The sequence below is a fragment of the Plesiocystis pacifica SIR-1 genome (assembly GCF_000170895.1).
GTDB classification, from domain to species: Bacteria; Myxococcota_A; Polyangia; order Nannocystales; family Nannocystaceae; genus Plesiocystis; species Plesiocystis pacifica.
The window spans coordinates 1-57671 of record NZ_ABCS01000026.1 but is presented as its reverse complement, the minus strand read 5'-3'; the positions used below and the strand labels follow the sequence as shown (position 1 = coordinate 57671).

General features: G+C 69.7%; 45 protein-coding genes and 1 tRNA gene (1 of these 46 running past the window's edge). 29 read left to right on the top strand and 17 right to left on the bottom strand.

The features are described 5' to 3' along the window. A protein-coding gene (locus PPSIR1_RS42820; protein WP_006972039.1) for a ferritin-like domain-containing protein crosses the window boundary here: on the top strand, positions 1-458 show its 3' end. Its footprint begins 544 nt before the window's first position; 458 of the gene's 1002 nt are visible here — the last part of the coding sequence; its start codon lies off the left edge, out of view; it ends in the stop codon at positions 456-458. 106 nt (positions 459-564) lie between these two features. Further along, positions 565-1563 (top strand): ferritin-like domain-containing protein, encoded by a 999-nt coding sequence (locus PPSIR1_RS42815; RefSeq protein ID WP_006972038.1) that lies wholly within the window; start codon positions 565-567, stop codon positions 1561-1563. Here the strand turns inward: PPSIR1_RS42815 and dusB are convergent. Beyond that, positions 1552-2772 (bottom strand): tRNA dihydrouridine synthase DusB, encoded by a 1221-nt coding sequence (gene dusB / locus PPSIR1_RS15535; RefSeq protein WP_006972037.1) that lies wholly within the window; start codon positions 2770-2772, stop codon positions 1552-1554. The two genes, PPSIR1_RS42815 and dusB, sit on opposite strands and share 12 nt — an antisense overlap. Before the next feature lie 174 nt (positions 2773-2946). Between dusB and PPSIR1_RS42810 the strand changes: the two genes are divergently transcribed. After that, positions 2947-3594, top strand: coding sequence for a DUF4920 domain-containing protein (locus PPSIR1_RS42810; RefSeq protein ID WP_198154520.1), 648 nt, complete (start codon positions 2947-2949; stop codon positions 3592-3594). Positions 3595-3915: 321 nt separating this feature from the next. Continuing rightward, a complete protein-coding gene (locus PPSIR1_RS15525; RefSeq protein WP_232296484.1) occupies positions 3916-4281 on the top strand; it encodes an ATP-binding protein in 366 nt (121 codons plus the stop codon). Between the two features lie 39 nt (positions 4282-4320). Here the strand turns inward: PPSIR1_RS15525 and PPSIR1_RS15520 are convergent, their stop codons facing one another. Then, entirely contained in the window at positions 4321-7464 is a 3144-nt protein-coding gene (locus tag PPSIR1_RS15520) for a DEAD/DEAH box helicase (protein WP_006972034.1), read from the bottom strand. 255 nt (positions 7465-7719) lie between these two features. Here PPSIR1_RS15520 and PPSIR1_RS42805 point away from each other — a divergent pair, with 255 nt between their 5' ends. The 8 genes from PPSIR1_RS42805 (at position 7720) to PPSIR1_RS15480 (ending at position 18520) form a co-directional block, all read left to right on the top strand. Next, positions 7720-8898: a methyltransferase gene (locus tag PPSIR1_RS42805; protein WP_157595594.1), complete on the top strand. Its 1179-nt coding sequence runs from the start codon at positions 7720-7722 to the stop codon at positions 8896-8898. A gap of 120 nt (positions 8899-9018) precedes the next feature. Then, a complete protein-coding gene (locus PPSIR1_RS15510) occupies positions 9019-9987 on the top strand; it encodes an RluA family pseudouridine synthase (RefSeq protein ID WP_006972032.1) in 969 nt (322 codons plus the stop codon). A 129-nt stretch (positions 9988-10116) separates the two neighbouring features. Next, positions 10117-11154, top strand: a complete 1038-nt coding sequence (locus PPSIR1_RS15505; protein WP_157595593.1) for a serine/threonine-protein kinase — start codon at positions 10117-10119, stop codon at positions 11152-11154. Between the two features lie 440 nt (positions 11155-11594). Further along, on the top strand, positions 11595-13550 hold the full coding sequence (locus tag PPSIR1_RS15500) for a serine/threonine-protein kinase (protein ID WP_198154519.1): 1956 nt from the start codon (positions 11595-11597) through the stop codon (positions 13548-13550). A 52-nt stretch (positions 13551-13602) separates the two neighbouring features. After that, positions 13603-14421 carry a tetratricopeptide repeat protein gene (locus PPSIR1_RS15495; RefSeq protein WP_006972029.1) on the top strand — a complete coding sequence of 273 codons (819 nt, stop codon included), beginning with the start codon at positions 13603-13605 and terminating at the stop codon, positions 14419-14421. Positions 14422-14496: 75 nt separating this feature from the next. After that, positions 14497-16233, top strand: a complete 1737-nt coding sequence (locus PPSIR1_RS42800) for a type 1 periplasmic-binding domain-containing protein (RefSeq protein WP_006972028.1) — start codon at positions 14497-14499, stop codon at positions 16231-16233. A 419-nt stretch (positions 16234-16652) separates the two neighbouring features. Continuing rightward, positions 16653-17504, top strand: coding sequence for a hypothetical protein (locus PPSIR1_RS42795; protein WP_157595592.1), 852 nt, complete (start codon positions 16653-16655; stop codon positions 17502-17504). 80 nt (positions 17505-17584) lie between these two features. Continuing rightward, positions 17585-18520 carry a diacylglycerol/lipid kinase family protein gene (locus PPSIR1_RS15480; protein ID WP_006972026.1) on the top strand — a complete coding sequence of 312 codons (936 nt, stop codon included), beginning with the start codon at positions 17585-17587 and terminating at the stop codon, positions 18518-18520. A gap of 9 nt (positions 18521-18529) precedes the next feature. Here PPSIR1_RS15480 and PPSIR1_RS15475 read toward each other — a convergent pair whose 3' ends face one another. Further along, positions 18530-19741, bottom strand: a complete 1212-nt coding sequence (locus tag PPSIR1_RS15475; protein WP_157595591.1) for a S41 family peptidase — start codon at positions 19739-19741, stop codon at positions 18530-18532. Positions 19742-19910: 169 nt separating this feature from the next. Between PPSIR1_RS15475 and PPSIR1_RS46090 the strand changes: the two genes are divergently transcribed. From PPSIR1_RS46090 to PPSIR1_RS15450, 5 genes are all read left to right on the top strand, one after another. Then, positions 19911-20330: a hypothetical protein gene (locus PPSIR1_RS46090; protein ID WP_086001359.1), complete on the top strand. Its 420-nt coding sequence runs from the start codon at positions 19911-19913 to the stop codon at positions 20328-20330. A 59-nt stretch (positions 20331-20389) separates the two neighbouring features. Beyond that, positions 20390-21097 carry a Crp/Fnr family transcriptional regulator gene (locus tag PPSIR1_RS15465; protein WP_006972023.1) on the top strand — a complete coding sequence of 236 codons (708 nt, stop codon included), beginning with the start codon at positions 20390-20392 and terminating at the stop codon, positions 21095-21097. Positions 21098-21129: 32 nt separating this feature from the next. Beyond that, positions 21130-22668, top strand: coding sequence for a S41 family peptidase (locus PPSIR1_RS15460; protein WP_006972022.1), 1539 nt, complete (start codon positions 21130-21132; stop codon positions 22666-22668). 52 nt (positions 22669-22720) lie between these two features. Further along, complete coding sequence (locus PPSIR1_RS15455; protein WP_006972021.1) at positions 22721-23638, top strand: hypothetical protein; 918 nt, start codon at positions 22721-22723, stop codon at positions 23636-23638. A gap of 61 nt (positions 23639-23699) precedes the next feature. Then, positions 23700-24362 carry a hypothetical protein gene (locus PPSIR1_RS15450; protein ID WP_045116068.1) on the top strand — a complete coding sequence of 221 codons (663 nt, stop codon included), beginning with the start codon at positions 23700-23702 and terminating at the stop codon, positions 24360-24362. A gap of 721 nt (positions 24363-25083) precedes the next feature. Here the strand turns inward: PPSIR1_RS15450 and PPSIR1_RS15445 are convergent. Together PPSIR1_RS15445 and PPSIR1_RS15440 are read right to left on the bottom strand one after the other, a co-directional pair. Next, entirely contained in the window at positions 25084-25782 is a 699-nt protein-coding gene (locus PPSIR1_RS15445) for a hypothetical protein (RefSeq protein ID WP_006972019.1), read from the bottom strand. Positions 25783-25823: 41 nt separating this feature from the next. Beyond that, positions 25824-26156, bottom strand: coding sequence for a hypothetical protein (locus PPSIR1_RS15440; protein ID WP_006972018.1), 333 nt, complete (start codon positions 26154-26156; stop codon positions 25824-25826). 31 nt (positions 26157-26187) lie between these two features. Here PPSIR1_RS15440 and PPSIR1_RS42790 point away from each other — a divergent pair, with 31 nt between their 5' ends. Next, a complete protein-coding gene (locus tag PPSIR1_RS42790) occupies positions 26188-29862 on the top strand; it encodes a WD40 repeat domain-containing serine/threonine protein kinase (RefSeq protein WP_006972017.1) in 3675 nt (1224 codons plus the stop codon). A gap of 17 nt (positions 29863-29879) precedes the next feature. Here the strand turns inward: PPSIR1_RS42790 and PPSIR1_RS15430 are convergent, their stop codons facing one another. From PPSIR1_RS15430 to PPSIR1_RS15400, 8 genes are all read right to left on the bottom strand, one after another. After that, the gene (locus PPSIR1_RS15430; protein WP_086001357.1) at positions 29880-31952 is read right to left on the bottom strand and encodes a S8/S53 family peptidase; all 2073 of its coding nucleotides are present in this window, start codon (positions 31950-31952) and stop codon (positions 29880-29882) included. Between the two features lie 126 nt (positions 31953-32078). After that, positions 32079-32714: an RNA polymerase sigma factor gene (locus PPSIR1_RS15425; RefSeq protein ID WP_006972015.1), complete on the bottom strand. Its 636-nt coding sequence runs from the start codon at positions 32712-32714 to the stop codon at positions 32079-32081. Positions 32715-32845: 131 nt separating this feature from the next. Then, positions 32846-32919, bottom strand: a tRNA-Val gene (locus PPSIR1_RS15420). Beyond that, positions 32910-33458: a 2-amino-4-hydroxy-6-hydroxymethyldihydropteridine diphosphokinase gene (folK, locus tag PPSIR1_RS42785; protein ID WP_006972014.1), complete on the bottom strand. Its 549-nt coding sequence runs from the start codon at positions 33456-33458 to the stop codon at positions 32910-32912. The genes PPSIR1_RS15420 and folK overlap by 10 nt, the downstream gene beginning before the upstream one ends. Beyond that, on the bottom strand, positions 33455-34300 hold the full coding sequence (locus PPSIR1_RS15415; RefSeq protein WP_157595590.1) for a hypothetical protein: 846 nt from the start codon (positions 34298-34300) through the stop codon (positions 33455-33457). The genes folK and PPSIR1_RS15415 overlap by 4 nt, the downstream gene beginning before the upstream one ends. 41 nt (positions 34301-34341) lie before the next feature. Beyond that, positions 34342-34662, bottom strand: coding sequence for an iron donor protein CyaY (gene cyaY, locus PPSIR1_RS15410; protein WP_006972012.1), 321 nt, complete (start codon positions 34660-34662; stop codon positions 34342-34344). 15 nt (positions 34663-34677) lie between these two features. Beyond that, positions 34678-35040 carry a hypothetical protein gene (locus PPSIR1_RS15405; protein WP_157595589.1) on the bottom strand — a complete coding sequence of 121 codons (363 nt, stop codon included), beginning with the start codon at positions 35038-35040 and terminating at the stop codon, positions 34678-34680. Positions 35041-35119: 79 nt separating this feature from the next. After that, the gene (locus PPSIR1_RS15400; protein ID WP_157595588.1) at positions 35120-35851 is read right to left on the bottom strand and encodes a hypothetical protein; all 732 of its coding nucleotides are present in this window, start codon (positions 35849-35851) and stop codon (positions 35120-35122) included. 318 nt (positions 35852-36169) lie between these two features. Between PPSIR1_RS15400 and PPSIR1_RS15395 the strand changes: the two genes are divergently transcribed. Genes PPSIR1_RS15395 through PPSIR1_RS15380 form a run of 4 tightly spaced genes read left to right on the top strand, consistent with a single transcriptional unit; the run spans position 36170 to position 39594 of the window. After that, entirely contained in the window at positions 36170-36832 is a 663-nt protein-coding gene (locus PPSIR1_RS15395; RefSeq protein ID WP_157595587.1) for a hypothetical protein, read from the top strand. A 55-nt stretch (positions 36833-36887) separates the two neighbouring features. Beyond that, on the top strand, positions 36888-38036 hold the full coding sequence (locus tag PPSIR1_RS47865) for a hypothetical protein (protein ID WP_006972008.1): 1149 nt from the start codon (positions 36888-36890) through the stop codon (positions 38034-38036). Then, positions 38033-39088 (top strand): lysylphosphatidylglycerol synthase transmembrane domain-containing protein, encoded by a 1056-nt coding sequence (locus tag PPSIR1_RS15385; protein WP_157595586.1) that lies wholly within the window; start codon positions 38033-38035, stop codon positions 39086-39088. Before PPSIR1_RS47865 ends, PPSIR1_RS15385 begins: the two co-directional genes overlap by 4 nt. Continuing rightward, positions 39085-39594, top strand: coding sequence for a DUF2505 domain-containing protein (locus PPSIR1_RS15380; protein ID WP_006972006.1), 510 nt, complete (start codon positions 39085-39087; stop codon positions 39592-39594). The genes PPSIR1_RS15385 and PPSIR1_RS15380 overlap by 4 nt, the downstream gene beginning before the upstream one ends. A gap of 8 nt (positions 39595-39602) precedes the next feature. Here PPSIR1_RS15380 and PPSIR1_RS15375 read toward each other — a convergent pair whose 3' ends face one another. Then, positions 39603-42452, bottom strand: coding sequence for an efflux RND transporter permease subunit (locus PPSIR1_RS15375; RefSeq protein ID WP_157595585.1), 2850 nt, complete (start codon positions 42450-42452; stop codon positions 39603-39605). Between the two features lie 75 nt (positions 42453-42527). Beyond that, the gene (locus tag PPSIR1_RS15370; protein ID WP_006972004.1) at positions 42528-42752 is read right to left on the bottom strand and encodes a DUF2061 domain-containing protein; all 225 of its coding nucleotides are present in this window, start codon (positions 42750-42752) and stop codon (positions 42528-42530) included. Between the two features lie 429 nt (positions 42753-43181). Between PPSIR1_RS15370 and PPSIR1_RS15365 the strand changes: the two genes are divergently transcribed. Both PPSIR1_RS15365 and PPSIR1_RS15360 read left to right on the top strand, forming a co-directional pair. Next, positions 43182-44306, top strand: coding sequence for a hypothetical protein (locus PPSIR1_RS15365; RefSeq protein ID WP_006972003.1), 1125 nt, complete (start codon positions 43182-43184; stop codon positions 44304-44306). A gap of 1062 nt (positions 44307-45368) precedes the next feature. Beyond that, a complete protein-coding gene (locus PPSIR1_RS15360; protein ID WP_006972002.1) occupies positions 45369-46799 on the top strand; it encodes a cytochrome c peroxidase in 1431 nt (476 codons plus the stop codon). Between the two features lie 70 nt (positions 46800-46869). Here PPSIR1_RS15360 and PPSIR1_RS15355 read toward each other — a convergent pair whose 3' ends face one another. Beyond that, positions 46870-49941, bottom strand: a complete 3072-nt coding sequence (locus tag PPSIR1_RS15355; protein WP_006972001.1) for a hypothetical protein — start codon at positions 49939-49941, stop codon at positions 46870-46872. Between the two features lie 178 nt (positions 49942-50119). Here PPSIR1_RS15355 and speD point away from each other — a divergent pair, with 178 nt between their 5' ends. From speD to PPSIR1_RS15335, 4 genes are all read left to right on the top strand, one after another. After that, the gene (gene speD, locus PPSIR1_RS15350; protein ID WP_045116065.1) at positions 50120-50899 is read left to right on the top strand and encodes an adenosylmethionine decarboxylase; all 780 of its coding nucleotides are present in this window, start codon (positions 50120-50122) and stop codon (positions 50897-50899) included. A gap of 184 nt (positions 50900-51083) precedes the next feature. Continuing rightward, positions 51084-52268 carry a hypothetical protein gene (locus PPSIR1_RS15345; protein WP_006971999.1) on the top strand — a complete coding sequence of 395 codons (1185 nt, stop codon included), beginning with the start codon at positions 51084-51086 and terminating at the stop codon, positions 52266-52268. 355 nt (positions 52269-52623) lie between these two features. Then, the gene (locus PPSIR1_RS15340; RefSeq protein ID WP_157595584.1) at positions 52624-53193 is read left to right on the top strand and encodes a cytochrome P460 family protein; all 570 of its coding nucleotides are present in this window, start codon (positions 52624-52626) and stop codon (positions 53191-53193) included. 72 nt (positions 53194-53265) lie between these two features. After that, on the top strand, positions 53266-53736 hold the full coding sequence (locus PPSIR1_RS15335) for a hypothetical protein (RefSeq protein WP_006971997.1): 471 nt from the start codon (positions 53266-53268) through the stop codon (positions 53734-53736). Here the strand turns inward: PPSIR1_RS15335 and preA are convergent. Further along, positions 53733-54833, bottom strand: a complete 1101-nt coding sequence (gene preA / locus PPSIR1_RS15330) for an NAD-dependent dihydropyrimidine dehydrogenase subunit PreA (protein ID WP_006971996.1) — start codon at positions 54831-54833, stop codon at positions 53733-53735. The genes PPSIR1_RS15335 and preA overlap by 4 nt on opposite strands. A 305-nt stretch (positions 54834-55138) precedes the next feature. Between preA and PPSIR1_RS15325 the strand changes: the two genes are divergently transcribed. After that, a complete protein-coding gene (locus tag PPSIR1_RS15325; protein WP_006971995.1) occupies positions 55139-57505 on the top strand; it encodes a translation initiation factor IF-2 in 2367 nt (788 codons plus the stop codon). The last annotated feature ends 166 nt before the right edge of the window (positions 57506-57671 follow it).

Genomic DNA, 57671 nt, shown 5'->3' with positions numbered 1-57671 from the left:
GCCACGCGCGGCTGCTGACCCTGCTCGTCGAGGCGCGCGGGCTCGCGGTCCCGGCTCCGCACACGCAGGCCGAGATCCGGCAGCGCTCGCTCGTCGAGATCGCCGAGCACAACGCCGTCGAGGGCTGCGTCAGCGAGACCTTCGCGGCCTTGACCGCCCGCGTGTTCGCCGAGCGCTCGACGAGCCCGACCCTGCGCCGCGTGTTCACGACCATCGCCGCGGACGAGACCCGCCACGGCCAGCTCGCCTGGGACCTGCGCGCCTTCTTCGACACCAAGCTCGGCGCGGACGAGCGCGCCCGGGTCGACGCGGCCCAGGCCCGCGCCCTCGACCAGCTCCCGAGCTTCGCCCGGCAGTACGCGGGCTTGCCCGCGGCCTTTGGCGGGACCTCGGCGGAGACCTTCGAGGCCCTCGGGCGGACCCTGGGCGGTCGCCTTCGGACGCAGCGAGCCGCCTGAGTCGTGGACGTGGGGTAGGGCGTGGCGTCGCCCACGACGGCTAAAGAGGTAGAGGGTCGGCCAGAACTCGTTTTGGCTGACCCTTTGAGCGGTACCATTGCGGGCGATGGACCTGCGCCGCGCCCTGCTCTCGACCCTCGCCGCCGTGCTCGCCCCGACCCTCGCGGGCTGCCCGAGCACGTGGAACTGCCACCCGCCAGAGGAGGACTTCGAGGTCGACGCGGTCCTGACCGTCGAGACCCTCGAGAAGATCTCGACGGAGTGGGGCGTCGAGCAGGGCCAGCTCACCTGCGACCAGATCTGCAGCGCGCACTACCAGGAGATGCAGGGCTGGAGCGCCGGGGCCCTCGACAGCTGCGAGCTGACCCCGCCCATGGTCGACGAGGACGGCGCGGTGACCCAAGAGGGCCGCATCACCTGCGCGGGCACGGGCTACGAGTACCTGTGCAAGGGTCGGCGACCGCTCGGCTACGTCGAGGCGCAGCTCGAAGGAGGCGCGGACGCGGTGGGCCAGGCCCTGGTTGCGATGGCGGTGCTCGAGGCGGCCTCGGTGCTGGCCTTCGACGAGCTCGCCGAGCAGCTCGAGGGCTTCGGCGCGCCCGCGCAGCTCGTGGCTCGCTGCCGGGCTGCGTCCAAAGACGAGCGCCGCCACGCCAGGCTGCTGACCGTGCTCGTCGAGTCCCGCGGGCTCGCGGTCCCGGCCCCGCGGACGCGGGTCGAGGCCGAGACCAGCACGCTGCTCGAGATCGCCGAGCACAACGCCGTCGAAGGCTGCGTCGGCGAGACCTTCGCGGCCCTCGTGGCCCACGTGTTCGCCGAGCGCTCGACCAGCCCGGCCCTGCGCCGCGTGTTTGCGACCATCGCCGAAGACGAGGCGCGCCACGGCCAGCTCGCCTGGGACCTGCGCGCCTACTTTGGTACCCGGTTGAGCCTCGCCGAGCGCGCCCAGGTCGACGCGGCCCAGGCCCGCGCCCTCGCCGAGCTCCCCGAACGCGCCCGCCGCTTCGCCGAGCTCCCGGCCGAGTTTGGCGGGACCTCGGCCGCGACCTTCGAAGCGCTGGCGACCACGCTCACGGGCTACCTGCGCGTCGAGTCAGCCGCCTGAGCTGAGCGCACCGGCTTCGGGCACGGGCGGCGTGTCGTCGTCGAGCTCGTCGCGGTAGCCTGCGGGCAGGACGACGCGACGCTGGCGACCGCGCTTGCCTCGGACGGCGCGCAGGGCCGCCTCGGGGAAGGGCTCGTCGCCGTCGCAGGTGGCGAGCACGGCCTCGAGCTGGGCGAGGCTGTCGACCTTCATCAGGCGCTCGCGCAGCTGGGTCGAGCCGCGGAAGCCCTTGGTGTACCAGCTCGCGTGCTTGCGAAAGGCTCGCAGGCAGTTGGCCTCGCCGTGGTAGCCGCCGCGGTGCGTGTCCCAGTCGACCATGGCGCGGGCGTGCTCGACCATGATCTGCGCGACCTCGGCGAAGGTCGGGCCGCAGCGGGCGTCGGGGTAGATCGGCCGGCCCGAGAACAGGCGCGCGAGCTCGGCGAACAGCCACGGCCGGCCCAGGCAGCCGCGCCCGATGATCACCCCGGCGCAGCCGGTCTGGGCCATCATCCGCGCGGCGTCCTCGGCCTCCCAGATGTCGCCGTTGCCGAACACGGGGATCGAGAGTTGGTCGACGAGCTCGGCGATGCACGACCAGTCCGCGCCGTCCTCGTAGAACTCGATGGCCGTGCGCGCGTGCAGGCCGACGGCGGCGCAGCCTTCCTCTTGGGCCACGCGCCCGGCGTCGCGGAAGGTGATCAGCCGGTCGTCGATGCCTTTGCGAAATTTGATCGTGACCGGCACCTGGCCGCGCGCGCCTTCGACCGCCGCGGCGACGATGCGCGCGAGCAAGCGGGGCTTGGCGGGGATCGCCGAGCCCCCTCCGCGGCGGGTGATCTTGGGCACGGGGCAGCCGAAGTTCATGTCGATGTGCTCGACCCGCCCCTCCCCAACCAGGCGCTCCACGGCTGCGCGCACGAAGAACGGGTCGACGCCGTAGAGCTGCAGGCTGCGCGGCGCCTCGTCGGGGCCAAAGCTCGCCAGCCGCGCGGTCTTTTGGTTGCCCTCGACGAGCGGGCGCGCCGTGATCATCTCGCTCACGAACAGGCCGGGGATCGCCGCGCTAGAGCCGGCGGACTCGAGGCCCTCCCGGGCAAAGCGGCGGCACAGGGCGCGGAAGGGGTAGTCGGTCACGCCAGCCATGGGCGCGAGGACCACCGGCGGCCACAGCTCGAGGGCGCCGATCGTCACCGGCGCCGGCTGAGTGTGCTGCGTGCTCGCGTCCATGGGCCCAAAAATCGCAGCTTTCGAGCGACAGTAAAGACCCCCATTCGGTCGCGATGGAAACGAAACGAGAATTCATCCTCAGTCGCCCAAACCGGTCGTTAGCGCCGCCTTACGTGAGCAGACAGCCAAAGTGGGATGATTGACCACCCCTTCGAAAGTGGCACACTGCCGGCCATGCGTTCGATGTCGATCTTGCTGACCGCCGCCCTCGGGCTGACCACTCTCGCCGCCTGCGACAAGGGCGAGGCCAAGGACGCCTCCGCCAACGCCGGTGAGAAGGCCGAGGAAAAACCCGATGCCAAGGCCGACGCCAAGGCTGACGCCAAGAAGGAAGGCGAAGAGCAAGTCGCCGCCAACGCCGAGGAAGATCCCGAGGCCGGCTGCATCCACGAGAAGAAGGAAGACGAGAGCTGCGAGCACGAGGAGGCCCCGGCCGCTGGCGCGTCCACCGGGCACTTCGGCGCCGAGTTTGCCGTCGCCGACACCCAAGGCCTGTCCGCGGTGCTCGCCGGCACCCTGCCCACCGAGGCCGTCAAGGTCAGCGGCACCGTCGAGGCCGTGTGCCAAAAGAAGGGCTGCTGGATGGTCATGAAGGACGGCGACATGCAAGCGCGCGTGCTCGTCAAGGATCACGCCTTTGCCATCCCCATGGACGGGAAGGGCAAGACCGCGGTCGTCGAGGGCACCCTCGAGGAGAAGCAGCTCGACGAGGCCAACGTCGCCCACCTCAAGAAGGACGGCGACGACACCCTCGAGGGCGACGGGCCGCGCAAGGAGTTCTTCCTCCACGCCACCGCCGTCGAGCTCCAGCCCAACGCCTGAGCGGTCCGACTTGGCGACCATTGCGCCGGCGTGTCGACCGCGCTCGAGAGATCGAGCGGTCCGCGCTGGCGCTGCCAATTCTGCCGCGAAGCTCGCGCCATGACACGAATGTCGCGCAAAAAGTCCGTGAGAAAATAAAATTCCAGAATTTATGAAATCCGGACCACGCGCCGCGGATCAAGAGCTATAGTTGACCTGTCCTTTAGTACAACAAGGGGCTGCTCCACGGCTGGAGCAGGGACGACCAGGATGGTCAGCGGCGCACAGATTTCGAGCGGACGAGAGACGCGGATGGAGGCTCGACACGAGACAGTCATCGATGTGTCCAGCCCGCGCGAGCTGAGCGAGGCTCGGCTCCACGCTCGATCGATGTGCGAGCTCCTGGGCATCCGCGGCTACCCGGCGCAGCGCGTCGTGACCACGGTCAGCGAGCTCGCTCGCAACATGATCCGCTACGTCGGCGAGGGGACCATGCGCCTGGGCCTCGACCTCGATACGAAGCGCCTGACGATCGTCGCGGAGGATCGCGGGCCCGGCATCGCCGAGCTCGAGTCGATCCTCGCGGGCGAGTACCAGAGCCGCACGGGCCTGGGCCGCGGGCTCATCGGCGTGCGCAACCTGGCCGACGAGTTCGACGTCCAGACCGGCCCCAGCGGCACCACCGTGACCGCAGCCTTTCGGCTCTGACGAGACGGTCTTGGGACGCCCGCTCGGGCCGAGAGAAGCTCACACCTCTTCCCAAGCTGCCGCGCCGCTGACCGGCGTCTCGAGCAGCTTGTCGACGTCTTCCATGGTCAGCTTCTTGCCGACCGTGGTGTCGCGGCCCAGCGCCGACTCGGCGATCTTTCGCTTCTCGGCCCCGAGCTCGACCATCTTTTGCTCGACGGTGTGCTCGACGACGAGGCGGTAGACCATCACGGGCTTCTCCTGGCCGATGCGGTGGGCGCGGTCCGTGGCCTGGTCCTCGACGGCCGGGTTCCACCACGGGTCGTAGTGGATGACGGTGTCGGCCTCGGTCAGGGTCAGGCCCGCGCCGCCGGCCTTGAGGGAGATCAGGAACACCGGCGGGCCGCTCTTTTGCTGGAAGCGCTGGACCAGCTCGTCGCGGTTGGTGGTCCCGCCGTGCAGCCACAGGTAGTCGATCTCGAGCTCCTCGAGGGTCCCGGCGAGGATCTTTTGCATCGACACGAACTGCGAGAACACCAGGGCCTTGCGCCCCGAGCCCACGGCCTCGCCGATCAGCGCGCGGAAGGCCTCGAGCTTGGTCGACTTGGGCACGGTGGTGCCCTCGGGCAGGTTGAGCAGCTTGGGGTCGGTGCACACCTGGCGCAGCCGGGTCAGCGCGGCGAGGATCGTCATCTGCGACTTCTCGATGCCGACCTCGCCGACGCGCGTGGTGATCTCCGACTTCGCGGCCTTGAGGATGCGGTTGTAGAGCGCGAGCTGGCTGCGGTCGAACTGGCAGAAGATGGTCTGCTCGGTCTTGGGCGGCAGCTCGGACGCGACGTCCTCTTTGCGCCGGCGCATGATGAACGGCCGGATGCGCGCGCGCAGGGTGTCGAGGGCCTTGTGGTCGCCGTCCTCGATGGGCTTGACGTAGCCCTTTTGGAACTCGCTGAGCTTGCCGAGGAAGCCCGGGGCGAGGAAGTCGTAGATCGCCCACAGGTCGACGAGGTGGTTCTCGATCGGCGTGCCCGAGAGCGCGAGGCGGTGCTCGGCGTTGAGGCGCTTGGCGGCCTTGGCCGTGCTCGTGGTCCAGTTCTTGATGTACTGGGCCTCGTCGAGGATCGCGTAGCGGAAGCGGATCTTGCTGAGCTCGTCGATGTCCCGGCGCAAGATCGCGTAGCTGGTCACGATCACGTCGGTCTTCTTGAGCAGGCGCAGGTTCTCGGACCGGTCGACGCCGTGCCACACGAGCACGGACAGGCTCGGGGCCCACTTCTTGACCTCGCCGCGCCACACCCCGAGCACGGAGGTCGGGCCGACGATCAGCGAGGGCCCGGGGCCGTCGGCCTCCTTGGCCTTGGTCAGCAGCGCGAGGGCCTGGACCGTCTTCCCGAGGCCCATGTCGTCGGCGAGGATGCCCGCCATCTGGTTTTGGTGCAGCTGCCACAGCCAGGCGAAGCCCGACTTTTGGTAGTCGCGGAGCTTGGCCGTGAGCGCCTTGGCCTTGCGCGGGGCCCGGGCCGAGCGCTCGCCGGTCATGTTGGCCATGAGCTTCTTGACGTCGCGGGCGACCTTGGCGTCGGGGACCTCTTGCAACAGCCTGGCGAGGGTGCCGAGCTCGAGGGTGCTGACCTCGGCCATGCCGTGCTTGTCGAACTGCATGGCGCCGGCGGCCTCGGCCACGGGCTCGAGGATCTTGGGGTCGAGCTTGGCCACGGAGCCGTCGGACAGCTCGACCCAGCGCCGGCCCTCGTGGAGCCAGCGCAGCAGGTCGCGCATGGAGATCAGCCCGGTGTCGCCCTCGACGTCGACGAGGGCCTCGACGTCGAGCACGGAGCCGCCGGGGTTCTTGACCGAGATCCGCGGCTTGGGGGCCTTGGAGCGCAGCTTGGGCAGCTTGGGGACCTTCTTCTCCCACTCCTCGGGGAGCAGGGGCAGGCCGGCGACGATGAACTCGATGGCGGTGTCGCCGAGGGCGACGAAGGCCTCGTCGGCGGCGGACCAGCGCAGCTTGCCGTCGAGCAGGCGGCGACGCGCGGCGCCCTCGGCCTCGAGGTCGCGGTAAAAGGCGATGGCCTCCCCGGCGATGCTGACCGAGTAGCGGGCCGACTCGGGGTCCTCGCCGGTGATCGCCAGGGTCACGTTGTCGTAGCGGGCCGCGAGCCCGACGCTGATCTTGCCCGCGCCGCCCTCGATGGTCGCGACGATCGCGCTGATCTCCCGGGAGTCGCTGGCGAGCTCGAAGAGATCGCGGGGCGGCACGCCGGCGGCCTGGAGGCTCTCGCTGAGCTGGTCCATGTCCTCGGCGGCGACGCTCGAGTCCATGACGATGGTCGGGCGCTCGGCGACGGCGGACAGGGTCCACGGCGGGGTGCCGGGCACGAGGAAGAGCTCGGCGGTCTCGGGCCACAAAAACCAGGTCGGGGCGCCGGTGATGATCCGGCCCTGGTCGACCTCGAAGCTGCGCTCCGTCGCCGGGTGCTCGAGGAAGGCGTGGAGCTCGACGCGGTGGTCCTTGGGGCGGGACTCGGCCTGGACCCGGAGCACGAGGGGCTCGGCCACGAAGTTGAGCTTGCCGACGCCCTTGAGGGACACCGAGGCGTCGCGGGCGAAGTAGAGCAGGCCAGCGAGGGACACGTCCTCGAGCACGGCGGCGCCGTCGTCGGTCTCGTCGATGGCCTGGTCGAGGAAGTGCTGGATGAGCTTGTCGCCCGGGGCGACGCCCCGCTTGCTGCGCCGCGCCGCCGAGGCGGCCGAGCCCGCGCCGAACTCGGTCACTTGCCACAGCCCGCGGCGCTGTTGGATCTGGTAGCGCTTGCGGGCCTTGGCGTCGATGTCCTTGACCCAGGGGTTCTCGGTCATGGTCAGCTCGCCGCCGGACATGAACTGCTCGTGCAGCTCCATGGCCAGGGCGACGCCGTGGTGGCAGATCTTCTCCCAGCCGTCGGTGAAGGTCGGGCAGGTGCAGTGGCACTCGAGCTTCTTGCCCTTGCCCCCGCGGGTGACCTTGCGCTTGAGCGTGGTCGTGTGGGGGACCGCGTGGGTGCCCTTGACCTTGCCGCGGACGCTGTCGCCGTCGACGACGATGTCCTTGACGGCTTTGTTCTTGAACAGCTCCTGGCCGGCCTTGACGGCCTTGGGGCTGGCGGCGCGAACGAGGGCGCTGTGTTCGATCAGGGGGAGCAGGTTTTCGAGTTTGCTCAACGGAAATTCTCCGGATCTGCGCCCTCGTCAATCGGCCGCTTCGTGGGCCTCGCGGATCATCCGGTCGGCCCCGAACGCGCGCGGACCGTGATCCTGGGCGAACTCGGGCGCACAATGACGTCATCAAACGAACACTGTGCGGAGCCTGCTAGCTCTATCACGGTGGGCAACGGGGGTCCATGGCAAAGGCCGTTGCCATCAGCCTAGGCTGGTCGGCCATTGGCACAGCGCTCGCAGTGGGCGATGGTGCGCTCGGTGGCACGGCGAAACAGGCCCCAGGACGGCGCTGCGGCGGTCCGGGAGGGCGCAGGCGGGGACGCACAATCGGGCGGCGACGCCATGGGACTGAACCCCAACGACCCGGGCGTGCGCCTGCTGGGGCGCTCGGTCGCACGGGCGCACGCGCCTGGCGAAGTCCTGCTCGTGCATTGCGGTGAGTTGGCCGAGCTCGGCGAGGGGGCGACGCGCTTGATCCTCGACGTGCGAGAGCACACGCATGCCCGGTCGCGCTGCGTCGCCGACGTGGGCCCCCACCTCGACGCCGAGCTCGGCGGGTCTTTCGCGGCCGCCGCGGTCTGGCCCCGGGCCCACCTCGGCAAGGACTTCTCCGAGGCCTGCCTGGCCCGCGGCGCGCTCAGCCTGCGCGAGGGGGGGCGGCTGTACTGCGCCGTGCGCAAGGCCAAGGGCGGCAAGAGCCTCGGCAAGACGATGAAGGCCCTGCTCGGCTCGGCGCAGGTCGAGGACCGGGACCGGGGCTACCACCTGTGGGTCGGCGAGCGCGGCCCGGACTTCGACGAAGCCCTCGCCCGGGAGCTGGTCGGGCGCAGCTACCTCGTCGACGATCCGCTGCTGCCCGAGGGCGGCCTGCGCAGCCTCCCGGGGGTGTTCTCGCGGCGCGAGCTCGACGCGGGCACCCGGGGCCTGCTCGAGGTCGCCGCGGTGATCGCCGAGCAAGAGCGAGCCCAAGGCCTCGCCCCGCCCCGCCGGGTCCTCGACCTGTGCGCGGGCATCGGGCCCCTGGCGCTGTGGGCCGCCCACCGCTGGCCCGCGGCCGAGGTCCTCGCGGTCGAGAGCAACCTGCGCGCCGCGGCCTTGCTCGAGGCCAACGCCGCGGCCGAAGGACCGGGGGAGCCGCGGGTTCGGGTCCTCGCCGCCGACGGCATGCCCGCGCGCCGCCCCGCGTCCGCGGTGCCCGAGCTCGCCCGGCCCTTCGTCGGCGCCGTCGACTGGGCGCTGATCAACCCGCCGACCCACGCCGACCCCGAGACCCTCGCGCGCTTGCTCGATCTGCGCGGCTGGCTGAGCCCCAAGGGCTCCGCGCTGCTCGTCGTCAACCGACCGGGGCGGGCCGTGGAGTGCCTGCAGGCCGCCGGCGCGACCATCGAGGGGGGGGAGCGCGACGGCTACACCATTTTGCGCGCGCGCTTTGCCTGAGACGAAAGCGTCAGTCGTGCACTTGGCTGGCGACGAGTCCGTGGGCGGCGGCCTCTTGGGAGAGCGAGTGACTGGGCGAGCGGCTGGCCAAGACTGCTCGGGCGGGGTAGGAGGGGAGCCATGGCCAGCGAGCAGCGACGCGGCGTCGTCGACGAAGACGAGGACGGGGCCACCCTCGCGGCGGTGGTCCGCGGGTTGATGGACGGCCTGTCGTGGAACAAGTCCCGGGACCTCGTCCGCACGGGTCGGGTTCAGGTCGACGGGCAGATGCGCTTCGACCCGGCCGAGCGCCTGCGCGCCGGGGCCCTCGTCGAGGTCAACCCCACGGGCCGCCGCCGGAGCGCGCCGCCCCTGCCCGAAGATCGCCTGGTGTTCGTCGACAGCGAGGTCGTCGTCGTGCGCAAGCCGGCGGGGCTGCTGAGCGTGCCCTGGGACGACCGCGACGACCGGGACACGCTCATCGAGCGCACCCGGATCACGCTGCGCGAGCGCGAGGGCACCCGCAGCGGCGAGCGCGATCGCCTCGGCGTGGTCCAGCGCCTCGACAAGGATACGAGCGGGCTGCTGGTGTTCGCTCGGACCCGCCGGGCCCGCAAGGCCCTCGAGGCCCAGTTCCGCGCGCACACGATCTTTCGTCGCTACGTCGCGCTGGTCCACGGCGCCGCGAAGGCGGGCGTGCACGAGAGCTACCTGATCGCCGATCGCGGCGACGGCCTGCGCGGATCGTGGCGCGGCAAGAGCCCGCCCAAGGCCGCCAAGAAGGCCATCACCAAGGTCCGCGTCGAGGAGAAGCTCGACGGAGCGACGCTGATCTCGTGTCAGCTCGAGACCGGGCGCCAGCACCAGATCCGGATTCACCTCGCCGAGGCCGGGCACCCGCTGGTCGGTGAGCCGGTCTACGGACGGGGCTATCGAGGCCGGCGCCTGCCCGCGCCGCGTCCGATGTTGCACGCCGCGAGCTTGGGCTTTCGCCACCCCGTGGGTGATCGGCCGGTGCGCTTCGAGGCCCCGCCACCCGACGACTTTTGCGCGGCGCTCGAGCAATTGCGTCACTCAGACACGGACGCCGAGGATGACCCCGGGGGCTGAACACCGGGCTGAACATCCCGCGTCACCGGTTTGCGACCTCCGGCGGCTGCGCCGACGCTCAGCCGCGTCCGGGTCGGTGAAACGCCGCAAATATCGGAAAATCCTGGATCTCTGCTAAGCTCGCCGCCCGTGGCGGATCGTCGATCGGAGCACGTGACGGCCAAAATTGGCCAGCCACCCCCGCACAAGACGGGTCCGCACGCGGGTCTCGATCCCGCGGGCCAGGCGGCGCTCCAGCAGGCCCTCGCCGAGGGCGATCTGCCCCCGGGCACCCCCGTCGTCCAGCAAAAGCGCTTCGAGATCGTCGAGCGCCTGGGCGAGGGCGGGATGGGCAAGATCTACAAGGCCTACGACCCGACGATGGATCGCTACATCGCGCTGAAGGTGCTCAAGCCCGACGTGCCCGAGAGCGAGCGGTCGCGGTTCCTGCGCGAGGCCGTGGTCGCCGCCAACTTCTCGCACCCGAACCTCGTCCGCGTCCTGGAGGTCGGCCAGTCGGACACCTTCCAGTGGTTTGCGATGGAGTACCTGCGCGGCAACGACGTGGGCCACGTCCTCGCCCGCCGGCGCTACATCTCCTTTCGGGTGTTGATCGACATCTTCACCCAGACCCTCGACGCGCTGCACTACATCCACACCCGCAACATCGCGCACTGCGACATCAAGCCGGAGAACATCTTCATCACCCGCGACGCCTACGACCGCCGCCTGGTGATCGTGAAGCTGATCGACTTCGGCATCGCGCGGGACCTCGAAGGGCCCCTCGAGCTGCGCACGCACATCACCGGGGATCCGCGCTACATGGCCCCGGAGCAGGCGATCATCAACGGTCGCATCGATCACCGCGTCGACCTCTACGCCCTCGGGGTGACCTTCTACGAGGTCGTGACCACCCGCCACCCGGTCGAGGACTACTTCGAGCTCCCGCCGACCAAGCTGCTCGAGGTGCAGGTCAAGCACGAGTTTGATCCGCCCAGCAATTTCATGCCGGCGAACACGCCACCGGACCTCGCCGCGGCCGTCGATGACTTCACCGCGCGGGCGTGCGCGAAGCACCCGGACCACCGGCACGCCGACGCGATGGAGATGAAGGCTGAACTTCAGTCCATGCTTCGCACGCTCAACCAGCTGACCGAGAGCGAAGAGGACCGGGACCTCGGCACCTAGCAGGCTGCGAGCTTTTGGCGCGCGTCCAGGCGCAAAATGATTCGGTGCACCCTCATTCGCCGAGGAGTGATCCGGAGGACAAATGAAACGCCGTTTAGAACGGCAAAGTCTCGTTTTCGCGCCAGCTTCGTGAGCTCTGCGCGTCGGGCCCTAGGGCACATTCTGGGATCAAATCCACAAAGCACCTGGGACGTTGAAGGGTCGCCGCTCGTCGGCGGCGCCCAGTCTGCGTCGAAAGGCTTTTTGCTTGGCGAAGGCTAGGGCCGCACGGCAAAATGCGACATGGCGATCTCCCCGCGTGCCCCTGTGCGGAGTCGTCACCTCAACCGTCTCATGACGATGTCCCAGCCACGGCCGGTGCTCTCGACCGCGTTGCCCCTCTCGCCCTTCGGCGAGCGCGGTGAGTCAAGCACACGCGCGCACGGTGAACTCCAATGGTGATGCCCAGCACTCTCGAATCCGAAGGCCCCGATCCCCTGGTCGGGTCGGTCCTCGGCGGAAAATACAGCCTCGAGCGGCTCATCGGTCGGGGCGGCATGGGCCACGTCTACCTGGCCAGCATGGTCGAGGAAGGCGAGGCCCGGGAGGTCGTGGTCAAGGTGATCGCGCCCACCCTCGCGCTCCAGCCTCAGGCCATGGCCCGCTTCGAGCGAGAGGCCAAGCGCCTCGACGGCCTGCGCCACTCCAACGTGGTCGAGATGTACGACTACGGCCACGAGAACGGCCGGGCCTACATCGTGATGGAGCACGTCGACGGCGAGCTCCTCAACGACTACCTGTCGCGCAAGGCCAACCTGACCCTGCACGAGTTCGTGCCCATCGCCGCGCAGATCCTCAAGGGGGTCGGCCACGCCCACTCGCGCGACCTGATGATCCGCGACATCAAGCCCGCCAACGTGATGCTGTGCGAGCGCAAGGGTCGGGCCAACTTCGTCAAGATCATCGACTTCGGCCTCGCGAAGATGCTCGAGGGCGACGAGGACATCACCAAGCAGCACTTCATCGGGACCTCGGGCTACCTCTCGCCCGAGCAGATCAAGGGCCTCGACATCGACCTGCGCGTCGACGTCTACGCCCTCGGGGTGCTCTTTTATCAGATGCTCTCGGGGCGCATGCCCTTCGAGGCCGAGAACGACACGACGCTGCTCTACAAGCACGTCCACGAGTTCCCGACGCCCCTGAGCGAGGTCCTGCCCTCGGACCACGAGGTCCCCGAGGAGCTCGTCCACCTCATCCACGACTGCCTCGAGAAGGACCCGGAGCAGCGCCCCCGGGACGCCAACGAGATCGTCGAGAAGCTCATCGACTGCGTGCCGATGTCCATGTTCCGGCTGCCGCCGGCGGGCCACGACGCGGCCCCGGCGACTGCCGGAGACACCGGCGCGGTCTCGGCCCTGTCGACGGCGGCCCTGGCCGCGCCCTCGGGCGAGACCGCGACCTACCTGCGCCGCCAGGCCCTCGAGGAGGAGACCGAGTCCGAGACCTCCGACGTGCACTCGCTCCAGGGGGTGATCCCCGCGAACGAAGCGGTCGCCGAGCCCGAGGAGAAAAAGAGCAAGCTCGGGGTGATCGTCGTCGGCCTCGTCGGCGTGGTCGCGATCGTCGGCGTCGCGCTGTTCGCCCTCGGCGGCAAGGGCGACGACCCGGCGGGTGAGGGCGACGCGACGGCCGAGGCCGCGGGCGACAGCGTCGACCACGAGGCCGCGGTCAGCAAGGCCGAGGGCCTGATCCAAGACGGCGAGTTCGACGCGGCCCGCCAGGCCCTCGACGGCGTGCGCAACTCGATCGGCGCGGCCGATGCTGACGTCGCCAGCCGCTTCGAGCGGGCCGACGAGGCCATCGCGGTCGGCCAGCTCATGGCCACGGCCAAGAAATTCGACGAGGACGGCAAGAAGGCCGCGGCGATCTCGGCCTACGAGGACGTCCTGAAGGCTCAGCCCGCCAACGCCGAGGCCCGCGAGCGGCTCACCGAGCTGCGCAACGAGGGCAAGGACACCGCGAAGATCTCGATCACCTCCGAGCCTGCGGGCAACCTCGAGATCGACGGCTCCCTCGCCGGCACGACCCCCTACGACGACGCCCTGCCCCTGGGCAAGCACACGGTCCGCATCGAGGCCGACGGCTACGAGAGCTGGGAGCAGGAGATCGAGGTCAAGGACGGCGAGAACCTCCCGATCAAGGTCGGCCTGGTCAAGCGCGAGTCCGAAGACAAAGAGAAGAAGAAGCCGGCGACGAAGAAGGGACCGAGCAAGACGCCGGCCCAGACCGCGCCGGCCGAAAAGCCCCCCGCGGAGACTCAGCCGGCCAAGAAGAAGCCGGCCGAGGAAAAATCCAACCCCTTCTTGCCGACCAAGAAGAAGAAGTCGAGCGGGCCCTTCCTGCCGACCGAGAAATGAGTGAGCTGTGCACCATAGCCCCCTGACCGCATTCGTATCGACCACACTCTCGGTGACCTTGGCCCTGGGCACGGGCCTGGTTTCCCTCGAGGTGCGCGCGGCCCCCGAGGGTGAGGCCGAGGCCGCGCCCGCCACGGAGGTCAGCCAAGCAGAGAAGACCCGCGGCGAGAACCTGTCCGAGCAGGCCATCGAGGCCTTCGGGGCCAAGGACTACGACCGCGCCGTCGAGCTGTTCAAGCAGGCCTACGAGGCCGACCCCCAGCCCAACTACCTGTTCAACATCGGCCGGGTCTACGAGGAGGCGGGCGACCTCGAGAACGCCGTCGAATACTACGGCAACTTCGTCAAGCAGCCCGGCGTCGACCTCGACTCGCGCGGGGTCGCCCTCGACCGCCTCAAGGTGCTGCGGGCGATCCTCGAGGAGACGGCCGAGCCCAAGCCCAAGGACGAGGAGCCCAAGGACGAGGAGCCCAAGGACGAGGTCGCGCCGCCGCCGGACCCCGGGCCGGACCCCGCCGTCGAGGAGGAGAAGCGCAAGGCCAAGGTGCTCAGCGGCGCCGGCTTTGCCCTCGTGGGCGTGGGCGCTGCCGCGCTCATCGGCGGGGCCGTGACCGGCGTGCTCGCCCAGGGCGACAACAACTCGGCGAGCGAGGCCGCGTCCATCGAGGACCGCCGGGACCTGCTGAGCACCTCGCAGACCAAGGCGTTGACGGCTGACGTGCTCTACGGCGTCGGCGGGGCCCTAGCGGTCACGGGCGTCGTGCTCGTGGTCGTCGGCATGACCAAGAAGTCCAAGGCCGAGGGCAAGGTCGCGGTCACGCCCACCTTTGGTCCCCGCGGCGCAGGCATCGATCTGCGCATGCGCTTTTAGGCTGGCTTCTCGCACGCCTCTCCCTGATCCTCGATCCTTGATCCTTGACCTGACCTTTCCCTTCGGAGCCCGCTCATGACCAACCCCAAACTTTCCTGGAAGCTCGGCGCCCTCGCGCTCGCAGGCGTCACCTCGGCCTTCGTCGGCAACGCCTGCTCCCTCGTGCTCGGCTTTGAGGAGTGCACCACCGACGCCGACTGCAGCTTCGAGTCAGGCAACGGCACCTGCGAAGACGGGGTGTGCGTGTTCGACGAGGTCGGCGACGACACGGACTCCACCGGGGAAGACACCACCGCGGAGGACACCACGGCCGACGGGACCATGGACGAGACCGTGGACGGGACCGCCGAGGAGACGACCACCGGCGGCGAGTCGTGCACGACGCACACCGAGTGCACCGAGGCCCACAACGAGAACTGGCTGTGCGGCTGCAACGACACCTGCGTCGAGGCCATCACCCCGCTGTGCCAGATCATCCGCTGGCCCTCGGGCGGTGACCCGGCGGACGACACCCTGTTCGTCGGCTCGATCTTCCCGACCTCGCCGCCCTTCGACACGCTGATCGTGCCGCTGCAAAACGCGACGCTCCTGGCCATCGACGACTTCAACGGCGAGGTCGAGCTGGGCACGGGGCAGCGCATCGGCTGGATCGCCTGCGACTCGGCGGGCGGGACCATGGCCGTCGAGGCCGCCGATCACCTCGTCAACAACGTGTGCGTCCCCGCGGTGGTCGGCCCGGTGTTCTCGGAGAGCGTGATGGCCGTGGCCGAGGACGTGACCATCCCCGGCGGCACCTTCATGATGACGCCGACGGGCACCAACAAGAAGATCACCAACCTCGTCGACGACGACCTGGTGTGGCGGCCCATCGCCAGCGACATCTACCAGGCCAACGCCATCGCCGACCGCGTCGAGGCCATCGTCCAGGACGACCAGAACGTGGTCATCGTCCACAAGAACGACCTCTACGGCACGGACCTGGCCGCCGACGCCTTCGCGCTCATGGGCGGGAACGTGAACATCACCGACGTGCTCCCCTACGACGTGCAGCTCGACCCCGAGGCGCCGATCGTCGACGTCGAGAACATCATCGCCAACACCCTGTTCACCGACGGCGGCAACCCCCCGGAGATCATCGTGCTCGTCGGCACCAGCGAGCTGATCGCCTTCGTGCTCGGCTACCTCCAGGCCGCAGTGGTCCAGCAGCCCCCGGCCATCCCCCGCTTCGTGTTCTCCCACGGCGCGGTCGCGACGATGCCCGACACGATCAAGTTCCCGGACATCATCGACGACGACGCGACGCAGATGCTGCTCTACTCGATCATGGAGGGGGTCTCGCCCTCGATCTTCGACCCGGAGAACTTCGCGGCCTTCAACACCCGCTACTTCCTGAAGTTCGACGAGGAGAACATCATCACGACCTCCTCGCTGGCCTACGACTCGGCCCTGGTCACGCTCTTTGCGATGTCCGCGATCCCCGACGGCGAGCCGATCACCGGGGCCAACATCGCCGCGCAGATGAACAAGCTCGTCGACCCCGGCGGCACCTTCATCAGCTTCGGCCCGGACATCGACACGACCTTCATCCAGACCGCCTTCAACACCCTGAGCACCGGCGGGACCGTCGACCTCAAGGGCGTCTCGGGTGAGCTGAGCTTCGACGTGAGCACCGGCGACGTGCGCACGGACTACGTCGGCTGGGAGCCCATCCCGGTCAACGACGACATCGACAACCCGACCATCGACGCCGTGCGCTCGTACGTGCTCAACCCCGAGCCGGCGCAGGACGGCACCTGGTTCGACATCCCATAGCGCGTGGGGTTGTGTTTGAGTCGGGCGATCTATGCACTGAACAAAGTGCATAGTCTGCCCGACTTTCCTCCGACTTTCATTGGTGAGCCCCGCCGCGAGCCAACCGTGGGGTGGAGCTTCGCCGTTGGCTTCGTTAGCTATGCCGCGCCAGAGTTGGTGAACCAGCCAACTCACCGAACAGCGGATAGAGCGCGAGGACCAATGTTTTGGCTCCAAGTGCGTGGGTGACAGCGCGCGCGAGGGGTGCATGCGCGACCCCCTCCAGGAGCCAGGCTCCCACAGCAAAAGTGGGAAATTTACGGAGTGAGGCCGATTCGCGTCATTAATGTGCGCACGTGTTCGCAAAAGTCTCGACCTGAGCAACGCAAAGCAGTAGACACACCCTGCGTCCTGCCTTTGACGTGAGGAGAATGTTCGCCGTGAAGACCAAGCTTTCCCACTACTCCCTTGCTCTGTTTGCCTGCCTGAGCCTCAGCTTCGCCACCACCGCCTGCTCCGACGACAGCGGGGACGACGGCTCCGACGAGGTCGCCACCGAGGAAGAGGATTCCTCGGACGACGCCGACGAGGCCACCGACACCGAGACCGGCACCGCCGAGGGTACGGAAGAGACCACGGAGGAGACCACGGAGGAGGAGTCCTCCTCGGAGGAGGAGACGACCACCGAGGAAGAGGGCATGGGCACCCTCCCCAACGGCTCGGAGTGCACCAACGGCAACGAGTGCCTGTCCGGCGAGTGCTACCTGCTCCCCTTCCTGGGCGGCCAGTGCGGTGAGTGCGACGAGGACGACGACTGCCCCGACGGCGGCTGCACCATCCCCAACCCCTTCGACGCCAACGGCTCGATCTGCAACGAGGGTGAAGTCGGCGGCGGCTGCGAGAGCGACGAGGTCTGCCAGGACGGCCTGTCCTGTGGCACCGTGCTCGACCTGCTCGGCCTGATCACCATCAGCACCTGCGGCAACTGTGCCACCAACGACGACTGCACCGACGGCCAGATCTGCGAGCCCGTCGTCATCGTCGAGGAGTTCTCGGGCATCAACGACTGCATCGACCCCGGCACCCTCGAGCAGGACGCCTACTGCGACCTCATGGGCGACGGCGATGCGGCCTGCGCCAGCGGCATCTGCTCGCCCGTCAACATCATGAACCTCGCCGAGGTCGGCGCTTGCGGTGCGTGCGTCACCGACGACGACTGCGGCGGCGGCACCTGCCAAGAGGGTGGCCTCGACCTCGAGAACGGCGCTCTGCTCGGCTCGACCTGCATCTGAGTCACGCGCTCGAACATCGAGAGCCGGGGGCCCGTGGCCTCCGGCTCTTTGTTTTGCTTGGGGTCTGATACCTTCCGCGCGTGTCGAAGGAGCGCATCGTCGCGGTGGTCAACCCCAAGGCCTCCAACGGAGCCGGGGGCAAGCGCTGGCCCAAGCTCGAGAAGGCTCTGCGCGAGCACTGGCCCGAGCTCGAGGTGCGGATGACCGAGCGCCAGGGCCACGCCTCGACGCTCACCGCCGAGGCCCTCGAGCGAGGCGCCGACATGGTCATCGCCGTGGGCGGCGACGGGACCACCAACGAGGTGCTCGGGGGCTTCCTCGACGCCGAGGGTCGCAACCGCTTCCCCGACGCCTGCCTGGGCGTGGTCGCCAACGGCACGGGCGGCGACTTTCAGCGCATGTTCGGCGCCCTCGCGCCCCTGGCCCAGGTCCAGCGCCTGGCCGCGGCCAACATCCGCACCGTCGACTACGGCCTGGTCCGCTTCGTCGACCACGAGGGCGAGGCGCGGACCCGGGCCTTCGTCAACATGGTCAGCGTCGGCATCTCGGGGCTGGTCGACGCGATCGTCAACGACTCGGGGCGGCCGCTGGGCAGCACGGCGGCCTACGTCGGGGCGTCGCTCGAGGCGATCTCGAAGTGGCGCAACCAGCCGGTGACCCTGCGCTACGACGACGGCGACGCCCAGGAGCTCGACCTGACCTTGCTGTGCCTGGGCAACGGCCAGTACTTCGGCGCGGGCATGCACGCTTGCCCCAACGCAGAGGTCGACAGCGGGCAGCTCGAGGCCGTGCTGCTCGACGGCTTCCGCCGCCGGCACATCGTCGGCGCCCTCGGCCGCTGCTTCAAGGGCAAGCACATCGGCTACCGCGGGATCGAGTCCAAGACCGTGTCCAAGGTGCAGATCGATCCGCGCGAGGGCGCCGAGGTGCTCATCGACCTCGACGGCGAGCAGCCCGGCAAGGCGCCGCTCTCGGTCGAGGTCGTGCACGCCGGCCTGCGCCTGCGCATTGCTTAGGCCTGGACACTAACGCAGCGCGAGCTGGGTCAGCAGCTCGCGCTCGGCCGCGTCGACGGCCGCGCGCCCGTCGACGGCGCTCAGGACCACGTCCGGGCGCACGCCCTGGCCGTCGATGCTGCGGTCTCGGGGCGAGTAGTAGCGGGCGACGGTGAGCGTCAGCAAAGAGCCGTCGGCGAGGGGCAGGACCTCCTGGACCGTGCCCTTGCCGAAGCTGGTCTCGCCCACGACGCGGCCGCGGCCGCTGTCTTGGATCGCGATCGCGAGCAGCTCGGAGGCCGAGGCCGAGCGCCGGTCCTGGAGGACGACCAGGGGGGTGTCGAGGTCGGAGTTGGCCGCGGTCGCCATGTCCTCCCGGGCGATCGCGCCGCCCCGGGCCCGGGTCCGCGTCAGCACGCCCTCGTCGATGAACAGGTCCGCGACGATCACCGCCTCGTCGACCTCCCCGCCCGGGTTGCCGCGCACGTCGAGGACGATGCCGTCGAGCTTGCCCCCGCCCTCGCTGGCCTCGCGGTGTAGCTTGGCGAGGGTCCGCTTGACCTGGTCGCCGGTGCCCTTGCGGAACGCGGCGATGGTGATGTGCGCGACGGCGTGGTTGCCCTTGAGGTCGAGCGCGCCGGTGACGAGGGCGTCGTGCTTGGGCTTGGCGAGCTCGAGTTCGAGGGCGACCACGCCGTCGCGCCCGCCAGGGCGGGCGAGCTCGACGGTGATCCGCTCTCCGACCGCGCCGGCGAGGGCGAGCTGAGCCTCGACGTTGCTGGCCATGAAGGCGCAGGCCTGGCCGCGGATCGACACCAGCTCGTCGCCGGGTCGCAGGCCCGCGCGCGCCCCGGGGCTCTCGGGGTGGACCGCGAGCACCTCGAGGTGGGCGCTGCCGTCCGCGCGTCGGTGCAAGGTCGTGACCAGCCCCGCCTCCGCGCCCTGGCGCTGGCGCTTCTTGGCCAGCGCGCGCTGGTCCGCGCTGAGGTAGTGGCTATAGGGATCGAGGCCCGCGACCATGTGCTGCAGCCCCCGGGTCAGCACCGTCGACGCGTCCACGGGTTCGACGTAGCGGTCGAGGACGGTGTCGAGGGCCGCGTGGAAGCTGTCTCGGTCGAGGCTGGCCTTGGGCTTGGCCGCGCGCGCGTCGGGCAACAACGCGGGCTGAGCGCGCTGGACCGCGAGGGTGCCGACCACACCCAGGGCGATGCCGAGGAGAGGAGACCAACGGGAGGCGCGCACGAATTTCATGGTGACCGATGCCCGTCCGTGGGTCCACGCATGGACAACGAACTGAACATTCTCCCGGTCCCAGCTTTCGCCGCCTTTTTGTGGAGCACCTTGTCCTACATGTAGGATATGTCCGTACCCGCTCTCCAAGCACCCTTTGCTCCGAGCCACGAGAAATTCCATGCAGTCCTCCGCCCGCACTCCTCTTCGCGTCACGCCCCTCCCCCGCCCCGGTCGTCGGGTTCACGAGCGCCGCAAGCAGCGGTCCAAGAGGGCTGCAGACGCCCTCGAGCTCGCCCTCAGCGGCGCCGTCGAGCGGGCAGCTCTCGATGTCGTGCTGATCGCGGATGACTGCGGGATGCTGGTCTCCAACAGCCACACGGAGCTGGATCTCGAGATGTTGGCCGCGGTCACCCCGATTGTCGCTCGGGGTCGCGCCAAGGCGAGCATCAAGCGCAACGGTGAGCAGCGCGAGCTCGGGGTCAAGACGATCCGCGTTCTCGACGAGACCCTGCACATCGCCGCCCTGGGTGGCGACAGTTCTGGCCGGGCGCTGGGCTTGATGCACGCCGTCGCGGCGGCGCGTCGGATCCTGAGCTGAGTTGCTCGGGTCGCTCGGCCCCTTTGGCGTCTCGTTCGCAAACCGTTACACTCGCGGCCATGGCGATCGAGCCTGCAGAGGCAGAAGAGATCCGCAACCACTTGTTGGCGTACGCCGGGTGGGACAAGGTCCCCGACGAGGTCATCTCGGCGTTTTGCCAGAGCGCGACCAAGGTCGAGCTCAAGCGCAAGCGCCCTGTGTTCCGTCGCGGTGACCCCGGCCCCGGGTTGTTCCTGGTCAAGTCCGGCGAGTTCAAGCTGAGCTTGATCTCGTCCGAGGGCCGCGAGCAGATCCTGTACCTGGCGGGGCCCGGCAAGCTCATCGGCGAGGGCTTCCTCCCCGGTGACGTCATGTGCGCGGCTTCGGCCTTCGCGATGAGCGACGGCGAGGTCTGGCGCTTCGACACCGAGGTCGTGGTCAAGCTGCTGTCGCAGTCGGAGGTCATGGCCTTCGCGCTCATGCGGCACCAGGCCTTCCGGGCCAACCGGCTCATCGATCTGATCTTGGATCTCTCCCTGCGCTCGGTGCAGCGCCGCCTGGCGAGCTTCCTCTACACCCTGGCCATCCGCAGCGGCGCCGAGCAGGGCAAGCCGCACGTGATCCCGCGCGCCCTCGACATGAACACCGTCGCCGCGCGCTTGGGCACGGTCCGCGAGGAGATCTCCCGGGCGCTCAATCGCATGCAGCGCGAGGGCATCCTCAAGCTGAGCCGGCAAGAGATCGTCGTCCTCGACCTCGGCGCGCTCGAGGCCGTCACCTACGAATGAGCCGCCATCGCACCCGTCACCGTCCTCGGGCGGTGGAGGTCGCGCTGGGCCTGGCCTCGCTGGGTGCGCTCGCCGTGCTCGCGCCCGCGCCAGGTTGCAAGGGGTCGCGCCCCGAGCCCGAGCAGACCCTCGCGTCCATGGACGCCGAGGGCCCGCCGCACACGCCTAATTGCCGCTCGTGGGCGGACCTCGACCACGGCTCCTTGCCCGCGCTCCCCGAAGGCGCGCACGTGCCCGCCTTCGACGAGGTGTGGAAGACGGTCGCCAACAAGCACTTCGACCCGACCCTGGGCTGCCTCGACTGGCCGGCGCTGCGCGAGACCTACGGCGCGAAGGTGGCCGAGGCCGGCGACGACACGGCGGCGGCCTACGCCGCGATCAACGAGCTGCTCGGGCTGCTCGGCCAGAGCCACCTCGCGGCCACGCCGCCCGCCGCCGACCCCATCGACGCGACGCCCCAAGGCCCCGCGGTCGTGCCCATCGCCGTGCGCTGGCTGCCCGTCGAGCCCAAGTCTGAGGAGCGCGCCGTGGTCATCGTCGACGCCGAGCTCGACGGCCACGACAGCGGCCTGCCCCGGGGCGCCGTGCTGACCCGCATCGGCGACGAGCCCGTGGCGACCATCACCGAGCGGGTGAGCGCGCGGATCCACGAGCACGGCGGCTCCCAGGCCGAGGTCGCGTTCACCATCGCGCGCAGCGTCGGGGTCATGCTCGGCTGCCCAGAGAACGGGACCAAGTCCCTGACCTTCACCGCCGACGGCGAGGAGCGCACCGTCGACGCGCCCTGCTTCGTGCCCGAGGGCGAGCGGATCAGCCTCGGCAACCTCCGCGACCTGCCCACGCGGGTCAGCTGGCGCATGGTCGGCGAGTCGAGCCCGAGCCCGGCGCCCGACGAAGGCGGCGAGGCTGGTGAGACCGGCGGCCCCCCGGAGCCGGCTCCAGCTCCAGATTCGAACTCGAACGCGAAGATCGGCTACCTCGCCTTCAACTACTGGATGCTGCCCATGGTCGAGCGCATCCGCGAGGGCATCAAGCAGATGCGCGCGTCCGGCATGGAGGCGCTGATCCTCGACCTGCGCGGCAACCCGGGCGGGGTCGGGGCGATGTCCGTGCCCGTGGCGCGGCTGTTCGTCGATCGCCCGGTGAGCCTGGGCCGCCTGCAGATGCGGGACTTCAACCAGGAGTTCAAGGTCGACGCCAACCCCGACGCCTTCGCCGGTCCCATCGTCGTGCTCGTCGACGAGGGCACGGCGAGCACCTCGGAGATCTTCGCCCTGGGCATGGCCGACGTCGGCCGGGTGACGGTGATCGGCGCGGGCCCGAGCGCGGGCATGGCCCTGCCCTCGCTGATCGAGACCCTGCCCGACGGGGGCCTCATCCAGTACGTCGTCGGCGACTACCACAGCACCAAGGGCACGGCGGCCGAGGGCGAGGGCGTGCCCCTCGACGCCCGCGTCGAGGAGTCGCGGGTCGACTACGCCGCCGGCCGGGACCCCGTCTACGACGCCGCCGTCGCCCACCTCGAGGCGGCGCTGCGCGGCACCCCCGACACGCCCCAGCTCGGGGATTGATTCCTCCGCAGACCCGCGCGAGCCTCCGCGCGTCGCAACACGAGAGCCAGCCATGATGCGTCCCCGCCGAAGCCGCCGAACTCGCTCCCTCTTCTCTTTCGTCGCCCTCGCCGGTGTCCTCAGCTTCACCTCGGCGTGCTCCAAGGACGACCCGGCCAAGGCCGAGAGTGACGTCCCCGCCGACGCGCAGCCCGAGGACGCGGGCAAGGAGGCCGAGGACACCCCGGCCAAGCCGGACCTGCCCGAGGGCGCCTCGCTGCTGGCCAAGCACGTCGAGGCCGCGGGCGGGGCCGAGGCCATCGCCAGCTTCGAGTCCATCCTCATCGAGGGCACCGTCGACACCGGCAAGCAAAAGCTCGAGGGCACCTCGAAGCTGTGGTGGAAAAAGGGCGGCAGCTTCTACCTCGAGCAGAACATCGAGGGCGTGGGCATGAGCCGGGCCGGCTACGACGGCGAGACGATGTGGACCGAAGATCCCATCTCCGGCCTGCGCAAGCTCGAGGGCAAGGAGGCCGTGTCCTACATTCAGAACTCGGCGATGTTCCCGGCCCACGACTGGCAGCAGCACTTCGCCGCGGCCAATACCAAGGGCAAGCAGACCCTCGACGACGGCACCGAGGTGTGGGAGGTCGAGCTGGTGTCGGAGGCCGACGGGCCCCCGGTGACCATGGGCTTCGACACCACCACCGGGCTGCTCAGCTTCATGAAGAGCAAGCAGGTCACGGCCATGGGCGAGATGCCCTTCGAGGCCTACGCCGAGGGCTACGAGGCCAAGAACGGCTACCAGTTTGCGATGAAAAAGCGCAGCTCGGTCACCGGCCTGCTCGAGCTCACCGAGGAGATCACGAAGTTCGAGGTCAACGTCGAGATCGACGACCAGATGTTCGTGTTCCCGAATACGCGCGAGGCAGTGCCCGCTGACCCGACCAAGCAGCCTCCCGTCGAGGCTCCGGCCGAGACCACGGGCTGATCTTCGAGCTGACCTCCGAGCTGGGTCGGCAAGCGCTCCGCTCGTGGCTATCATCCCGGCCATGAAGCGAGCGCTTTTCTTGTGCGCGGCGGGCTGTCTCGGCCTGCTCGCGGGTTGTTTCAGCACCTCCGACTCCAACGACGACGCGGCCGACGAGGCCGAGACGGGCTGCCCCGTGGGCGCGGAGACCTGCCCGTGCACGAGCGGTGGGGTGTGCGACGAAGGCCTCCAGTGCCTCTCGGGGATCTGCGTCGCCGAGTCGTCGGAGACCGAGACGGGCACCGGGGACACGGACACGGACACGGGCACGGGCACGGGCACGGACACGACCGAGACGAGCAGCGAGGACACGACCGACGAGTCGGACTCGGAGTCCGAGACCACGGGCGGGTACGGGGGCGACTGCGACCCGCTGCTGCAAGACTGCCCAGAGGACGGTGCCATCTGTCACTGGGAGGAAGTCGACGGGATGACCTTCTTTACCTGCGTCCAGTCGGAGGTCTACGCGGGCGTCGGTGAGGGGTGCGGGGTGCAGTCGGACTGCGCGTGGGGCCTGTACTGCGCGAGCGGAGAGTCCAGCCCCTGCGGCGAGAACTGCTGCACGAACTACTGCGACATCGCCGATCCGACGTGTCAGCTCCCAGAGAGCCAGTGCATCCCCTTCTTCGAAGAGGGCGAGGCGCCTGCCGGCTACGAGTCCGTGGGCGTGTGCCTCTTGTACTGACGCCCGAAGAATTGACGAAGACCGCCCAGCATCTGGGCGGCCTTCGGGTCGCTTCGGGCAAGTCCGGTTCTGTCGTGTTCGAGGCTCCCGCAGGACCTCGGGGAGAAATGACGCGCCACGAAGAGCTCGCGGGAAGGCTGGCGCGCTGGCCGGAACGGCCGGGTGTTGTCGAGGAGCGCGACGTCACCGGGGTACCCCGAAGAGAGGGCTCCGGGGGCGCGGAGGCGCCGGATTCGCGGGCGCACCCATCACTCGGGGCCCGCGCTGGGGGTGTTGATCGGAGAGCGACGATCCCGAGCTGAGCGGAGAGAGCCTGGGCTGTCCAGGCGTCCATCCATGTTTAGCCCAGAACTCGACCCGTCGCGCTCAGCCTAGAAGGGGCCTCCTTTCGCGGCCTCCGAGGAAGACACCGCTTGGATGCGGAAGGGGAGAAGGATCGGGTTTTGGGTTTCGATCATGCACACCTCCTGGTCCGGGTGCCTGAAGCGACGACTCGATCGTAGCAGGCTTCGCGCGCGCGGACCAAAGTCATTTGGGGGATCGGGCTCGGGAGACGAGCGCGCCTGGGGCCAGAGATTCGAGGTCTTCGGGGAAAATTTCGCGGGCGCTCGGTCGCGTCGGCGCGCAACGATTCAAACACGAAGCGAGGCAATTCCATGGGAACGGCCTCGCCCAATTTTGATCACGAAGGATCGGTTCGTGCGATGCTCGGACGCGCCGCTCAGCCAGCCTTCTTGTTCGAGGTGTCCGTCCAGGTCATCAGCACGTTGACCTTGTCCCCGGCGTCGCTGCGCTCCGTCGCGACGATGCCCGAGGCCTGGAGCTTGCTCGCTTCGTTGACCGCCGCGAGGTTGATGAGCTTGCCCTCGGGGCCGGTGACCTCGGTGCGCTCGACCTTCATCCCCTTGCCCTCGAAGGCGGCCTGGATGACCTTGGCGGTGGCCTCGACGTCGCCGGCGGAGGACTCGAAGGCGAGCTGGAAGGCCAGGGTGCCGTCGGGGGACTGCACGCGGTGGGCGACGGTGACGGCCTTGGCCGGGACCTTCAGCGGGAAGTCCTTGGGGACCTCGGTCTGGCTGACCTGGGCGTCGAGGCCGTCGCTGCCCTTGAGCGTGGCGCTGCCGTCCTTGTCCTGGGCGTAGTCGTAGACCTTGCCGTCGGCGTCCTTGACCGTCAGCGTGCCCTTCTCGCCGTCGATGTGGACCTCCTCGCCGTCCTTGCCCTTGATCGAGACCTTGCCGTCGCGGGTCTCGACGTCGATGTCTCCGCCGCCCGCGACCTCGATCACCTTCTCGGCGACCTCCTCCTGGACGCGCTGCTGGACCTTCTCCTTGATGCCGCAGGCGCTCGCGGCGAGGGCGAGGGCGAGGGCGAGGGCCGCGGTGGTCAGGGCCGAGCGAGAGGGGGCTGCGTGGTGCATGGTCCGCTAGTAGCACGGACACGGGCCGCCATGCTGCGACCTCAATCTCGGGGCGCGCAGCCTTGAATCGCTTCGAGGGAGGTCGCCTCGAGCACGCAGCTGACCTCGCGGCGGGTGCCCTCGCTCTTGCACCGCTCGACCAGGGCCTCGCGCTGCTCTTCGGCCACGGTCGCGGCGATGTCTGCGGCGCGGCCTTCCTGGCTCGCCCGGCTCAGGGCGACGATGTGGTCAGCGAGGGCCTCGCACTGCTCCGGCTCGGGACGCGGGACGCAGGCAGCGCTCGCGGCCGCGAGCAAGGCGGGGAGGGTCTGGGCCGCGACCCGAACCAGCGTCGAGGGTCGCCGCGGCGCCTGCGTGTCGTCTTTGCCGATCATCGCGCGGCACCTATGATAGCCGCCGCTCGCCATGGACGTCGAGGATGAGGGCAAGGGCCGGCCGAGCGGGCAGCCGGATCCGACGCACAGAGCCGTCGAGGCCGGGCCATCGGCCAAGGCCGGTGTCGAGCGCGGCATCGAGACCCGGCGGCAAAAGGCCGCGATCGAGGCGGCCTTGTTCGGGGAGCCCGACGAGGAGGTCACCCCGATCCGCATCGGTCGCTTCATCGTCGTGCGCGAGCTCGGGGCCGGGGGCATGGGCGTGGTCTACCTCGCCTACGACGAGGAGCTCGACCGGCGCGTGGCGGTCAAGCTGCTGCGCCGCGACCACGGCGACGCCGAGGCGCAGGCCCGGCTGCAGCGCGAGGCCCAGGCCATGGCCCGGCTCAACTCGCCGCACGTGGTCACGGTCCACGAGGTCGGCACCCACGAGGGCCAGGTGTTCGTGGCCATGGAGTACGTCAAGGGCTACAGCCTGCGCGGCTGGCTGCGGGACAACCCCAAGCGCGATCAGGCCGAGCTCATGGCGCTGTTCTTCGGCGCGGGCGAGGGCCTGGCGGCGGCCCACGAGGCGGGCATCGTCCACCGCGACTTCAAGCCCGACAACGTGCTCGTGGGCGAGGACGGGCGCGTGCGCGTGGCCGACTTCGGCCTGGCCCACGCCCTCGAGCTCAGCAGCGAGGCCGAGCAGACCTCGAGCATCGCCCACGTCGTCCAAGAGCGCCGCGCGGGGGTGTCGGCGAGCAACCTCGACACCCCGCTGACCAAGACCGGCGCGATCATGGGCACGCCGGCCTACATGGCGCCGGAGCAGTTCGCGGGCGAGCCCACGGACGAGCGCACCGATCAGTTCGCCTTTTGCGTCGCGCTGTGGGAGGGCCTCTACGGCCGGCGGCCCTACGCGGGCCTGGGCCTGGCGGACCTGATCGTGGCGGTCAACCACCGGCGGATCACCGAGCCGCCCCCCGAGCGCGCCCGGGAGGTCCCGAGCTGGCTGCGCGAGCGAGTCCTGCGCGGGCTCTCGCCCGATCCGGCCGATCGCTGGCCGAGCATGCGGGCGCTCCTCGACGCCCTCGCCAACGACCCCATCGCCCGACGTCGGCGCCTGCTCGAGGCCGGCCTGGGCGCGGCCGCGGTCGGGGCGGTGCTGCTCGCGTCGACGACCCTGGCGACGAGCGAGCTGCAGGACAACGCGCGCCAGCGCTATTGGAGCGCCCTGACGGAGGAGCTGCTCGAGCTCGAGCGCGAGCGGAGCTTTCGCCAGGTCAGCGCCGACGCCGAGCGCTCCCGGGACGCCACGCGCATGAGCGTGTTCCGGCGCTACCGCCCCCAGCAGGGCGCGGCCGAGCGCGAGGACCCCACCGTCGCCGCGGCCTTGCTGCGCGAGGTCGAGGGCGAGGCGCGGGGCGGGGAGGCCTGGGTCAGCGCGGCCAACGAGATCCTCAACTATCCGCTCAGCCACGTCGTGGCCCGGGAGCACGACGGGCTGATCACGTGGATGGTGTTCTCCCCCGAGGGCGACACGCTCTATACGAGCGCCTTCGACGGGACGGTGCGCCGCTGGTCGACGGCCACCGGCGCGAGCGAGCGGATCGTTCAGCACGAGGCGCCCATCGACTACCTCGCGCTCAGCCCCGACGGGCGCCGGCTGGTCTCGGGGTCGAAGGACGGCGAGGTCCGGCTGTGGTCCGTCGACGAGCCCGAGCTGAGCAAGGTCATCGCCAAGCACGAGCTGGAGATCACCGACCTGCGCTTCGACCCCTCGGGCGCCCTGCTCGGGACCGCGTCCATGGACGGGACCATCAAGCTCACGCAGATGCCGGCGAGCCTCGACCCGGGCGCCCGGGTCCGCCCGCCGAGGGTCCTGGAGGTCGAGCCCGGGCGGGTGTTCGCGCTGGCCTTCGACCCCACGGGGGCGGTGGTGTTCAGCGGGGGAGACGACGCCCGAGTCCGGGCCTGGCGGGTCGAAGACGGCGCCTTGCTGGCGACCTTCGAGGGCCACGAGCAGCCGATCTACTTCCTCGAGACCCTGGCGACCGAGGGCGCGGGACCGTCGGCGACCTACGCCGTGGCCTCGGGCTCGGACGACGGCACGCTGCGGCTGTGGCGGACGACGAGCGCGGGCCCGCTGGACGAGGGCGGGGCCGAGGTGCTCGCGCGCTTTGGCGATCCCATCTCCTCGCTCGAGACCAGCCTGGCGAGCGGCGCGGTCGCGGCGGGCACGGTCCTGGGCGCGATCGGGCTCGTGCGCGAGGTGCCGACCCGGCCGAGGGGGGGCGCACCCAGCCCCGAGCTCGAGCCGCTGTCCGGGCACCGCGACGGGGTCTGGAGTCTGGCCTTCAACACCACGGGCGAGCGCCTGTTCTCGGGCTCCTTCGACGGCAGCGCGCGGGAGTGGTCGACGGCCAACGAGCGCGCGCCGAAGGTCTACACCGGCCACCCGATCTCCGTGTTCTCGGTCGCGACCGACCGCCAGGGGCGGTGGCTGGCGACCGGCGGGTACGACGGGGAGCTGCGCATCTGGGATCGCTCGGCGGAGCAGCCCAGCGTCGAGTTGATGCGGGCGGCCGGCCGCCTGGGGTCCATGGCCGTCGACCCCGAGGGGCGCTGGGTCGTGGCGGGCACCAGCAAAGGTTCCCTCGAGCGCGCGAACCTCGACGGCGGCGCCCTCGGCCGGGTCGTCGTCGGCGACGCGCCGATCACCGCCCTGGCCCTCGCGCCTTCGAGCGCCGAGATCGTCGCGGGGACGGCCATGGGAACCCTCGCGTGGTGGCGCTTCGACGCGGGCGAAGGCGGGGTCGGGGTCCTCGAGCGCTTCGAGGCGCACCGCGACAAGGTCTGGGACCTGGCCTTCGACCCGGCGGGCGCGCGCCTGGCCGTCGCCTCCTTCGACGGCCGCGTGAGCCTGTGGGACGCCCGCGACCACAGCCTCGAGGGCACCCTCGAGGGCCACACGGACTTCGTCATGCGCGTCGCCTTCGTGAGCGCCGGCCGCCTGCTCAGCGCGGGTCGGGACGGGAGCCTGCGCCTGTGGCAGGTCGACGAGGGCCGGGAGCTCGCCCGCGACACCTTCGAGGGCGCCCGGATCAACGACCTCGCGCGCAGCCCCGAGCCCGGGGTGTGGGCCGGCGCGATGGACAGCGGCCGGGTCGCCGTGTGGCGCGTGGGCGAGACCATCGAGCGCGTGCAGACCTTCAGCGCCCACGACAACCAGGTCTGGTCCGTGAGCTTCGACGCCACGGGCGAGCGCCTGCTCTCGACCTCCTTCGACGGGACGGCGAAGCTGTGGTCCGTGGCCGACGGCGAGCTGCTCGCCAGCCTCGAGGGGCACCGCGAGCAGCTGTGGGCGGGGGCCTTCGTCGACGAGCAGCGCGTGGTCACCGTGTCCGACGACAGCACCGCGCGGCTGTGGAGCCTGGATGTGCCGGGGACTCCGAGCGTGCCCCTGCCCCACGGCGACGCGGTCCTCGGGGTGTTGCCCGTGCGCGCGCGCGAAGCCTTCGTGACCCACAGCCTCGACGGCCGGGTGTTGAGCTGGGAGCTGGCGGGGATCAGCGGTCGAGAGGCGGCCTTGCAAGCGCGCCTCGAGTCCGCGACGACTCTGTGTTTGAGCCCAGCCGTGCGCATGCGCGAGCTGGGCGAAGAACGCAAACAGGCCGAGCGCGAGCACTCGGCCTGTGAGCGGCGGCAGGGGCGGGGTCCCTAGCCGCAGAGAGGTTTCGTTCAGATGGCGAGGACCGTGATGTCGTTCTCCTGGACCTGGCCGCTGTCCATGGTGAACTCGATGGTGCCCTGGACGGCGTCGGGGGCCTCGAGGCTGATGCGCAGGACCTCGTCGCCGGTCTGCGCCTGGAGGTCGATGAGGGCCTGCGGGCTGAGCCAGAAGGTCGTCGGGTCGTCGTCGCTGTCGAAGGTCGTGACCTCGACGCTGGTGATGCCATCACCTTGGTATTCCGTGTCGATGGTCATGTGCAGCTTGTCGTCATCGGCCACGCCGCCAGCGGGGACGAAGAGGTTGCAGCGCGCGCAGATCGGGGTCTGGGGCTGGGGGTCGCCGAGGTTGGTCAGCAGGTCGGGCTCGCACATGCCGGAGCCGACGGGGATGGTGATGTCGGTGACGGTGGTGAGGGCGAGCACGTCGTTGACCGCGGTCTCGAAGTCACCCATGTTGCCGTCGGCGGGCTGGGCGGCCACGGTGCACAGGTTGGACGGGCAGCTGGGCTGGCCGGTGCACGCGTCGGACAGGGCGCCGCACACCGAGATGCGGTGGACGTCCGTGGCGGTGGGGAAGTCGGCGGTCATGCCCGTGTCCCAGCCCGTGTCGTAGAGGGTGTTCATGATCTCGTAGGGGCGCAGCTCGGGGCGGTAGGACCACAGCAGCGCGGCCGCACCGGCGGCGACGGCCGTGGACACGGAGCTGCCCGTGAGCGGGTCGCCGAAGGCGTCGGCGACGATGCCGTTTTGGCCGAGGGCGACGAGCCGGGGGATGCCGTCGAGGCGGGAGTTGGCCGTGCGCCGGTCGTGCTGGTCGACGGCGCCGACGGCCCAGACCAGCGGCGGCGTGAACAGGCGCCCGGGGCCCGCGTCGTGGATCGGGTAGTTGGCGGTGTAGGCCGCGTCAGCCTCGAAGCCCTTTTGCGAGCAGCTGGCCGCGCTGGGGGCGTAGTAGGACTCGAAGGAGGCGGGCGAGAGGGGGTCTTGCTCCTCGCAGAGCTCGTCGGTGTTGTTGCCCGCCGCGGAGACCACGATGGCGCCCTGGCACGAGGCGTACTGCAGGGCCTCGTAGAGCGCCTTGCCCGGGCCGCGGGTCAGGGACTCGGCCAGGGGCGCGTCGCGGTTCCAGCCGAGGCTGAGGTTGATGACCAGGCGGTGGGGCACGTCCGTCCCGCCGACGACGTCGCGGCGGTCGACCCACTCCGCGACCGCCTCGTAGATGCCCATGGCCACGTCACCCTGCGTGCCGTGCTCGCCGCCGTTGGACCAGTTGGGCATGAAGTTGTCGGCGTCGGTGCGCGGCATGCCGAGGGTGTGGTGGATCTCGGTGTGGCAGTTCGTCGCGGTGTCGGGGCAGGTGATCTCGTCGATGATGTCGGCCATGTACTGGCCGTGGTAGTTGACCGGAAGGATCAGCGCCGAGTCGGCCGCGTCCTGCGAGAGGGTGTCGACCACGGCGACGTCCACGTCGTCTCGGCCGGTCCCGGTGCCGACCGCCGACGCGCCCATGTCCCAGCCGATGTTCTCCATGAAGGCGTCGGCGAGGGCGTCGGTGACGTTCTGGTCGTAGAGGTCAGCCTGGGCGAACTGGCCGCGGCAGTCGGCCGCGACGGAGGTGACGTTCATGTCGCCCCAGATGTCGATCTCCGTCAGCATGGCCTCGTACAGCGTGGGGTCGGCGACGAGCTGGGAGCTCGGGCCGGTGTAGTCGTAGGCGCAGAAGCGGTCGAGGTCGCCGGGCGCCGAGCCGAGGCTGGTGAGCTCCGGGGAGCCTTCCTCGAACAGGGGGTAGGCGACCCAGTCCGGCGGCATCAAGCTGGGCTCGCAGCCGTTGACCGCGCTGTCCTCGAGCACGCCGATCAGCCGGTTGACGCCGGGGCAGTCGACGAAGTCGTCGTAGTCGGTGCTGTGGACGCTGGGGCCCTGCCCCTCGGGGGCCTGGACGCCCTGACCCGCGGCCTGTTCGCTCGCGCCCCCCGCGTTGGCCTCCGCGGCCTCGAAGTCTTCGAATTCTTCACCGTCGATCTCGCACGCGACGAGGGCCAACGAACACAGCACCACACTTCCGAATTTCTTCATCATCCCGTTGCTCCGGCAGCGTTCCTTTGACTGCCTTTGCGTGGGATGTACCGGGCCCCCGAATAACGATTAACTCTTTTTCGATTTTTTCTGGGCGGCCCAAATCAGCCCAACCCAGCCCAGCCCAGCTCAGTCTGATTCGTCGCTGCCCAGGGCCAGCTCGCGCAGCTGCTCCGCCCACCCGTCGAGGTTGCCCAGGGTGCTCTGCAGCTCGTCTTGGGAGCTCGAGATCTCCGTGATCGCCTCGGCGAGGAGCTGCTTGGCGCGGCGCAGTCGACTCTTGAAGGTGCCCAGGGGCATGTCGAGCGCCTGCGCAATCTGCACGTCGGTCATCTGCTCCCAGTAGCGCAGCTCGAGGGCGACCTGCATGGGCACGGGGATGCGACGCAGGGCCTCGAGCAGCAGGCGTTGTTCGCGGAGCTTGGCGTAGACCCGGCTCGGGGTTGGGTCGACGTCGCGGGCCGTCACCTCGCCGACGTCGAAGCGCTCCTGCTCGCGGTTGCGGGCCCGGTAGTGCTTGCACAGCTGGCGGTAGGCGACGGCGAACAACCAGGTGCGAAACTCCCCATCGCCTCGGAATCGTTCGAAGCCCTCGAGGCAACCCAGGAAGGTCTTTTGGACGAGGTCCTGGGCCTCGGCGGCGCCGACCTTGTTGCGAAAGAAGCGGTTGATGGCGTCGTAGTAGCGCTCGAACAGGGCCTTGCCCGCGCGCCGGTCGCCCTCGCGCCAGTCGACGAGGAGGTCGTCGTCGGTCTTCTCCACCATCGCTGAATTTCGCATCCCGCCTACTCGCGCAACTATGTCCGATCGGCTTCGCTGCCATCGCGGCGTTTTCGGCCGCGAGCTCTGGCGGGCATGCACCGAATGAAAAGACGGTCACTCATGGCGACCGTCAATGGGCAGGACAGGACTCGAACCTGCGACTCCCGCGGTGTAAACACGGTGCTCTAACCACCTGAGCTACCCGCCCGGTCGGGCCAACTTAGCAGAGCGTGGCGCCCACAGCTGCTCGTCGAGGCGGCGGATGATCGTGCGCTCGCCCACGGGCAGGGCGCCGAGGCGCTGCGTGCAGCTGCGGCCGTCGAGGTCGAGGGTGGGCGCGAGCTCGGCGAGGGGTGCGAGTACGAAGTCGCGACCCAACATGCGGGGGTGGGGGAGCTCCAGCTTGGGGCTCGAAACGCGGACGCAGACCCCGTTTTGCTTGGCCAACAAGATGTCGAGGTCGAGGGTTCGATCGCCCCAGCGCTCCCGTCGGAGCCGGCCGTGGCGGCGCTCGATGGTCAGCAGCTCGGCGAGCAGGGCGGGCGCGTCGAGGCTCGAGTGCAGCTCGGCGATGGCGTTGAGGAAAGGACCCGTACCCGGACCGACGGGGTGGGTCTCCCAGGCGCTCGAAGCCTCGACGGTGTGGCTGCTGGGCAGCGCGGCCAGCTCGGCGAGGGCGCGGCGCAGGGTCGAGAGGCGATCGCCCAGGTTGCTGCCCAGGCCGACGAAGTAGCGGGTCGCGCTCACTCCCTGCCCTCCTCGCGGGTGTCGGCGACCCCGGCGTGGGCGTCGGGGGAGCTCGGGGGCCCCGACCACGGCGCGCGCAGGCGGAAGCTCGGGACGCGCTCTTCCCACTGCCCCGAGTCCGCGTCGGCGACCCCGATCTCCAGGACGGCCGGGACGCTGCCCTGGGCTTCGCCCGGCCACGGCGGGAGCACGAAGGCCGCCCGGCCGCTCGCGTCGGTCTGGGCCTCGAGCTCGAGGGCCTCGCCGCCCTCGTCGAGCAGGCGCAGGCGCAGGCGTCGGTCGCTGGCGGGCTCGCCCTTGGGGTCGCGGTCGGGGCAGGCCCCGGGGGGATCGAGGAGCACCTCGCGGGCCTCCGCGTAGCGCACGCTGTCCCGCGCGCGCAGGGCGTTGACGACCCCGGCGCTGAGCAAGATGGCGCTGAGCGTGGCGAAGGCTCCCCCGGTCAGCCACGCCGCGGTGTTGTCGTAGACGACCCGGCCCTGGTCGTCGATGAGGCGGTTGCCGAAGGCGTTGGGCCGGGCGAAGGCGAAGGCCGCGAAGCCCCCGGCGACGGTGCCCAGGCCGAAGTCCCAGGCGACGAAGCCCCGGCTGCTGCGCTCGATGGTCTCGACCCGGAGCACGGCCTGGTGGCGGGCCTGGGCGCAGCGAGGCAGCTCGCGGACGTCGACGAGCAGGCGCGGGCCGAGCTGGATGAACTCGACGCGAAAGTCCGTGGCCACGCGCTGGGGTCCGCCGACGACGACGGGCGCGGCCTCTTGGGCGGGGCTCGGCGGGTCGAGGCGCACCGTCGACTCGACGTCGATGGGCGCGCAGCCGAGGGCGGCGACGCAGGTCGCGGACACGAGCGCGGCCGCCCTGCCCCCGCGCGCTGGCTCGGCTCGGGTCACAGCTCGACGGCCAGGCCGAGCTTGGCCCCGACCACGCGGCTGACCGTCGCCATCAGCTCCTCGTCGGTCTTGCGGGCGATCCACTTGCCGCTGTCCGGGACCCAGTCGAAGTGCCACGCGGTCGTGCCCGCGGCCATCCACACCTGCTCGGCCGCGGAGTGGGCGTTGATGATGAACTGATCGCCGCCGGCGAAGGCGAGGGTCAGCACGTCGCCGGCCAGGTCGACGTCGAGCTCGTCGTGCTCGAGGTCCCCGAGGATCTCGTCGATGTGGCGCAGGGCGGCGGAGGACTGGGTGTGGAAGGTCTTTCGATCCATCGTGGGCTCCCTCGCTCAGGGCTGGGTCGGCTGGGCGGTCGGCTGTGCGGTCGGTTGGGCGGTCGGTTGGGCTTCCGGGGACAGCTCGACGCCCAGGGCCTCGGCCTGGTCCTCGGAGATCACCCGCATGGCTTCGCCGTTGGGCAGCATGATCACGTCGGGGGGCGAGGCGAGGCGGTTTTGGACCTGGTTGCGGAAGTTTTGATCCGCGGCCTCGGCCCCGGCCTGGAAGCGCTCGACCGCGCGCCAGCCAAAGAAGACCAGGAGCGGGACGTAGATCGCCACGCGCAGGCGCAGCCCCCACTTCTTGCCCAGGCGAAAGCGGGAGCGGGGCTCGCCCTCGTCAACCTGATCTCCGGGCTGGTCTTCGGTCGCCACGGCCTGACTGTGCAGCATCCGCGGGCACAGGTCTACCGGGCCCGCCCAGGCCCCGCCATCCGAGCGGGGATCGCCGGCCTCAGGGGCTCGACAGGAAGGGCCGGCGGCGGCTGACGATGGCGAAGATGTCGCTGCGCGGGTGGAGCTCGCTGGGCACGACGCCCGCGCTGGCCCGGGTGATGACCAGGTCGACCTCGCAGGCCGCGTCCATGCCGGTGAGTCGCCCGGCCTCGAACACGTGCTCGCCGTCGTCCTCGACGTCGTCGTGCACGCCGAGGCCGTCGATGCAGGTCGAGCCGATCGCGTCCTCGACCGCGACCTCGGCGAGCTGCCCGTCCCACGCCGGCGACCACGACACGGCCAGGTCGGCGCTCCGGGAGTGGCTCGAGTCCAGGGCCGGCGCGTCGATGGTGAAGCCCGGCGGCGGCTCGACGGTCGCCACGTGGGTCGCGCTCTTGCGGGTGAATTCGACGTTGTACTCGGCCTGGGCGCTCTCGAAGGTCGCCACGTAATAGAGCTGCCCGAGCACGCGGACGAGCTTCATGGCCTCGCCGTTGACCGTCAGCTCGTCGTCCTGGGTGCACAGCACCAAGGGTGTGGACGCGCCGTCTTCGATGGCCTCGAGGACCACGTCGACCTCGACCTCCTCGTCGCGGTCGATGACGAAGACCTGCATGGCGATGGCGCTCGCGTCGAGGTTGCAGGCCGGCTCTTCGCTGCAGCCGCTGATGCCCACGAGCGCCGCCACGGCCAGGGTCGCGGCCATGACCTTTGGGCAGCTGGCGTTCGCGGGCGAAAGGTGCGCGCTCATGAGCCTCACCAGGGTACCCTGCCCGCGGGCTCGGCCAGATCTGCAGGGGCCGGGGTCGGGCTCGGCCCCGAGGTCGGGCGGAGTCGAACCAGGGGCCCGGCGAAAGCCTGCCCCTCGTGACAAACTTGCGTTGAATCCGCGAATCCGCGATCCTGAACCAGAGCACCGCGCCCCCGAGTTCAGTCGAACTCCTCGGCAATTACTGGTGCCTTGGCTTGCGCCCGCTACAGTGAGCGGAGCTGGCGCGACACGGCTGAGCCCCCCATGCCCAACGACGATACGAGCGACGGAACTCTCGGACGGATCGCGCTCAAGCGCATGAGCCGGGCGGAAATCGAGGCGCGCAACCGCGAGCAGACGGCCCAACGGCGCGCGGCGAGCTCGTCGAACGCTTCGGGCTCGCCGGGCGCTTCGAGTTCGTCGAGCTCGGCGAGTCAGGCTGGTCGCCTGGTCCCCTACCTCGACCTGTTCTCGCGGCTCTCGGACGAGGAGCTCGGGCGGCTCGCGCGGGTGACCAAGCCCGTGGTCGAAGGCCTCCGCGCGCAGGTCGACGAGGTCAACCGCGCCCTGGGTCGCTACGTCGATCTGCTGCCTCGCCTCGCCGATGACGAGCTGATTCGGCTGACGGGCGCGAGCGCCAAGACGATCCGCTTTTGGCGCTTGTGCCAGCCCCGTGGCGCAGCCGCAGCGCCGTCGCAGCCCAGCCCCCAGCCCAGCCCCCAGCCCGCAGCGCCCGTGCCCAAGACCCCGAACGTCGGCACCGGTCCGCTGGCGTCGGCGAGTGCCTCGGACAGCCAGCGCCGCATCGCCGAGCCGCTCAGCCCGACGCCGCCCGTGTCCTCGCCCCCGACCCAAAAGCCACGGGAGGCGGATCCCTTCGAGATCAGCGTCGAAGACGACGACGGCCCGGCGAGCGCGCCCACCTTGTGGGACGAGCCGCAGCCCGACGAGTCGTCCACGATGATCATCGACTTTGATTAGCCAGTCCCTCGGGCGGCTGGCTCGGGGCGAGGTCCCCCGTTATGCTCCGGCGAGCGTGCCCGCCCCGATCCAGGTCCGAGCTTGCGATCCCAACGCGCCGCGGGAGGCCGCCCGGGCCATCGTCGAGCGCTTGCTGCCGACCCTGCCCCGGCGCCGACCGGTGACCCTCGCGGTCCTCGCTCAGGGTCCCGCCGCCGGGCTCACGGTCACGCCGTGGGTGTTGCGGGGGTTGATCGACGCCCTCGAGACGGGGCAGCGCGGGCCGCTGACGATCTTGACTCTGGGCGACGCGGACGCGGGCGAGGCGAGCCTACGCAAGGCCGGCCTCGCGGACGGGCGGATGCGCTGGCCCGGGGGGGATCGGCGCGTGGGCTTGCGGGTCGAGGGGGCTGCGCGCCCGGCTCGAGTGCCCCGGGAGCTCCTCGGCTCGAGCCTCGTCGCGGTCATGCCGATGTTGTTTCGGGCCCATCCGGCGAGCGCACCCAAGCTGCGCGGGCGCCCTCCGGCGGCGCGCTGGGACGGGCCCATGGCGTTGCTCAGCGAGCAGCTCGCCCTGCGCTGCGAGGTCGATCTCGACGGCCCCAAGCGCGGGGCGACCCGTCGCACGAGCGCGCTCTTGGGCCGAAGCCCGCGGGGCACGGAGCCCGCCGAGGCCCGCGCTGCGAGGGCGCGCCTGGTCGGCGAGCAGCTGCTCGGGGCCGTGTTTGCGAGCACGAGCGTCGTCCTCGACGCGACCTGGGCCGGCGCCCTCGCGCCCAAGCCCGAAGACGCCGTCGCCCCTTCGCGGACGAGGGCGCGGGTCGAGCAGGGGCGCTTGCCCGACCTCGCCGGTGAGCTCGTGAGCCCCGCTCGGGTCCTGGGCGTCCCCGAGCTCGCGCGGGCGTGGAAGCGCGGCGAGCTCGAGCGCCTCGATCGGTGGTTGAGCGAGGCCCTCGGCCTCGCGCGCGCCGGCCAGACCCCCGCGCCAGAGTTTTGCGAGAGCCCCGGGCGGTGGCCGCAGCTCGACGGCAGCGTCGCCCGACCGCGCCCGGTCGGTCGCTCCCCCAAGCGCCTCGCCGACCGGGCCATCTCCAGCATCCGCACCCAGCACCAGCGCCTGACCAACTCCGGTCCCCGGGCAGCTCTGCCGGCGCGGGTGCCCGGTCCCTTCGCCACGCTGTGGACGCAGCGCTGGTACGGCGAGGGGGCGGGGGCGCGTCGGTGAGCCGCCTGCTCCGGCGCACCCTGGTCGGGGTGGCCGTGGGCGTGCTCGTCTACGTCGTCGCCCTGCTCGTCTTCGACGCCCGGGAGATCGCCGCCAGCCTCACCGACTTCGCCTGGCCCGCCGTGGGCCTGGCCCTGCTGCTGTCCTCGATCAACTACCTGCTCCGCTTTTGGAAGTGGGAGCTGGCGCTGGGCTGGCTCGACGTGCGCGGGGGCTCGGGGGGGCTGCACGAGGCCACGGAGCTGAGCTTGCCGCGCTCGCTGCAGATCTACTTGGCGGGGCTGAGCATGTCCGTCACCCCCGGCAAGGTCGGCGAGGTCCTGCGCAGCGCCCTGCTCCGGGCGAGCAACGGCGTGCCCTTCACGCGCACGGCCATGGTCGTCGTGGCCGACCGGCTCAGCGATCTCATCGCCCTGGTGCTGCTCGCCTTGCTCGGTCTGCTCGGGGTCTCGGGCGCGAGCGCCTACCTGCCGCACATCCTCGCCGCCCTGGTCCTGGTGATCATCGGCGTGGTCATCCTGGGCACGCCCCGGCTGTTCGGCGGCCTGCTCGACCTGCTCGCCAAGCTGCCCGTGGTCGGCAACCTGGCCGAGAAGGCCCGGGGCCTCGTCGACAGCTCCGCGGTGCTCTTGCGCCTGGGCTACCTCGTGATCCTCAGCGCGATCTCGGTGGTCGGCTGGGGCCTCGAGTGCATCGGCTACTGGCTGATCCTGACGGCCTTCCCCGGCGTCGAGGCGAGCGTGCTGCTGTGCGTGTTCCTGTGGTCCGCGACCACGCTGATCGGCGCCCTGTCGTTCTTGCCCGGAGGCCTCGGCGCGACCGAGGGCTCCCTCGGCGTGCTCGTGGCGCGCATGGCCGTGGGCGTCGGCGAGTCCGTCGCCGTCGCCTCCACCTTCCTCATCCGCGCGTGCACCCTCTGGTACGGTGAGCTCGTCGGCGCCATCGCCCTGGCGACCTTCATGCGCGACCCCAGCACCCACGCCGACGCCATCGACCTCGACGGCGAAGCGCCCCCCGAGAGCGACCCCCCCAGCATCGACCTAGACCCATGATCGAGTACGAGATCGTCGACGAGTTTGCGACCACGCCCGAGCGCTACTGGCCCATGTTCTTCAGCGAGGCCTACAACGCCGCGCTGTGGAAGGCCCTCGACATCGGGCACGAGCTGCTCGAGTTTCGCCGCGAGGGCGAGGGCGACAGCGAGGTCATCCACCGGGTCCAGCGCCTGACCCCCAAGCGCGACGTGCCCCCGGCCCTGCAAAAGCTCGTCGGCGGCGCGATCGCCTACGAGGAGCGCAACGTGTGGCGGGCCCGGGACAACGCCATGGAGGTCGTGACCATCCCCAACTTCTTCGCCGACAAGTTCGACACCCGGGGCACCTACCGCCTCGAGGCGATCGGCGACAAGCGGCTGCGCCGGATCTGGACGGCCCACTGCAAGTGCGGGGTCGCCTTCGTCGGCGGCAAGATCGAAAAGCAGGTCGTCGAGGAGGTCAAGCGCAGCTACCGGGCGACCACCGCGTTTACCCAAAAGTGGATCGCCGAGCAGATGAGCTGAGCTGAAGCTCAGCTACGCCCGTTGCCGTTCTCGAGCCGGTCGCGGCGGCGCTGGAGCAGGGCCGAGATGGTCGGCACGGCGAGCATGGCCGCGATCGCCGTGGCCACGATGCCGATGACGGCGAGCTCGCCGATGCTGCGCAGGCCCCCGTTGTCGGAGAACAAGAAGGCCCCGAAGCCGACCATGGTCGTCATCGTCGCGGCGAGGATCGCCTGGCCGGTCTCGTCGACGCTCCGGTGCAGGCCCGTGTTCGTGCTCGGTCCGCGGCGGATCGCGGCGGTCAGGTAGACCCCGTTGTCCACGCCGATGCCGAGGATCGCCGGGAGGATCGGCACGTTGAGCACGCTGAGCTTGAGGCCGAAGGTGCCGAGGATCCCGAAGGTCCACCAGATCGCCAGGAGCAGCGGCGAGAGGGTCACGAGGGTCTGGCCGAAGCTGCGCACCTGCCAGAATACGAACGCGGTCACGACCAGGGCGGCCATGCCCATGACCACGGGCCACTCTTCCTGCAAGAGGATGAAGGTCGTGGCGTAGACCGTGGGCTCACCCACGTAGACGCGGCTCTTGTCGGCGGCGCTGACTCCCGGCTCGTCGACCCCCGTGTAGGCGGTGGTCTCTTCGAGGAAGTCGACGCCGGTGAACATGTCGGCGGCGTCGTAGTTGGGGTAGGCGAAGATCGCCCAGCTGCCGTCGTCGCCGCGCAGCATGCCGGTGGCGCTCTTGGGCAGGTCGTCGGGGCCGAAGGTGGACGCGCGGAGCATGCGACGCAGGAGCTTGCCGTCCTCGGCGTCGATGAGCGCGTCGCCCTCGGCGGGGGGCTCGGGGCCGGCCTCGGCTTCGGGCTGCTCGGGCTTGGCTTCGGGCTTGTCCTCGGGCTGGGCCTCTCCAGACTCGCCCGCGTCCTCACCCGCGTCGTAGGCTTCGAACTCGCCCCACTCCTCGCCGCCGCCCGGGAGCTCCCAGCCCTCGTCGGCGTCGACGGCCTCGCCGTCCTCGTCGCCCTCGTCTTCGTTCGCGGCCGCGTCCCAGCCCGCGTCGCCCGCGGGGCTGTCCCAGTCGCCGCCGACGACGGCTCCGGGCGCAGGGGCTTCGCCGCCGTTGGTCGCGCCAGGAGCCGCGCCTTCGTCGGGCTCTTCGCCGCCCAGGCGCGCCCAGGTCCGCGGGCTCCAGTTGGCCGTGAGGTCGCGGATGCGCCGCTCGCGTTTGTCGAGGTCGATGTTCGCTGGCGGCAGCAGGCTCGGCGCGGCGACGAGGGAGTCGAGCAGGCTCTCGCCCTCCTCTGCCCGTCGGGCCTGGCGCTCCTGGGCCTGCTCGTAGACCCGCTCGAGCTCCTCCCAGTCCTCGATCACCAGCACGCTCGCGTGCACGTCGCGGCCGAAGATCTCGGAGATCAGGAACACGTCCGCCTCCGTGACCTCGCGGTTGTGGTCGGACTGCAGCTCGCGACTGCTGCGCTCGAAGCCGCCGTCGCGCAGGGTGCTGATCCCGCGGACCGAGGCCACGGTCAGGATGACCAGCGCGACGAACACCAGCCCCGGCCGGGCCAGGAGCATGCGCGTGGCCTGGCTGATCGCGCCGTCGCGGTGGCGCTTGGGCTTGGCGAGGCCGACGACCGCGAGCAGGGCCGGGTAGACCGTGACCATGGCGAGCAGGCACAGCGCGACGCCCGAGGCGGCGATCACCCCAAACTCGCCGAAGGCCGGGAAGGCCGACAGCGCCATGACCACGAAGGCGCTCGCCGTCGTCGCCGAGGCCACCAGCAAGGGCGCGATCACGCCCTCGAAGGCCCTCCGGATGCTGGTCTCGTTGTCGTGATGGATGCGCTCGCGCCGGGCCCGCGTCAGGAAGTGGATGCCGGCGTCGATGCCGATGCCCATGACCACCGAGGAGATCAAGCTGGTGATCACGTTGAGGTGGCCCAGGGCCAGCTGGGTGACGCCCAGGGACCAGGTCACCCCGCACAGCAGGGGAATCAACAAGGTCAGCACGGCGCGGGTGCTGCGGAACAGCAGGTAGAGCACCAGGATCACCCCGACCAGGGCGATGGAGCCGGTGCGCACCATGTCGCGGTTGACGACCTCTTGCTCGTCGGCCTTGTTGATGTAGGGGCCGACGAGGTTGAAGCGCATGTCCGTGCCCGTCCACGGCCCGCCGGCGTCGTAGATGTCCTGGACGCCCTGGCGCATCGCGTCGGTGACCGCGATGGAGAAGGCGATGATCGCCGAGCTCTCCGTCGGGCGGATGAACACGGCCAGGGCGTCGATGCCCTCGCGCTCGTAGTAGTCGCTAAAGCCCGTGCGCTCCCGGAGGTTCTCGTCGACGGCGCTGCGCTTTTGATCGATGAAGGCTTGCAGGGCCGCCGGGGCTTCGGGGTCCGGGTCGTCGATGCACACGTCGGGCGCGGCCGTGCAGAACTCGTAGTGCTGCCACGCCTCCATGCGCTCGGCGAGCTCCTCCATCTCGGCGTCGTCGAGGTAGTAGAGGGCGTGCTCGACGAAGAAGTCCGTCTCGAGGCGGTGGTCGATCTCGCGGATCCCCTCGGCGTCGCTGAAGGTCTCGTCGATGGCGTCGGCGAAGGCGTGGCGCGCCTCGGGTGTGCCGCCTTCGACGACGACGTTGATCCCCCCGACCGGGCCGAAGTTGGTCTCGACGTCGTCGAGGGCCGCGAGCACGGGGTGATCGCGAGGCAGCAGCGAGCGCAGGTCCGGGTCGATCTCGAGCTGCGACGCGAGCCAGCCGGCGACCACCGTCAACACCAAGCCGACCGCGAGGACCGCGTAGCGATGGCGGAGCACCTGCTCGATCCACCACTCGCGCAAGCGGTGGGTCCAGCGGGGTGCATGGAACGGGTCGGCCAAGGGCCGAGATGATGGGAGCTTCGGCGCGCGCGAGCAAGCCTCCGCTGTCCACGCGAAGCGCGGCTGGGAGCGCGCTCAGGTCTGCGAGGCCGCCGGCTTGCGCCCGAAGCTGACGTTCATCCAGGCGCGCTCGTGGGCGTAGTAGGCCCCGATCTTGACGGCGGAGTCGATGAGGCCGATCGACAGGGCGACGGCCACGCTCTCCGACAGGCCGTAGCTGACGCCGGTGGTGATGGCCAAAGCGATGAGGCGCCAGCTGAGCGCCTTGGTGAGGCTCCGGGTGTGGCTTTCGGTCTCCATGGTGATGGGAGATCTGGCCCATGCGCGCTTTCATTACAAACGGTGTTTGACGATAAAATAATTGGAATCAGATATCTATATCGAAGAATTTGGCGTTCTAAGGCTAAATAAACGAGGTTAAATTGTCTCGCTAATTTGTTATTTATGGCTGTGCGAAGCGCGCAAGGCATGGCATGGCGCCCTTGGCCCCACCGCTCGAAGCCCGCGCAGCTGTAGGCACGCCGAGCGGGCGGCGTTGGCGAGCCGTGGCTTGCCCACCGCTCGACGCCACCCCGCTCGATGCCGCCAGAACCGCGTTGCATCAGCAGCTGCGCGTTCCCGGCGTCTCGGCGGATCTTGGCCTACACTTCGCCGCGGTGCCCTCGACTCCCCCACGCCCTGCTCGACGCGTCCGCTCCCATCGAGCGGCGGGGGCCCCGAGGTCGGGGCATGTCTGAGCGCCAGCTGTGGGTCCGGGCCTGCGTCGGCTCGGTCGTCGTGCACGCGCTTTTCGCTCTCGGGGCCTCGCTGCTCCCCGACGGCAGCCGGGCCGGAGGCGCGACCCAGCAAGACGAGCTGTTCACGCCGGGCGCGGTGATCCCCATCGAGATCTCGGCCCCGGTCGCCTCGCTGGCCGTCGACGAGCCGGCCTCGCTGCCGCGCACCGAGTCCGAGGAGCTCCCAGCCCGCGCCCCCGAGGAGCAGCCGCCCTCGGACTCCCCCACCCCCGACGCGGGCACCAAGGCCCCGCCCGAGCCCTCCGAGGCCAACCCGAGCGAGTCGCAGGCTCCGGGTCTGGCCCTCGCGGGCCTGCGCGACAACGCCACGGCCTCGGCCACCGTCGGCAGCGTCGGACCCGACGTCGATCCTTCCGCCCTCGGCGGCTCGCGGGTCATCTACGAACAGGGCGTGCAAAACCCCGGCGTCGGCGGGGGCACCGTCCAGGGCCCGAGCGCGCCCCAAAAGACCGGCAACGACTTCACCTTCGTCCGCGAGGGCAACAAGCGAGTCTACCGCGACCCCAGCGGACGCTTCGTCGCCACCTTGCGCAGCGACGGGCGCGTCGACTTTCGCAACAAGGGCGCCAAGGCCAGCTGGACGCAGATCGGCCTGAGCGACCCCGGCACCTTGCTGAGCAAGGCCAGCGGCGAAGACCCCTACGCCCGCCTCAAGGCCCGCCTGCTCCGCGCGACCTTCGACATGCGCCTGGGCATGGCCCAGAAGTTCCAGCTCAAGCAGCTCGACAAGCGCGTCGCTCGACTCGAGAAGGACCTCGGCAAGCTCTGGGCCGACGAGCGCCGCGACTACGCCAAGAAGCGCGAGCTCCTGTTCCAGCGCTGGGACGAGTGCGACGAGCCCGACGACCTCGAGGCCGTGGACCTCCCCGGCTTCGCCGAAGCCGACACCTCGACCCTCGACGAGGCCCGGCAAAAAGCGGCCACGAAGGCGCGCAAGACGATCTTGAAGTTCATCCGCAAGAACGCGCCGAAGGGCAGCCCGCAGGCCTATACGCCCGGCGAGATCGCGGACATGAACGCCCGCCGAGAGTCGAAGCAGCCCTTCAAGCCTTACTGATTATGCCCCCGCAGGCGGCTGGGACCGGGGACGCTTCGTCGCTGTCCGCTCCTCCGCTCTGGCTGTGAGGCAATGGGGTTCGTGCCTGGGAGGGGGCATGTGGTCGCCCCCTGGAGGGGGCGTTGGTTGGCGGGGGTGAGAGGGGCGTTGGTGTTGGTTGGTGGGGGTGAGAGGGGCGTTGGTGTTGGTTGGTGGGGGTGAGAGGGGGCGTTGGTGTTGGTTGGGTGGGGGGTGAGAGGGGCGTTGGTGTTGGTTGGGTGGGGGTGAGAGGGGCGTTGGTGTTGGTTGGTGGGGGTGAGAGGGGGCGTTGGTGTTGGTTGGGTGGGGGGTGAGAGGGGCGTTGGTGTTGGTTGGGTGGGGTGAGAGGGGGCGTTGGTGTTGGTTGGTGGGGGTGAGAGGGGGCGTTGGTGTTGGTTGGGTGGGGGGGTGAGAGGGGCGTTGGTGTTGGTTGGAGAGCGCGGCGCACGTTCGAGAGCCCAGCATTCAGCTAGCGAACCGAGAGCAGGCCGTTCGGTGGGAGGGATCCCTGCGACGAGCATCGAGCCGCGTACGTCTTGGAAGAGCACGGAGATGTGGCTCGGCTCGAGCGCAGGAGTAGGGAGGGCGCCCGCCGAATAGGCCGCGGTGCATCGTCGAAGCCCCGACGCATGCAGGCCAAAACCCAGAGCGCTCACTAGCCAGAGCGACCTGTAGATCTGGAAGAGCAAGTAGATCTGACTCATTACAGCCCATTGGCCCGCTCCCGGGGTGGGCTGAGTGCAATCGCCGCAGGAATGGAAACACGCGCGCAAATGAACGAGACTGTCCAAATAGCCACGCGTTGACCGCGAAAGGCTTTGAGGACGGGCGGTAGCGACCTGGCGCGAGTAATAGTGTTGAACAGGCTTACTGTTAAAAAATTGAACACGTTCTTCCCTTTGCCCTGTTCGTATTGTAGGATCTTTATGGGTGATGACCATTACGGGGTGTTCATCTTTAGATGTAGGAAGGGTAGTCACGATGTCTGAAAAAACGTACGTTCGAGCACTCTACGCAGCTGGACTGTTGGCATTCACCGGTTGCATGGAGCCGCCTCCAATTGAGGACAGTGCAGAGTTTCGATCCGACGACGACGACGACGATGACGAGAAGAACGACAAGCTCGTCGCCAAGGGCGAGAAGAAGTTCAACAAGCGCTTCTCCAAGTCAAACGATCGCGCCTGCTCGGACTGCCACGTCGCGGAGGATGCCTTCGGGCTGAGCCCGGAGCACGTCGACGAGCTCTTGGCGAACGACCCCGACAACCCGCTCTTCGTCGACTTCGACGCGGACGTCCGCGGGACCGACAACCCGACCTTCAACAACCTGTCCCACGGCCTCGCCCGGGTGCTGATCCCGCTGCCCGACAACATGGACGTCATCGACTTCGGGGGCAACGTGGTCACGCCGCCCGATCGCGTCATCGAGGTCTGGCGCGCCGTACCTTCGGTGCTCAACGTGGCGAGCGCGGGGCCGCTGCTCTACGACGGCCGCGCGGCGACCCTCGAGGAGCAGGCCCTGGGCGCGATCAACCTCCACGCCGAGCGGACCAAGAGCACCAAGGCAAAGACCCTCGAGCAGATCGCGGCCTTCCAAAAAGCCCAGTTCAGCTCTGACCGGGCGCAGTTCGTGGCCGAGCAGCTCGCGGCGGGGGTCGCGGCCGAGGACATCCCGATCCCGGAGAACGATCCGGACTACCTGGCCTCGCTGACCCCGGAGCAGAGCGCGGGCAAGCAGGTGTTCGACTTCGCGTGCGCAGGCTGCCACGGCACCGCGACCCAGACGATCATCACCGACCGGGACATCCACGACGCGCTGTGCTTCAACCCGCGGCCGGACGGCAACCTCAACCGGACCTTCACGGACCTCAACGGCAACGACTACTTCGACCCCTTCCTCGAGGGCGCGACCTTGACCTTCGACCCCTTCCCCGGTGGGTGCGACGAGTTCGTGTTCCTGGGGATCACCGCGGCCACGGTGCTCGCCCAGGTCGGGGCGGCGTTCGAGCCGGTGCCGGACAACATCACGGCCGACTTCCCGGCCTACCGCTTCCGCTTCTACTACGACGACGAGCGGACCGAGCAGTGGACCGACCTGCCGCCGCTGCCCGTGTTCGACGAGTTCGGGCTGCCCGGCGTCGACGAGCAGGGCGTGCCGATCGCGGGCATCGCCGGCGGGCCGATCCCGTTCACCACGGACCCGGGGCGCGCGTTGATCACGGGCAACCCTTCGGACTTCGAGGGCTTCGACATGCCGCAGCTGCGCGGCATCGCCGACACCGCGCCCTACTTCCACGACAACACCCTCGACACCCTCGAGGAGGTCGTCGACCTCTACAGCCGGGCGATCTTGCCGGCGATCCCCGGCGGCTTCTTCCCGCCGCTGTTCCCGACGGCGCAGCCGAACTTCTTCCCGGGCGAGTCGCTCTCGGATCAGGAGAAGGCCGACCTCGTGGCCTACCTCGAGATCCTCTAGAGCCGGCGCTTCGCAACGAGAGAGGCTCCGTCTGCGCGACGGAGCCTCTCGTTTTTGGTGGAGCCGAAGCTCAGCCAGCCTTCGCGCGCGGCGTGAACTCTGGTTTGGGCTTTTGCTCGAGCCGTGGCTCGAGCTTGGGCCTGGCCTTCCCGCCCACGCGCTTGGCTTCGGCCTTGGCGGCCTTGCCTTCGGCGGGGGTCGCCTCGCCCTCGAGGGCCTTGCGCGCGCGCTCGACCTCCTTGGGCTCGCCCGGGCACACGTCGAAGCGCGGGTCGAGGACGTCGACCTCCGCACCAGCCGCGCGCGCCTCCTCGATCAACTTCTCCTCCCACTTGCGGCAGCGGTGCTTGCTCCACAGGTGGATGTCCTTCTCCTCTCGGGGCTCGAAGCCGTAGCGAGCGCGGACCTCGTTGGTGGACTGGGCCAGGGGCGCGGTCAGGCAGTTCGTGGTGTGGATCTTCTTGTGGTTCCCGAAGCGGTTGTACTGGGTCTTCGGGTCGTAGGCGTTCATGAACACCTTGTCGGGCGCGGGGATCGGATAGTGGATCTTGTAGAGCTCGACGCGCTGGGGCAGCACGCCGTCGTGCTCGAGCTCCCACTTCCGGCACAGGTAGCGGGCGTGCCACTTTTGGTACCAAGAGCCCTTGCCGCCCTCGCTGCCCGCGATGCGCCGGTTCATCTTGCGCTGGCGCGAGTACCAGATCCACGGGATCGGGTAGACGGAGTCGCAGATCTCGTCCGTGGCGTCCGGGGCGAAGCAGGCGTAGACGTCGGTGTTGAGGTCCCAGCGCTCGCCCTCTTGGTCGACGACGATGGCGCGCAGGAAGACGTTCCGCCGCGGAGGGTTGGGCGCGAACATGCCCCAGCCCTGGGTGGTCTGCGAGGTCCGCAGCCAGTGCTTGTAGGTCTCGTTGATCGGTCGGCGGAAGGTCGACCACGAGTCCTTGTCGGGGAACTGCGTCGTGGCCACGGCGCTGATGTGATAGGTGGTCAGGAAGATGATCACCGTGCGCCCGACGGGTCCGTAGGCCCACGGCTTGGCGCTGGCGAGGCGCGCGGACTCGGCCTCGTCGGCGTCGTCGAGGGGCCCGCGGCAGGCCAGGAAGGCGAGCAGGCCGCAGATCGGCAGGCCCCAGGCGACGTGGGTCTTGTCGGCCGCGGCGAGCCAGGCGACGCCGCCGACGGCCATCAGCAGCACCGGGATGAAGTAGGCGTTGAAGTCCCGCTTGGCGCGGACGCGCATGACCATGACCACGATCGCGATCACGGCGGCCATGGCCACGAACCAGTTCGGGTTGAGGATGGTGTCCTGGTCGAGCAGCCCCGCGGGCACGGTGATCTTGGCCCGCCGGACCTCCCGCGCGATGCTCCGCCAGATGTCCTCGTTGGTGTAGACCCGGGCGAGCACGCCGATGAGGATCACGCCCAGGCAGGTGAACAGGACCTTGTCGGGGAGCCGGAAGCCGTCGCGGATCGACTTGCCCGCGCCGAGGTCCGGGTCGTCTACGGGCGCGCCCGCGTTGGCGCCGCGCCAGCGCAGGCGCCGGGGGAAGCGGGGGTCGGCGGCGGGGCGCCACCGGCCCTCGGCGACGTGCTTGGGCACGGGCAGGCGGAACCACCGGTGGAAGGCCTCGCCGATCTTGGTCAGCAGCATGGCCAGCTCCTCGCCGTTGAGGAAGGCGAAGTAGCAGGCCAGCAAGCCCGGCGAGAACCACCCGATGTTCATGGTCAGGATCAGGTGGCCGTGGAAGATCATCCCGAGCAACAGCCAGACCCGGCGGCCGAGGATCCACCGGCACACCCACTCGAGGTCGAGCCAGGGCAAGGCGCCGCGCTCGGCCCGGGGGGTGTCCGCGCGTCGACGCAGGGCCCGGAAGCCGGCGACGACGATCAGCGCCGCGAGCGGGATGACGGCGGCGACGATGAGCTGGACCGTGAGCAGCGCGCGCTCGGGGGGGATCTCGATGAAGCCGAGGGCCTTCAGGCCGTTCTTGGGGACCTTGTAGTGGACCGGGTAGCTGTACAGGATGATCGCGTAGAAGCACGCGACGAAGCCGCCCAGGCCGAGGCGGGCGAGCCACAGCCGCGCGCCCTCGAGGCGCGGTCGCTGCTCGCGTCGGTACCAGCGCACGATCATCGCCAGGACCATCACGGGGAACAGCGCCTCCCACCAGTGCACGACCCAGGTGTTGAGCCGGAACAAGGTGGTGCCGAACAGCGCCGACAGCTGCTGGGGCGGCAGGCGGTAGAAGTGGTCGAGGTTGAAGGAGTAGTAAAAGGCGTGGCCCTGGTTCCAAATGGGCCCGTTCTTGAGGGTGCCGGTGGCGCAGTAGAGCGTCGCCACGTTGAGGATCACCAGCATCCGCGGCCACCCGGGGATGCGCCGGTAGATGGGCTCGTAGACCTTGCCCTCGACGATCGCGCCCGCGCCTTCACCGGGCTTGCCGGGCTCGCTCAGCCGCCCTCGCTTGCGCAGCCTCCGACACCGCAGCCAGTTGTCGACGCTCCACGCCTCGCCGCAGCGGGACAGGCACAGGTAGAGGAAGAACACCCGATAGACGTTCTCCGTGGCCTCCCAAAATAGCGTGTTGCGCAGGATCAGCCCCATGTAGAGGAACCACGCGATCCACTTGATCCACTTGGTCTGGAAGCCAAAGATCAGGCACAGCATCGCGACCTGCAAGACCACCCAGTAGGTCCAAAAGAAGGTCGGGGAGCTGTCGAAGAGCAGCAGCGACCAGTTGGGACCCTTGATCCACTCCCACGCGGCGCCGCTCGAGAAGAAGCCCCAGGGGTCGGTCTCGGCCACGCCGTCTCCGAAGCCCGCGAACTGCCCGCGCGCCCGGAAGTGCTGGGCGACGTCGGTGGGGAACAGGCCCTCGTCGGTGAACAGGTAGGAGTAGAGCTCCCACAGGCCGTTGACGTTGCACAGGGCGACAAAGCCGAAGGCGATCCGCATGGCCGCCATGGGGCGCGGATCGTCGAGGCGCAGGAAGAGCTCGCGCCAGCTGTCGCGGTGCGCGATGAAGAACAGGCTCAGGCAGGTGACGGCGGCCAGCAGCATCCAGCCCACACCGGGCGAGAGCGCGATCGCGTCGTAGTTGGGGACGTCCTCGGCGAGAGCGAGCAAGCTCAAAGACATTGCCGCGCATCATCGCACGGACTTCGAGCGCACCCCCGTTCTCGCCGCGGCCGCCGCGTCGGCTAGCTTTGCGGGCTCGCTCACTCGTCTCAGCCAAGGCGATGATGGTGGCGATGGCGGTCGCGGATCCCGCAGGCTCTGCTTGCAAAAAATCGCCAGCGGACGACAATCCACGGCCATGCCGCGCCCGAGTGAACCGATTCGACTCGAAGGGTTCAACAACCTCACCAAGTGCGTGAGCTTCAACCTCTACGACTTCGCCGTGGCGCGAACCGAGAGCGAGCGCAGCAGCTACATCGCCTACTTGCACCAACACTTCAGCGCCGAGCGGATCACCGCGATCTTGTCGGAGATCGCCCGGATCATCGACGCCGAGGTGCTCAGCGTGTCGGCCCAGGACTACGACCCCTGGGGCGCGAGCTCGCTGGTGTTGATGAGCGACCTAGCCCACGGGGAGACGGTCGACGCTTCGGGCAAGGTCGTGTCGAGCGTCGGGGCGCACCTGACCAAGAGCCACCTGTGCGCCCACACCTACCCGGACGTCCAAGACCCCCGGGGCATCTGCAGCTTCCGCATCGACATCGACATCGCGACCTGCGGCACGATCGTTCCGCTCCGGGCCCTCAACTACATGTTCGAGAGCTTCGAGAACGACGTGGTGATCATCGACTACGTCGTGCGCGGGTTCACCCGAGACACCGAGGGCAAGCGGGTCTACATGGACCACACCGTGCGCTCGATCCAGGACTTCATCGACCCGAAGATCCTCGCCGACTACGAGTGCGAGGACCTGGCCCTGCCGGGGCAGAACATCTGGCAGACCAAGATGATCCGCAACGAGCTCGACGCCCCGGAGTACTTCGCGCCGGGGACCGACCCGACCACGCCGGACAACCAGGGCATGCTGGCGAAGATCCGCCGGGAGATGTCCGGCATCTACCGGAACTTGCCCGATTGAGCGCTGCTTTGCCCCCGCAGCAGCTTGGGACCGGGGGCGCTTCGTCGCCTCCGCTCCTCCGCTTTGGCTGGTGGGCAATGGAGTTCGTGCCTGCGCGGGGGCATGTGGTCGCCCCCGCGAGCGGGGGCGTGGATTCAGCTCGCGGTAGGCTGTAAGCGCGGAGGCGGGGCGAGCTTGGGTAGGCATGCTCGGAGCTCGCGCGCTGCTCGGTCGCCTCTTCCTCGTCGCAGCTGTGGGTGCCAGCGCGGCGTGTGCGAGCGCGTCCTTTGGCACGGAGGGCTCGCGCCAGGGCAAGGCCGAGGCGCCCTCCTCGAAGTCCGCCGGGGCGTCGGGCTTTGGCGCGGGCTTGGGTCGAGAGCTCGCGGCGCGCTACGCCCTGGGCCTCGAGCAATTCAACGGCGGCCACTACCGCGAGGCGGCGGCGACCTTCTCGGCGACCTTCGCCAAGGTGCCCGCGGAGCCCATCGGCGACGACCTGCGTCACCTGCTCGTGCAGCACGCGGCCTGGTCTCTGCTCGGGGTGTACGACACGCACAAAGACGAGCAGGCCCTCGACCAGGGGGAGGCGCTGCTCGAGGCCTACCTCGCCAAGCACGAAGCGATCTTTCCCGAGGCCGCCTACCCCGACGCCCCGGCGGAGCGCGAGGCCATCTACGCCTTGCTCGGCGAGTTCGGCCTGCGCCGCGAGGGTCAGCCCCCGCCCGACGCCAACGCCCGGCTCACCGTCCTCGTCGAGCAGACCAGCCAGGCGCTCTACGAGCGCGGCCGCCCCAAGCCGCACGAGCCGAACAACGATGACGCGCCGGTGCGGGTCATCGAGGTCGAGACCACGCCCTGGGCCAGGGTGGACGACCCTCGAGTCCAACAATACTTCCAGCACCTCGGCGACCTCGGCCCGAGCCTCGTCAACGGTGGCCTGCAAGGCCCGGGGAACTTCAACCCCACCCGGGTGCTGGTGCGCGGCCAGGTCCACCGCGCCCGCAAGGCGAGCGGCGGCCGGGCGGTGGCGCCGGCGCGGGAGCTGCTGAAGTCTGCGCGCCAGGGCATCGAGCGCTGCTACGAGGACGCGCTGGGTCGCGGGGCGGCCCTGGTCGAGCGCGTCGGGGTCGAGCTGAGCTGGGACGAGGGTCGGCTCGAGTCCCTGGACCTCGAGGGCGAGCCGAGCTTTGACGAGCGGGCCCAGACCTGCGTCTCGCTGGCCCTCGAGACCGCGGTGGTTCACGGCAACGGCGGGCTCGGGACGGCGAGCGCCGAGCTCGATCTGACCCTCTTCGTCCAGCCCGAGCGCCGCCCCGGCAAGGCCCACATCGACTACGAGGCGTTCGGCTTCGCCGGGAAGATGCCCGTCTTTCCCAAGCTCAACCCCTGAGCCGTGGACGTGGGGCAGGCTCCGCGCTCGAACGATGCGCTCGCGCCATCATCAAACGAGAATATGAACACTACATTCAAAATCACTGACAGACGCTTGATGGCCGCATTGGATCGTGTTTCGAACCAAACCATCGGGGGAGGGTTGGGGGAGGGTCGAGGGAGGTTCGGGCGTGGCCCAACGATCAAAAGGGAGCGGAAAAGTGGGAAAGGTCCCAGAACTCGAAACAATCGAAATGAGCTGGCGTTGGCCGACGGCGCCCTCTGTCTAGCGTTTGAGGGCGTTTGTTTTGCAACTCCCCCTCCCCTCGATCACGGACATCCCAATGACCATCAAATTTCAAATCCCCCTCACCATGACCTTCCTGGCCTCCATGCTCGTTGTCGCCCCCGGCTGCCCCTCCGACGACGGCGAGGGCGAAGAGGAAGTGGGCGAGACCGCCGGTGACGACCAGAGCGACACCGAGACCGAGGGCGGCGTCGAGGTCGACGAGGAGGCCGTCCTCGCCGAGATCGCCGGCTACCAGGACAACTTCACGCTGATCAACGCCGCGCCCTTCGAGAGCGGCGCCCACGCTGGCGGCGGCATCATGGTCAACGTCTACGTCAACTCGGCCAACGCCGCGCAGTACAAGTCCATCAACCCCGACGATCCCGAGGGCACGGCGACGACCTTCCCGGAGGGCACCATCGTGGTCAAGGAGCACCTCGACGACATGGGCAACCCCAACGGCGGGACCGCGATGTACAAGGCCCCCGCGGGCTACAACTCCGACAACAACGACTGGTGGTTCGGCATGGGCGACCTGCTCGGCAGCAACCTCGAGGCCAGCGGCCCCGATCTCATGGGTTGCATCGGCTGTCACTCGCCGCTGACCGACACCGACTACCTCGTCGGCATCCCGGCCGATCAGCAGACCCCCTGAGCCTGATCGACGTCACAAAAAACGCCTCCTTCGCAGGGGGCGTTTTTTTGTGTCCGGGGTAGCTTGGCGCCCATGCCCCTGCCCGAGGTCTTCGCCGAGGAGAGCCTGTACACCCCCGACCAGTGGTACGTGCACGACCTGCTCGAGCTCGGGGAGGAGCGCGTCGTCGCCGTGTGTGAGACCGAGCGCCTCGTCGACAACCCCGTCGTCGTCGCCCAGCGCCCGTGGCCAGGGCAGCCCAAGCACGTCCCCGGCATCATCATGGTTCAGATCACCGGGACCCTCGGCAACATCCACGCCGTGTGCAGCCTGGGCCTGCGCATGTCCGAGGGCTGGGTCGGCTTCGGCACCAACATCCACCAGGCCCGCTACCGCGGCATGGGCACCCTGGGGCCGCCGCTGATCTGCACCATGGAGATCGAACGCCTCCGCCGCATCGGCGGAGGCATCTTCATCACCTATACCTACGACTTCCGCCAGGAAGGTCGGAGGATCTACAGCTCGCGGCAGAGCGCCAGCTGGTCGCGGCCGGTCGAGGCCTAGTTGGCCGTGAGCGAGTCGGTCTCTTTGTCGATGTCGCCCTGCCAGGTGGTGTTGTCCCGGCCCAGGCCGATCTCTTTCTTCGCGGCCTGCTGGCGCTCGACGAGGTCGGCGTGGGTGGTGAAGTGCGGCAGGGCCTTGCCGCGCAGCTCTTCGAGGGAGGACATGCCGTGCTTTTCGAGGACGGCGAGGAGCTCCTCTTTGAGCTTGGACACGACCTTGTAGCCCTGGAGCATGGCCCCGGTGCAGACCTGCACCGTGTGCGAGCCGAGGGCGACGAACTGGGCCGCGTCGCCGCCGGAGTAGATGCCGCCCATGCCGGAGATGGTGGTCTCGGGCAGGGCGCGGGCGATCTCCATGACGTGGCGCAGGGCGATGGGCCGCGCGGCCATGCCCGAGTAGCCGCCGGGGGTGGTGTAGCCCTCGACCGTGGGCATGGGCTTGAGGGTGTCGAGGTCCACGCCGATCACCGAGAGGATCGTGTTGATCGCCGAGATGCCGTCGGCCCCGGCCGCGACGGCGGCCTTGGGCGAGGCGGTCACGTCCCCGACATTGGGGGTCATCTTGGCCCACACGGGGATGGTCGAGACCTCCTTCACCCAGCCCACGACCTCGCGGACGATCTCCGGGTCGCCGCCCATGGCCGCGCCCATGCGCCGCTCGGGCAGGCCGTGGGGACAGCTGAGGTTCATCTCGAAGGCGTCGACGCCGGTCGCCTGGACGCGCTCGACCATCTCCTGCCACGCCTCCTTGCGGTACTCCTCCATGATCGAGGCCACGAGGATGTGCTTGGGGTAGCGCTTTTTGATCTCGCGGAACTCCTCGAGCCACACGTCGAAGGGTCGGTCCGAGATCAGCTCGATGTTCTCGAAACCGATGACCCGCTTGTGGTTCTGGGGATCGCGCAGCTTGGCGTAGCGGGGGTTGGTGTTGATGACCTTGCTGTGGTCGAGGCTGATGGTCTTGCAGACGTTGCCGCCCCACCCCAGGTCGAAGGACTTCATGATCACCTTCGCGTTGGTTCCGGGCGGGCCCGAGCCGAGCAGGAAGGGGTTGTCGAACTCCATGCCGTTGACGACGACGTTGAGCGTGGCAGCCATGGAGCCAGAGTATCAGGCCCCCCACCGTGGGTGGGCGCGGATGGGCGCGGCTCGGGCCGAGGGCCGGCTCCGAAGGGGGCGCGGCCGGGTCCCCAGGGCCCGGGACAGCCATCCGCCGCGGTCGCGGGGAGGCCCCGCGTGTGGGCTGAGACACGCCTTTGGGCGCCGGTCCCCGGGTCGGGCGCGGGCGTGCGAGGCCCCAGGGACCGGGAAAGTGGGGCCATCTGGCCGTTCTTGGGGGGTGTGGGGGGCTGTGGCCTTGCATCGACCCCTCGCGTTCGCGTATCGAAGCACGACTGATCGCCATGTCTCCTGGCCCCAAGAAGCGCAAGCCCACCGAACCCAAGGCCCCGCGAGATGCGAGCGCCAAGGGCGACGCGTCCAATGGGAAGGAGGGCGCCGCCGAAGCGGACAAGCCCTCCGCAGGTGGCGGGCGCGTGATCCGAGACGCCGACGGGGTGATCGTCGGCTCGAAGGGGGCCGGCCCCAAGATCCTCGGCTTCGTCGACATCAAGCCCAAGGCCAAGCCGAAGCCCAAGGCGGGCGCGGGCGGTGGTCGAGGCCGGGGTCCCGGCTCGCGGGGTCCAGGGCGCGGCAAGCCGGGCGGGCCCAAGCGCGAGATCGTGATCGACAAGGGCGGCGGCGGCCCGGATCAGCCCAAGGGTCGGGCGAGCGCCCGCAAGGCCCGAGAGGTCCGCTCGGTCCGACGCCCCCACCACGGCCGACCCGTGCGTCGCTCGGGCAAGCCCTCGAGCGCCGGCACGGCCGAGATGAGCGCGGACAAAAAGCGCGTCCGCGTCGACGGCAGCATCGCCCTCGGCGAGCTGGCCAAGCAGATGGGCGTCAAGGCCCCCAAGGTCGTCCGCATCCTGTGGGGCATGGGGATCCGCAACGCCAACCCCAACTTCTCCATCGACCTCGAGACCGCCGAGCTCGTCGCCGCCGAGTTCGACTACCGCGTCGAGGACGTGTCCTTCCACGAGTCCGAGCTGCTCGAGGCCGGCGAGGGCGAGCTCGAGGGCGAGCCCCGGGCGCCCGTGGTCACGGTCATGGGCCACGTCGACCACGGCAAGACGACTCTCTTGGATCGTTTGCGCAAGGCCGAGGTCGCCGCGGGTGAGGCCGGCGGCATCACCCAGCACGTCGGCGCCTATCGGGTCCAGACCAACGCCGGGCCCGTGGTCTTCGTCGACACCCCTGGCCACGCCGCGTTCTCGGCCATGCGCGAGCGGGGCGCTCAGCTGACCGACATCGTCGTGCTCATCGTCGCCGCCAACGACGGGGTCATGCCGACCACCGTCGAGGCCATCCAGCAGATCCGCAAGGCCGAGGTCGCCGTGGTCGTGGCGATCAACAAGTGCGACCTCCCGAGCGCCGACCCGGCCAAGGTCGAGCGGCAGCTCATGGAGCACCAGATCCTGTCCGAGACCTACGGCGGCGACGTGCCCTTCGTGCAGATCTCGGCCAAGACCGGCGCCGGCGTGGACGACCTGCTCGAGCAGATCGCCCTGCTCGGCGAGGTCCTCGAGCTGCGCGCCACCGCCGAGGGCCGAGCCAGCGGCCTCGTGCTCGAGTCGCGCATCGACAAGGGCCGCGGGGTGATCACGACCCTGCTCGTTCAAAGCGGCACCCTCAACCGCGGGGACGTGGTCGTGGCCGGCGAGTCCAGCGGCCGGGTCAGCGCGCTGATCCCCAGCGGCGACCTGCCCGTCGAGGGCGAGGTCGAGGGCGAGGGCGAGGGCGAGGGCAAGAAGGCCAAGAAGGCCAAGAAGAAGCCCAAGAAGGACAAGCCCAAAAAGAAGGACAAGAAGAAGGCCAAGCCCGCCGCGCAGGTCACCGTGCAGTCGAGCGGGCCCGCGACCGTCGTCGAGGTCGCTGGCCTCGACGAGGCGCCCGCCGTCGGCATCGCCTTCAACGTCGTCGAGGACGAAAAGGCCGCCAAGCAGCTCATCGGCCACCGCCGAGAGCTGCGTCGCCGCGACGCCAAGTCGGGCGCGCCGAGCTTCGCCGAGCGCCTCGCCGCCGAGCGCCGGGCCGAGCTCCCGACCATCGCCCTGGTCATCCGCGCCGACGTCCAGGGCTCGCTCGAGGCCGTCGAGCAGGTGTTCGCCGAGATCCGCAGCGAGAAGGTCTCGACCAAGATCATCGCCGCGGGCGTCGGCGCCGTGACCGAGGGCGACATCAAGCTCGCGACCACGGCCCGCCAGTCCGGCGGCAACGTCACCCCCGCGATCTTCGGCTTCGGCGTCAAGGGCCCCGGCAAGGTCACCGCCATGGCCGAGGCCGAGGGCATCCCGCTGCAGACCTCCAAGGTCATCTACGAGCTCGGCGACAAGCTCGAGGCCCTCATGCTCGCCCAGCTCCAGCCGAGCTACGTCGAGCACGACCTGGGCAAGGCCGAAGTCCGCAAGCTGTTCCCGACCTCCCAGGGCGTCGTGTGTGGCTGCCGCGTCGTGTCCGGGAAGATCACCCGCAACGCGGGCGTGCGCGTGGTCCGGGACGGTGAGCGCGTCGGGGATGCGAAGCTCGCCTCGCTGCGGATCGTCAACCGGGACGTCAAAGAGGTCGGGACGGACCAGGAGTGCGGCATCTTGTTGTCGGGCGCGAACCTGGCCGAAGAAGGCGACGTGTTGGAAGCCTTCGAGCTCGAGGCTATCGCGCCGACCTTGTAAATGAAGCGGCGCTGGGCGCCGCTTCACTTGCAAGGTCTCTTCTTTGGATTGCGGCGGCCAGGCGCACCGGGGGATCGCCCGCTCTTTCCGGCACATCTGGACCGAGCTCGGGCTCCAGGCCTGGCTGCTAGGTCAGCTCGCCGACGGCTCGCGGCGGCTGTGGATC

Coding starts and splice junctions, on each gene's coding strand:
- PPSIR1_RS42815 (WP_006972038.1), top strand. CDS start 565: ATGGACCTGCGCCGCGCCCTGCTCTCGACCCTCGCCGCCGTGCTCGCC.
- dusB (WP_006972037.1), bottom strand. CDS start 2,772: ATGGACGCGAGCACGCAGCACACTCAGCCGGCGCCGGTGACGATCGGC.
- PPSIR1_RS42810 (WP_198154520.1), top strand. CDS start 2,947: ATGCGTTCGATGTCGATCTTGCTGACCGCCGCCCTCGGGCTGACCACT.
- PPSIR1_RS15510 (WP_006972032.1), top strand. CDS start 9,019: ATGGCCAGCGAGCAGCGACGCGGCGTCGTCGACGAAGACGAGGACGGG.
- PPSIR1_RS15500 (WP_198154519.1), top strand. CDS start 11,595: ATGCCCAGCACTCTCGAATCCGAAGGCCCCGATCCCCTGGTCGGGTCG.
- PPSIR1_RS42800 (WP_006972028.1), top strand. CDS start 14,497: ATGACCAACCCCAAACTTTCCTGGAAGCTCGGCGCCCTCGCGCTCGCA.
- PPSIR1_RS46090 (WP_086001359.1), top strand. CDS start 19,911: ATGCAGTCCTCCGCCCGCACTCCTCTTCGCGTCACGCCCCTCCCCCGC.
- PPSIR1_RS15465 (WP_006972023.1), top strand. CDS start 20,390: ATGGCGATCGAGCCTGCAGAGGCAGAAGAGATCCGCAACCACTTGTTG.
- PPSIR1_RS15455 (WP_006972021.1), top strand. CDS start 22,721: ATGATGCGTCCCCGCCGAAGCCGCCGAACTCGCTCCCTCTTCTCTTTC.
- PPSIR1_RS15450 (WP_045116068.1), top strand. CDS start 23,700: ATGAAGCGAGCGCTTTTCTTGTGCGCGGCGGGCTGTCTCGGCCTGCTC.
- PPSIR1_RS15445 (WP_006972019.1), bottom strand. CDS start 25,782: ATGCACCACGCAGCCCCCTCTCGCTCGGCCCTGACCACCGCGGCCCTC.
- PPSIR1_RS15440 (WP_006972018.1), bottom strand. CDS start 26,156: ATGATCGGCAAAGACGACACGCAGGCGCCGCGGCGACCCTCGACGCTG.
- PPSIR1_RS42790 (WP_006972017.1), top strand. CDS start 26,188: ATGGACGTCGAGGATGAGGGCAAGGGCCGGCCGAGCGGGCAGCCGGAT.
- PPSIR1_RS15430 (WP_086001357.1), bottom strand. CDS start 31,952: ATGATGAAGAAATTCGGAAGTGTGGTGCTGTGTTCGTTGGCCCTCGTC.
- PPSIR1_RS15425 (WP_006972015.1), bottom strand. CDS start 32,714: ATGGTGGAGAAGACCGACGACGACCTCCTCGTCGACTGGCGCGAGGGC.
- cyaY (WP_006972012.1), bottom strand. CDS start 34,662: ATGGATCGAAAGACCTTCCACACCCAGTCCTCCGCCGCCCTGCGCCAC.
- PPSIR1_RS15400 (WP_157595588.1), bottom strand. CDS start 35,851: ATGAGCGCGCACCTTTCGCCCGCGAACGCCAGCTGCCCAAAGGTCATG.
- PPSIR1_RS15395 (WP_157595587.1), top strand. CDS start 36,170: ATGAGCCGGGCGGAAATCGAGGCGCGCAACCGCGAGCAGACGGCCCAA.
- PPSIR1_RS15380 (WP_006972006.1), top strand. CDS start 39,085: ATGATCGAGTACGAGATCGTCGACGAGTTTGCGACCACGCCCGAGCGC.
- PPSIR1_RS15370 (WP_006972004.1), bottom strand. CDS start 42,752: ATGGAGACCGAAAGCCACACCCGGAGCCTCACCAAGGCGCTCAGCTGG.
- PPSIR1_RS15365 (WP_006972003.1), top strand. CDS start 43,182: ATGTCTGAGCGCCAGCTGTGGGTCCGGGCCTGCGTCGGCTCGGTCGTC.
- PPSIR1_RS15360 (WP_006972002.1), top strand. CDS start 45,369: ATGGAGCCGCCTCCAATTGAGGACAGTGCAGAGTTTCGATCCGACGAC.
- PPSIR1_RS15355 (WP_006972001.1), bottom strand. CDS start 49,941: ATGTCTTTGAGCTTGCTCGCTCTCGCCGAGGACGTCCCCAACTACGAC.
- speD (WP_045116065.1), top strand. CDS start 50,120: ATGCCGCGCCCGAGTGAACCGATTCGACTCGAAGGGTTCAACAACCTC.
- PPSIR1_RS15345 (WP_006971999.1), top strand. CDS start 51,084: ATGCTCGGAGCTCGCGCGCTGCTCGGTCGCCTCTTCCTCGTCGCAGCT.
- PPSIR1_RS15340 (WP_157595584.1), top strand. CDS start 52,624: ATGACCTTCCTGGCCTCCATGCTCGTTGTCGCCCCCGGCTGCCCCTCC.
- PPSIR1_RS15335 (WP_006971997.1), top strand. CDS start 53,266: ATGCCCCTGCCCGAGGTCTTCGCCGAGGAGAGCCTGTACACCCCCGAC.
- preA (WP_006971996.1), bottom strand. CDS start 54,833: ATGGCTGCCACGCTCAACGTCGTCGTCAACGGCATGGAGTTCGACAAC.
- PPSIR1_RS15325 (WP_006971995.1), top strand. CDS start 55,139: ATGTCTCCTGGCCCCAAGAAGCGCAAGCCCACCGAACCCAAGGCCCCG.